Annotated in this window: 45 protein-coding genes and 1 riboswitch (1 of these 46 running past the window's edge); of the genes, 21 read left to right on the top strand and 24 right to left on the bottom strand. The window is 35.1% G+C overall.

Translation table 11 applies throughout. The features are described from left to right. A protein-coding gene (locus tag ACGH46_RS09185) for a hypothetical protein (protein ID WP_267352202.1) crosses the window boundary here: on the bottom strand, positions 1-919 show its 5' portion. It extends 5 nt beyond the left edge of the window; 919 of the gene's 924 nt are visible here — the first part of the coding sequence; it begins with the start codon at positions 917-919; its stop codon lies beyond the left edge, outside the window. Next, positions 907-2,097, bottom strand: a complete 1,191-nt coding sequence (locus tag ACGH46_RS09180; RefSeq protein WP_411605387.1) for a YaiO family outer membrane beta-barrel protein — start codon at positions 2,095-2,097, stop codon at positions 907-909. The genes ACGH46_RS09185 and ACGH46_RS09180 overlap by 13 nt, the downstream gene beginning before the upstream one ends. 327 nt (positions 2,098-2,424) lie before the next feature. Between ACGH46_RS09180 and ptrA the strand changes: the two genes are divergently transcribed. After that, entirely contained in the window at positions 2,425-5,319 is a 2,895-nt protein-coding gene (ptrA, locus tag ACGH46_RS09175; protein WP_411605385.1) for a pitrilysin, read from the top strand. A 120-nt stretch (positions 5,320-5,439) separates the two neighbouring features. Here the strand turns inward: ptrA and ACGH46_RS09170 are convergent, their stop codons facing one another. Beyond that, positions 5,440-5,805 (bottom strand): hypothetical protein, encoded by a 366-nt coding sequence (locus ACGH46_RS09170; RefSeq protein WP_267352199.1) that lies wholly within the window; start codon positions 5,803-5,805, stop codon positions 5,440-5,442. 48 nt (positions 5,806-5,853) lie between these two features. Continuing rightward, on the bottom strand, positions 5,854-6,477 hold the full coding sequence (gene lexA, locus ACGH46_RS09165; RefSeq protein ID WP_267352198.1) for a transcriptional repressor LexA: 624 nt from the start codon (positions 6,475-6,477) through the stop codon (positions 5,854-5,856). A gap of 374 nt (positions 6,478-6,851) precedes the next feature. Here lexA and coaE point away from each other — a divergent pair, with 374 nt between their 5' ends. The 4 genes from coaE to tsaD are packed head-to-tail and all read left to right on the top strand — an operon-like array spanning position 6,852 to position 9,472. After that, positions 6,852-7,460, top strand: a complete 609-nt coding sequence (coaE, locus tag ACGH46_RS09160) for a dephospho-CoA kinase (protein WP_267352197.1) — start codon at positions 6,852-6,854, stop codon at positions 7,458-7,460. 2 nt (positions 7,461-7,462) lie between these two features. Further along, entirely contained in the window at positions 7,463-8,200 is a 738-nt protein-coding gene (gene zapD, locus ACGH46_RS09155; protein ID WP_267359265.1) for a cell division protein ZapD, read from the top strand. A 31-nt stretch (positions 8,201-8,231) separates the two neighbouring features. Next, positions 8,232-8,450 (top strand): DNA gyrase inhibitor YacG, encoded by a 219-nt coding sequence (yacG, locus tag ACGH46_RS09150; RefSeq protein ID WP_267359266.1) that lies wholly within the window; start codon positions 8,232-8,234, stop codon positions 8,448-8,450. Next, the gene (gene tsaD / locus ACGH46_RS09145; RefSeq protein ID WP_267359268.1) at positions 8,450-9,472 is read left to right on the top strand and encodes a tRNA (adenosine(37)-N6)-threonylcarbamoyltransferase complex transferase subunit TsaD; all 1,023 of its coding nucleotides are present in this window, start codon (positions 8,450-8,452) and stop codon (positions 9,470-9,472) included. The genes yacG and tsaD overlap by 1 nt, the downstream gene beginning before the upstream one ends. A 37-nt stretch (positions 9,473-9,509) precedes the next feature. Here the strand turns inward: tsaD and ACGH46_RS09140 are convergent, their stop codons facing one another. Next, complete coding sequence (locus ACGH46_RS09140; protein WP_267359269.1) at positions 9,510-9,797, bottom strand: DUF4282 domain-containing protein; 288 nt, start codon at positions 9,795-9,797, stop codon at positions 9,510-9,512. 143 nt (positions 9,798-9,940) lie between these two features. Between ACGH46_RS09140 and ycaO the strand changes: the two genes are divergently transcribed. Further along, positions 9,941-11,707, top strand: coding sequence for a 30S ribosomal protein S12 methylthiotransferase accessory factor YcaO (ycaO, locus tag ACGH46_RS09135; RefSeq protein ID WP_267352194.1), 1,767 nt, complete (start codon positions 9,941-9,943; stop codon positions 11,705-11,707). A gap of 57 nt (positions 11,708-11,764) precedes the next feature. Here ycaO and ACGH46_RS09130 read toward each other — a convergent pair whose 3' ends face one another. Next, positions 11,765-12,586 (bottom strand): shikimate 5-dehydrogenase, encoded by an 822-nt coding sequence (locus ACGH46_RS09130; RefSeq protein WP_411605417.1) that lies wholly within the window; start codon positions 12,584-12,586, stop codon positions 11,765-11,767. Positions 12,587-12,668: 82 nt separating this feature from the next. Between ACGH46_RS09130 and ACGH46_RS09125 the strand changes: the two genes are divergently transcribed. Together ACGH46_RS09125 and ACGH46_RS09120 are read left to right on the top strand one after the other, a co-directional pair. Next, on the top strand, positions 12,669-12,998 hold the full coding sequence (locus ACGH46_RS09125) for a nitrous oxide-stimulated promoter family protein (protein ID WP_267352192.1): 330 nt from the start codon (positions 12,669-12,671) through the stop codon (positions 12,996-12,998). 412 nt (positions 12,999-13,410) lie between these two features. Continuing rightward, on the top strand, positions 13,411-13,944 hold the full coding sequence (locus ACGH46_RS09120) for a hypothetical protein (protein WP_267352191.1): 534 nt from the start codon (positions 13,411-13,413) through the stop codon (positions 13,942-13,944). Between the two features lie 125 nt (positions 13,945-14,069). On the opposite strand, the gene ACGH46_RS09115 is transcribed toward ACGH46_RS09120, so the two are convergent. From ACGH46_RS09115 to ACGH46_RS09075, 9 genes are all read right to left on the bottom strand, one after another. Continuing rightward, the gene (locus ACGH46_RS09115; protein WP_267352190.1) at positions 14,070-14,609 is read right to left on the bottom strand and encodes a methylated-DNA--[protein]-cysteine S-methyltransferase; all 540 of its coding nucleotides are present in this window, start codon (positions 14,607-14,609) and stop codon (positions 14,070-14,072) included. Positions 14,610-14,746: 137 nt separating this feature from the next. Then, the gene (locus ACGH46_RS09110) at positions 14,747-15,511 is read right to left on the bottom strand and encodes a histidine phosphatase family protein (protein WP_267359281.1); all 765 of its coding nucleotides are present in this window, start codon (positions 15,509-15,511) and stop codon (positions 14,747-14,749) included. 25 nt (positions 15,512-15,536) lie between these two features. Continuing rightward, positions 15,537-16,877, bottom strand: coding sequence for an OprD family outer membrane porin (locus tag ACGH46_RS09105; protein ID WP_411605382.1), 1,341 nt, complete (start codon positions 16,875-16,877; stop codon positions 15,537-15,539). 123 nt (positions 16,878-17,000) lie between these two features. Continuing rightward, positions 17,001-18,395, bottom strand: a complete 1,395-nt coding sequence (locus tag ACGH46_RS09100; RefSeq protein WP_411605381.1) for a glycoside hydrolase family 1 protein — start codon at positions 18,393-18,395, stop codon at positions 17,001-17,003. Positions 18,396-18,398: 3 nt separating this feature from the next. After that, on the bottom strand, positions 18,399-20,294 hold the full coding sequence (locus ACGH46_RS09095) for a beta-glucoside-specific PTS transporter subunit IIABC (protein ID WP_411605379.1): 1,896 nt from the start codon (positions 20,292-20,294) through the stop codon (positions 18,399-18,401). 186 nt (positions 20,295-20,480) lie between these two features. Continuing rightward, positions 20,481-21,320: a BglG family transcription antiterminator LicT gene (licT, locus tag ACGH46_RS09090; RefSeq protein WP_411605377.1), complete on the bottom strand. Its 840-nt coding sequence runs from the start codon at positions 21,318-21,320 to the stop codon at positions 20,481-20,483. Between the two features lie 179 nt (positions 21,321-21,499). Further along, positions 21,500-23,374, bottom strand: coding sequence for a molecular chaperone HtpG (gene htpG, locus ACGH46_RS09085; protein ID WP_411605375.1), 1,875 nt, complete (start codon positions 23,372-23,374; stop codon positions 21,500-21,502). A 297-nt stretch (positions 23,375-23,671) separates the two neighbouring features. Then, positions 23,672-25,045 (bottom strand): sodium-dependent transporter, encoded by a 1,374-nt coding sequence (locus ACGH46_RS09080; RefSeq protein WP_411605373.1) that lies wholly within the window; start codon positions 25,043-25,045, stop codon positions 23,672-23,674. 190 nt (positions 25,046-25,235) lie between these two features. Then, positions 25,236-25,532 carry a hypothetical protein gene (locus ACGH46_RS09075; RefSeq protein ID WP_267381754.1) on the bottom strand — a complete coding sequence of 99 codons (297 nt, stop codon included), beginning with the start codon at positions 25,530-25,532 and terminating at the stop codon, positions 25,236-25,238. Positions 25,533-25,739: 207 nt separating this feature from the next. Between ACGH46_RS09075 and ubiG the strand changes: the two genes are divergently transcribed. The 3 genes from ubiG to guaB all read left to right on the top strand — a co-directional run bounded on the left by ubiG (position 25,740) and on the right by guaB (position 29,634). Continuing rightward, complete coding sequence (ubiG, locus tag ACGH46_RS09070) at positions 25,740-26,444, top strand: bifunctional 2-polyprenyl-6-hydroxyphenol methylase/3-demethylubiquinol 3-O-methyltransferase UbiG (RefSeq protein ID WP_267352183.1); 705 nt, start codon at positions 25,740-25,742, stop codon at positions 26,442-26,444. A gap of 238 nt (positions 26,445-26,682) precedes the next feature. Continuing rightward, positions 26,683-28,005 (top strand): gluconate transporter, encoded by a 1,323-nt coding sequence (gene gntT / locus ACGH46_RS09065; protein WP_411605372.1) that lies wholly within the window; start codon positions 26,683-26,685, stop codon positions 28,003-28,005. Between the two features lie 162 nt (positions 28,006-28,167). Continuing rightward, positions 28,168-29,634: an IMP dehydrogenase gene (gene guaB, locus ACGH46_RS09060; protein ID WP_220215297.1), complete on the top strand. Its 1,467-nt coding sequence runs from the start codon at positions 28,168-28,170 to the stop codon at positions 29,632-29,634. A 144-nt stretch (positions 29,635-29,778) separates the two neighbouring features. On the opposite strand, the gene ACGH46_RS09055 is transcribed toward guaB, so the two are convergent. Then, a complete protein-coding gene (locus ACGH46_RS09055) occupies positions 29,779-30,795 on the bottom strand; it encodes an amidohydrolase family protein (protein WP_411605370.1) in 1,017 nt (338 codons plus the stop codon). 454 nt (positions 30,796-31,249) lie between these two features. On the opposite strand from ACGH46_RS09055, the gene ACGH46_RS09050 reads away from it, so the two are divergent. Further along, positions 31,250-31,540, top strand: a complete 291-nt coding sequence (locus tag ACGH46_RS09050) for a putative quinol monooxygenase (protein ID WP_267352180.1) — start codon at positions 31,250-31,252, stop codon at positions 31,538-31,540. A 193-nt stretch (positions 31,541-31,733) separates the two neighbouring features. On the opposite strand, the gene argS is transcribed toward ACGH46_RS09050, so the two are convergent. The 3 genes from argS to ACGH46_RS09035 form a co-directional block, all read right to left on the bottom strand. Beyond that, on the bottom strand, positions 31,734-33,467 hold the full coding sequence (gene argS, locus ACGH46_RS09045; protein ID WP_411605368.1) for an arginine--tRNA ligase: 1,734 nt from the start codon (positions 33,465-33,467) through the stop codon (positions 31,734-31,736). A gap of 206 nt (positions 33,468-33,673) precedes the next feature. Beyond that, complete coding sequence (locus tag ACGH46_RS09040; protein ID WP_411605366.1) at positions 33,674-38,668, bottom strand: AAA domain-containing protein; 4,995 nt, start codon at positions 38,666-38,668, stop codon at positions 33,674-33,676. A 345-nt stretch (positions 38,669-39,013) separates the two neighbouring features. Continuing rightward, the gene (locus ACGH46_RS09035) at positions 39,014-39,631 is read right to left on the bottom strand and encodes a hypothetical protein (RefSeq protein WP_411605365.1); all 618 of its coding nucleotides are present in this window, start codon (positions 39,629-39,631) and stop codon (positions 39,014-39,016) included. 311 nt (positions 39,632-39,942) lie between these two features. After that, positions 39,943-40,045: riboswitch (TPP riboswitch) on the top strand. 40 nt (positions 40,046-40,085) lie between these two features. Between ACGH46_RS09035 and thiB the strand changes: the two genes are divergently transcribed. The 5 genes from thiB to dinB all read left to right on the top strand — a co-directional run bounded on the left by thiB (position 40,086) and on the right by dinB (position 46,383). Next, positions 40,086-41,078: a thiamine ABC transporter substrate binding subunit gene (gene thiB / locus ACGH46_RS09030; protein ID WP_411605364.1), complete on the top strand. Its 993-nt coding sequence runs from the start codon at positions 40,086-40,088 to the stop codon at positions 41,076-41,078. Between the two features lie 14 nt (positions 41,079-41,092). Continuing rightward, positions 41,093-42,670, top strand: coding sequence for a thiamine/thiamine pyrophosphate ABC transporter permease (gene thiP / locus ACGH46_RS09025; protein ID WP_411605362.1), 1,578 nt, complete (start codon positions 41,093-41,095; stop codon positions 42,668-42,670). A 22-nt stretch (positions 42,671-42,692) separates the two neighbouring features. Beyond that, positions 42,693-43,352 carry a thiamine ABC transporter ATP-binding protein gene (gene thiQ, locus ACGH46_RS09020; RefSeq protein WP_411605360.1) on the top strand — a complete coding sequence of 220 codons (660 nt, stop codon included), beginning with the start codon at positions 42,693-42,695 and terminating at the stop codon, positions 43,350-43,352. Between the two features lie 187 nt (positions 43,353-43,539). Beyond that, entirely contained in the window at positions 43,540-45,246 is a 1,707-nt protein-coding gene (gene cptA / locus ACGH46_RS09015; RefSeq protein WP_411605358.1) for a phosphoethanolamine transferase CptA, read from the top strand. 81 nt (positions 45,247-45,327) lie between these two features. Then, positions 45,328-46,383 carry a DNA polymerase IV gene (gene dinB / locus ACGH46_RS09010; protein ID WP_267352172.1) on the top strand — a complete coding sequence of 352 codons (1,056 nt, stop codon included), beginning with the start codon at positions 45,328-45,330 and terminating at the stop codon, positions 46,381-46,383. Between the two features lie 91 nt (positions 46,384-46,474). On the opposite strand, the gene ACGH46_RS09005 is transcribed toward dinB, so the two are convergent. Further along, positions 46,475-47,911 carry a 6-phospho-beta-glucosidase gene (locus tag ACGH46_RS09005; RefSeq protein ID WP_411605357.1) on the bottom strand — a complete coding sequence of 479 codons (1,437 nt, stop codon included), beginning with the start codon at positions 47,909-47,911 and terminating at the stop codon, positions 46,475-46,477. Between the two features lie 14 nt (positions 47,912-47,925). Further along, positions 47,926-49,800, bottom strand: coding sequence for a glucose PTS transporter subunit IIA (locus ACGH46_RS09000; protein WP_411605355.1), 1,875 nt, complete (start codon positions 49,798-49,800; stop codon positions 47,926-47,928). A 177-nt stretch (positions 49,801-49,977) separates the two neighbouring features. On the opposite strand from ACGH46_RS09000, the gene ACGH46_RS08995 reads away from it, so the two are divergent. After that, on the top strand, positions 49,978-50,682 hold the full coding sequence (locus ACGH46_RS08995; protein WP_267359312.1) for a GntR family transcriptional regulator: 705 nt from the start codon (positions 49,978-49,980) through the stop codon (positions 50,680-50,682). Between the two features lie 192 nt (positions 50,683-50,874). Here the strand turns inward: ACGH46_RS08995 and ACGH46_RS08990 are convergent, their stop codons facing one another. From ACGH46_RS08990 to rph, 3 genes are all read right to left on the bottom strand, one after another. Further along, positions 50,875-51,981 (bottom strand): SIMPL domain-containing protein, encoded by a 1,107-nt coding sequence (locus tag ACGH46_RS08990; protein WP_411599240.1) that lies wholly within the window; start codon positions 51,979-51,981, stop codon positions 50,875-50,877. A gap of 193 nt (positions 51,982-52,174) precedes the next feature. Then, positions 52,175-52,822 carry an orotate phosphoribosyltransferase gene (gene pyrE, locus ACGH46_RS08985; protein WP_411605353.1) on the bottom strand — a complete coding sequence of 216 codons (648 nt, stop codon included), beginning with the start codon at positions 52,820-52,822 and terminating at the stop codon, positions 52,175-52,177. Between the two features lie 13 nt (positions 52,823-52,835). Then, a complete protein-coding gene (rph, locus tag ACGH46_RS08980) occupies positions 52,836-53,552 on the bottom strand; it encodes a ribonuclease PH (RefSeq protein ID WP_220215281.1) in 717 nt (238 codons plus the stop codon). Positions 53,553-53,711: 159 nt separating this feature from the next. On the opposite strand from rph, the gene ACGH46_RS08975 reads away from it, so the two are divergent. From ACGH46_RS08975 to ACGH46_RS08965, 3 genes are all read left to right on the top strand, one after another. Next, positions 53,712-54,578 (top strand): YicC/YloC family endoribonuclease, encoded by an 867-nt coding sequence (locus ACGH46_RS08975; protein WP_411605352.1) that lies wholly within the window; start codon positions 53,712-53,714, stop codon positions 54,576-54,578. Positions 54,579-54,858: 280 nt separating this feature from the next. Next, positions 54,859-55,752 (top strand): hypothetical protein, encoded by an 894-nt coding sequence (locus ACGH46_RS08970; protein ID WP_411605350.1) that lies wholly within the window; start codon positions 54,859-54,861, stop codon positions 55,750-55,752. Positions 55,753-56,352: 600 nt separating this feature from the next. Next, positions 56,353-57,671, top strand: a 1,319-nt coding sequence (locus ACGH46_RS08965; RefSeq protein WP_411605348.1) for an ESPR-type extended signal peptide-containing protein, incomplete at its 3' end; no start/stop codon positions are given.

The raw sequence follows: 57,671 nt of genomic DNA, 5'->3' as shown, positions 1-57,671 counted from the left end.
CGTGTTTAATTTTGAAAATATTGTTGTTTTTATCGAGGATATGGACAAATCGCTTAGTCGTAAAATCAAAATATTCTGTTATCAATTCTTCAATACTACATATCTTTTCTTGATAGCAGAATTCATTAATAAAATTAAGTAGATAACAGCTGTGAATAATACCGGAAGAACTATTTTGTAAATCGATTAACGATTCATAAAACGCCCGCATATAATCGCGTCTATCTTCTTTGGCTAACATAGCGTAAGGCGTGATATAATTTATAGAAATTTGGGTTAAGATGTTAGAAAGATTATCAACAATTTTGCTAAATTGTTGATTTGCTAGTTCGGTTTCAAACTCTAAAAGCTTATAGGATGGAACTAATCGTAAAAAACAAAATAGACCATTTTGCGATATTGAATTAGACAATAAGATTATGAGTTCAGCAAGAGTCACGTTAGGATTACTGATTGCTAAACTCAGCGCTGCTGCAACAGCAACTTCTTGGTTATGGTTTTTACAAGCATGTTTCAACGCCGCAAAGGTTTGTGTGGAAGGGTAGTAAGACAACATGTTTGCGGCATCAATGCGTTCTTTCGTCGTTCCTTTTTTTAATAAAGTGCGCAATTTTTTTTGAAATACTTCATTTTCAAACAGCGGTAATACCGGTTCAAGCTCATTGAACTGTTTTTCAGCAAAAAAAGCGGCAATTAAGTCAACGGAATTTAATGCATATTTCGATATTTTGCTTGCATAAAAGGCGTTTACTTTACTTTTTTGTGCAATCAAATCGATTAATTTTAGTTTTAAATCATTAAATCTTTTCCGATGATATCTTCGATCAAGATAAATTATTGACGTGATAAAAACAATTATCAGACCAGCAAAAATCATACTGACATTGTAAATATTCATATACCGTATTAAAATGTCCATTTTATACCACATCCTAATGTTTTCTTGTTGTACAAATTACGGTTGCGGTTGGTGTCTTTTCGACCTTCAGCAGTGTAGTTAAATTGAAGACTTAATCTGTCAGACACATCATACGTTAGACCCACGAAATGTGCTTTCGCCTTGATTAATGAATGATTATAGCGGTTAGAACGATCTGATGTTTCTTGAGCATTTGAGTAACCGATAAATAGATGCAATTTTTCGATTGGTGTTGCGGTTAGCTTAATTAGAAAACCGTTGGTATGATTATTATCCTGATCATAAGTATTGTACCACTTACCGGCAATTGATAATCGGTCATTCAAGAAGTATTGCTCAATCCCTGGCGTAATACTTTTGATATTTCCGTCGTTGTAGTGGTCGAACTTTAAATCCAATGTGATATGAAGGGAATTAAAATATTCATTTGTTGATGATAATAATACATAGTCAGCACCACTTGCTAAGGTATAACGTGCAAAGAATTTTTTAGACGTCGCGGTAAAGCCTGATAAGTAGCCGTAAGCACGATCATTTAGCGTATGCCAAAATGTTGTACCAATTCTTTGATCATTCATATTAAAACGATGAGATTGAGCAACATGACCTGTAATCGTACTTGTTTTAGACAGTTTATAAGATAGCGCAAACTCCATTTCGTTCCAGTCTGCATAAGATTTTGTTAAATGACTATGAGTACCAGCAACATTGAGTGTCCAGTAATGAATCGATTTTTTGATGTCAGTGATTGTTTTTTTTAATGTTAACAATTGGGTATCATTGGGTGATTGCGTTAAATAGTGATTGAGTAGTAATTCAGCTTCACTTGGATTATCAATATTTTGTGCTAACACAACGCTGACCAATCCGTATTGGGCATCGACATAATTGGGGGCTAAGACTAAAGCCTTTTGAAACGCTTGTTTTGCTTGATCTAAGTTTTTCAGTGCATAATAGTTAAATCCAAGTTGGACAAGTATGTCTGAATTAGTTGGTGATAGTACAAGCGCAGATTCTAATTTTTGCGCAGCGAGATTAAAATTTTGCATTTTTTTTGCTTCAATGCTTTCATTTAATAATTGTTCTGCTTTGATTGCGTTATTTCCATAAATTGGGTTTGCTAATATAGTAGAACTGTAGGCAAAAAAACTTAGCATTAAGACTAACTTATAAGACATAAAACCACCTTAATTCAATATATTTCAAAATCTATGTTTTTATTTTTATTTGTGTATGAATCAAAGCACTATTGAAATGATGTAAATTAATCAATGAGTTGTTCTGAATCAGCAAAAAATAGAAATCTTAGGTAATATCACAGGATGATGTAATTTTAATTACATGGTTTAGGTTATCCAAACGCGTGGATTATATAAAATACATATAACAAAGAATAGAAATATTTGGTGTAGTTTTGTTTAGTTTGATAGCTATTGTTTATTTATGTTTTTTTGCCCTTAATTGTTGAATTAAGACTATAATAGTTTTTTAAATGGGAAAATTATATGAATAAGATGAAAATTAAATTGATTATTTTTACTGCGTTAGGATTCATTATTTCCAACTCTTCTAGCGCAATTGATAATAAGCTTGTTCACCCTGTATTATTGGAAAAGGTACAACAAAGTGAACGAGATAAACGTCAATATGAAGTGATTGAGTTACCAAACAAAATGCAGGTATTACTGGTGTCTGATCCCAATGCAGTCAAATCGCTTGGCTCACTAGCGCTACCGGTTGGTTCATTGCAAGATCCAAAAGCACAGCAAGGCTTAGCGCATTATACTGAGCACATGGTACTTATGGGCTCAAAAAAGTATCCTAAACCAGCAAGTTTTTCTAAATTTTTAAGCCGTCACACCGGCAGTTATAATGCAAGTACTGCCGCACATCGTACCGCATTTTATTTTGAAGTTGAAAATAGTGCTTTTGATAAAGCATTGGATTATTTAGCTGATGCCATTGCCGAGCCTATCTTAGATCCTAAATTTGCCGATAAAGAACGCAATGCCGTTAATGCCGAATTGACTATGGCACGATCCAATGATGGTTTTAGAATTGAACAAGTTGATGCTGAAACCATTAATCCCGAACATCCTGCATCACAATTTTCAGGGGGTAACTTAGAAACATTAAGTGATAAGCCAGACAGTAAACTACAAGATGCCTTAGTCAATTTTCATCACGATTATTATTCTGCCAATATTATGGTCGGGGTCATTTACAGTAATCAATCGATAAATAAATTGGCAAAATTAGCCGAAGATACCTATGGAAAGATTCCCAATCGCCATACTATTGCGCCAAAAATTGATAAGCTGGCAATGACGTCGGATTCGTTAGGTAAACAAATTTATATGATTCCTGCACAACCTAAAAAGTTGTTGTTATTGCAATTTCCCATTGAAAACAATTTAGCTAAATTTGCCGATAAAAGTGATGAATATATCACTTATTTAATTAGTAACAGTAGCCAAAATACATTATCTGACCAACTTCAAAAACAAGGATTAATCGAAAGTATATCCTCCTCGATTTCACCTAATCGATATGGCAATAGTGGTATTTTTAGTATTAATGTCAGTTTAACCGATGCAGGGCTTAGCCAGAAAGATAAAGTTATTGGCGCTATTTTTAATTATTTGCAGTTAATTCAAAAAGAAGGTGTAACCGAAGCTTATTATGAGGAGTTTAAGAAAGTCTTAGATTTAGGATTTAAATATCAAGATATTGAACGGGATATGTCCTATGTTGAATGGTTATCGGATCAGATGTTGCTATATCCAATTCAAAATGTTCTTAATTCAGATTATATTGCAACGCATTTTGATAAGTCTGCAATTATCGCTCGACTAAAAAGTTTAACTGCCGATAATGCCAGAATATGGACGATTTCACCGAATCAAGCAACCAATAAAACCGCTTATTTTGTTGAAGCGCCTTACAAAATTGATAACATTACTAAAGAAGAAAAATTAAATTGGACAGCGTTAGGTAAAGATTTCTCGTTTACTTTACCAGCGCTCAATCCTTATATCCCCGATGACTTTTCGATTGTAAAGCAAAGTGAAACTCCATTACCAGCCGTTGAGTTTAACAAACGGGGAAATCATATTCATTTAGCTAGTCAATATTTTAAACAAGATCCGAAAGCTGCCATAGTGGTTTCATTGCGCAATAACGAGGCATTTAAAGATGTAAAATCACAGGTCATTTTTTACTTACTTGACTATATTGTCAGTCGAAATTTAGCGCAGTTAGAATTTCAGGCTGGTGTCGCAGGTATGTCTTTATCATGTTCGGGTGATAATGGACTAATGATCACTGCTACAGGCTTTAATCAACATCTGCCAGATATGATAACCGCTATCTTAAATAGCTATCGAAATGTTAATATTGATGAGCAAAGTTTAGCATTAGCGAAATCCTGGTATCTTCAAAAACTTGATGCCGCCGATCATGCTAATAGTTATTTATTATCGATGCAACCAGTTAAAGCTTTATCTTATATTCCTTACTTCGAACGCAGTGATAAACGCCGAATAACAGCAGATATCAGTGTGAATGATGTATTGGCTTATCGTGATAAGTTACTGTCAAAATCCGTTCCTTATATGATCAGTTTAGGGAATATATCGAACGATAATTCACTCAAACTTTATCAGGAAATACAAAAAACGTTGGATGCGAATATCGAGTTTGAACCAAAACCAACGATAAAAATAACATCGACACAGACAGCAAAAATTACGCAACATGCAACTTCGAGCGACAATGCTTTAATGATTGGATATATTCCAGCGAATTATAGTGAAATCGAGGGACAAGTTTTAAGTTATACGCTGACCAAAATGATTGAACCTTCTTTTTATGAGCAGTTGCGCAGTAACGAGCAGCTTGGTTATGCCGTGTTTACCATTCCGTTTACCATAGGTGAATCGTCAGGATTAGGATTTTTAATTCAAAGTAATCAGTATGATCCTGATTATTTACTTAAACGCTATCAAGATTTTTATCCTAACATGTTAAGTAAATTGAAAGAATTATCCGATCAAGATGTTGAGCAATATAAAAAAGGCGTGCTCAATGAATTGACAATGCCGCCACAAACGCTAGAGGAAGAATTAAATCTTTATCTGTCAGATTATCGTTTATCACGCTTTAAATTTGATTCACGTGAGAAAAAAATCAATCAATTGAAAAAAATTACCCAACAAGATTTGATTAACTTTTATACCCATTCTGTTATGGAGCATAAAGGTTTAGTACTAGCGTCGCAAGTACTGGGTAAACCTTTAGAAGATTCCAAAGTACCACAAGCTATTAATGGTAATGAGTTGACGGATTTTGACAATGCTTCAAGTTTACAACATTCTTTGTTAAGTGAAATGACTAAATAATTTTGATGTTAATAAGGTTTGTTAAAACAGAATGTAGAATCACATAACTGAAATAAAAATAAGGTAATTTTCAACCGAAATTACCTTATTTTTTATCTGAATTTTTAGTTAAATTGAATATTAATGGTAATAATCAATAGTATTATCTTCATTATGGTGGTCATTTGAACCTGGTATCGCTCGGGATCGTTCGATTGGCACGTAACTACCACTTGGCGTTTCAACTTGGCATTCACTTAAATAGATTGAGTATTTGGTGTTGGCATGCATACTTTCACCACGAAAATAACAGTGAACCGCACTAAATAAGTGATTTCGACACAATATTGCAATAGCAAGCCAAACCACAAGAATAGCAATAGCCACCCATTTTAAACGCCGCCAAAGAAACGACCAAAATCCTTGTTTACGAAAACGGCAATAAACAAAAATGAGGATAATAACGGCAACAAATCCTAACGCTTCAAATAACCAAAATAGCCACATACCATTTTCTCCTGAATTAGCTATAATTTGTGACTATTTTATACTAAGTTACAACCATGATCCATTGCGAATGATACCCACAGCTATGCCTTCAATAGCAAAATTTTGTTGTTCAAGATCAACCAAAATCGGAGAAAATTCACTATTTTCGGCAATCAGATGAACATATCGACCTTGACGAGATAAGCGTTTAACTGTCACTTCATCTTCAATGCGTGCCACAATAACTTGTCCATTTTTGACATCCTGAGTTTTATGCACCGCCAGTAGATCACCATCCAATATACCGATATCTTTCATTGACATTCCCTGTACACGTAATAAAAAATCGGCATTGGGTTTAAATAAATTGGGATCCACTTGATAATAACTTTCAATATGTTCTTGAGCAAGAATCGGTGAACCGGCTGCTACTTGACCAATAAGCGGTAGACCTTCCGCTTCATTTTTTTCATGATTTTCAAGTAACAGGCGGATACCTCTTGATGAGCCGGCAATCATTTCAATAGCGCCTTTTTTGGCTAAAGCTTTTAAATGCTCTTCTGCTGCATTAGCTGAACGAAAACCTAATATTTTAGCTATTTCTGCTCGTGTTGGTGGCATTCCGGTAGTCTGAATATTATCTTTGATTAAATCATAAATTTGCTGTTGGCGTTCAGTTAATGGTCTCATTCGATTTTCCTGTTTATTTATACAGATATATGTGATTATATACAGCTAAGTTAATAATGCCAACCCTTTCTTTCATTGATTTTTATTTTATTTCTGCTCAACAAGGTTTAATTGTGTTTATTAAGGTGAATGTTATCTGACTTTTGTTACAAAATAACGGAGGTTGAATTTTAACCTCTATATCAACAATAAATGATAATAGTTTAAATATATTCATAATGTTATAAAAAATGATTGTGCGTTTAATTTTGTATATTGGATTGGACTGTTTTACGATGTGTTTTCCTTGTTTTGTTTCAGAGATTAAGGTTATATAATGAAGGTCAGTAGTATGATATACTACGCAAAATTGTTTTTTTAATTGGAATTGTCTCATGCCTTATGTTGTTGCACTCAGTGGTGGAATTGCCAGTGGTAAAAGTACCATTGCACATCTATTTGCTGATTTAGGGGTTCCAATTATTGATGCTGATATTATTGCTCGCCAAATTGTAAAAAGTGGCACCTTAGCATTTTCTCAAATTGTTAAACATTTTAGTCAAGAAATTGTCTTACCTGACGGTGAATTGGATCGTCGTCAATTAAGAGAAATTATTTTTAATAATGACCATGAACGTCTTTGGTTGAACAGTTTATTACATCCGATTATACAGCAAGAAACCCAAGCTCAAATTGAAAAGCAAACTGCTGATTATGTCATTTGGGTGGTACCATTACTTGTTGAAAATAATTTACATCATTTTGCTGATCGCGTATTAATGATAGATATACCTGAATCATTGCAATTAGAACGTCTTATGAATCGTGATCATATTGTTGAGTCATTAGCCCGAAAAATGATATTTTCACAGGTTTGTTCTGGCAAACGTTTGTCGTATGCTGATGATATTATTATTAACAATGATGATTTAGATTCATTAAAACAGCAGGTTTGTAAATTACATCAACAATATTTAAAAAATTCAAAAATTAAGAATGGATAAGTATGAATAATATTATTTTTGAACATCCTTTAAATGAAAAAATGCGTACTTGGTTACGATTAGAATTTTTATTAAAACAAATTAATACGCATTGTCATTTGAATGAAAATAATGCGCTACTCTTTTTCCATGCCTTATCTGAACTTCTTGAGATAATAGAGCGTAGTGATGTCAGAGGGGAACTCATTAAAGAAATTGAATCACAAAAACAAAAACTGATTTCATGGATGAATATTGATGGTGTTGATAAGGATCTAATCAGTGATTTAATCCTCCGATTCGATTCGTTTTTAGTCAAATTTAATGCAACCGCTCGTTTAGGGCAGTCATTAAAAGACGACCGTTTTATTACGTCAATAAGGCAACGTTTAACCATTCCGGGTGGGTGTTGTAGTTTTGATCTGCCTTTCTTTTATTTATGGTTGAAACTGTCTCAAGAAACACGAAACCTTCAGGTAAGAAATTGGCTGCAACAGTTGTCTTTATTAGATGAGGCATTATCTTCTTGTATGCAACTTATAAGACAGCTGGGCGAGTTTAAAAAATATCATTGTAGTAACAATTTTTTTCAAGAAACTAACGGAGAAATTAACTTAATTCGTGTTCGTGTTTCATTAGATAAAAATGTTTATCCTCAAGTATCGGGACATATGTCACGGTATAGTATCCGTTTTTTACCCCTTGAAACTTGTGAAAACACAACACATGATTCGATTGAATTTGAACTAGCTTGTTGTTAGTTATGGTAAAGTCTATTTTGAAGAAACTGAAATGAGTAATCAAACACACACTTTTGTAAATTGTCCGACTTGTCAAAAACAAGTCGAATGGTCAGACGTTAGTCCTTATCGACCTTTTTGTAGTAAACGTTGCCAACTTATTGATCTCGGTGACTGGGCAACGGAAGAACACCGTATTGCTGATAAAGAGATAAGCGAACAAGATCATTGGAGCGAAGATGATAAATTCAACTCTTCAGGTAATCAGTAATGAAAATTTTGGGTATTGAAACATCTTGCGATGAAACAGGGGTGGCGATTTATGATGATCAACATGGATTGCTTGCCAATCAACTTTATTCACAAGTCAAGTTACATGCTGATTATGGTGGAGTGGTACCGGAACTTGCATCACGTGATCACATTCGTAAAACCGTACCACTGATTCAAGCGGCCTTAAAAGAAGCTAATTTAACTTCGCGCGATATTGATGGTGTGGCTTATACGGCTGGGCCCGGATTAATTGGAGCATTAATGGTAGGAGCCTCGATTGGGCGATCACTCGCTTATGCGTGGAATGTGCCTGCGATTGCCGTCAATCATATGGAAGGTCATTTACTTGCTCCTATGCTTGAAGATAATCCGCCAGCGTTTCCTTTTGTGGCTTTATTAGTTTCAGGGGGACACACTCAACTTTTCAGTGTGACTGGAGTAGGGGAATATCAGCTACTTGGCGAATCCATTGATGATGCAGCAGGTGAAGCATTTGATAAAACTGCTAAATTGCTAGGGATTGATTATCCTGGAGGAGCGAAATTATCAAAATTAGCTGAGCAAGGATTATCTTCTCGATTCCATTTTCCTCGACCGATGACAGATAGACCAGGTTTTGATTTTAGTTTTTCTGGTCTTAAAACAGCCACAGCCAATACCATTCATCAGCATAGTCAAAATAATGCGATTGATGAACAAACCAAAGCCGATATTGCCCGTGCTTTCGAAGATGCGTTAGTCGATACTTTGGTCATTAAATCCCGACGAGCACTTGATCATACGGGATTTAACCGTTTAGTCATTGCTGGTGGTGTGAGTGCCAATAAGCCTTTGCGTGACAAATTAACACAATTAATGCAACAGCGAAAAGGAGAAGTTTTTTACCCTAGAGTTGCGTTTTGTACCGATAATGGTGCGATGATAGCTTATGCTGGTATGATTCATTTGCAATCTAAAGAAGGTAATGAACTGGCTATTGAGGTAAATCCTCGATGGGCTTTAAATATATCCAACAGTTAGTGTTGGATATATTTAGTTGGATTAGAAAAGAGCATGTTTAATTATCGGAATTAGTGAGTTTATTGGTGTTTTCAGATTGCATTGCAACGAGTTTTTCTAGATTTCTATTGATACTAAAAGTCACACAGATTAATTCGAAGCCAATACGTGTAACAATAGCCCCGCTAATTAAACAGAACAATCCATAAAAAAAATTACCTTGGAATATATTGAATAAACAACTCAGAACGACGCAAGCTAACGATAACCAGTACAGAATGGTTAATATACTTGGCATGATTAAACGATTAAAGAAAAGTAAATCTATAGGTTTAAAATCTTTCATATCTTTCCCCAATGTAGTTTCACATAAATTTAGGTTATTAAAGCATATAAAAAGCTAAACTATAGGATGATTATCTAAAATAATCGTTGTATATTAGAGTACATTTTTTAGAGGAAATCAATGCAATTAAAGATTAAATATTTATGAAAACTTATATTACTGGCAAAGATGCCGCCCTTGAAGATTCAATCCACTATTTCCATCAACAATTAGCTAAATATCAATTAGACGTTAAAGAGGCGTCTTGGCTTAATCCCGTTGCTAATGTTTGGTCAGTTCATATACAAAATACCCAATGTCCTTTATGCTTTGCTAATGGTAAAGGCGCAAGTAAAAAAGCCGCACTTGCATCGGCTTTAGGTGAATATTTTGAACGGTTATCAACTAATTATTTCTTTTCCGATTTTTATTTGGGAAAACAAGCAGCAACGGCTAATTTTGTTCACTATCCAACGGAAAAATGGTTTGCAGTGCCTGAGGATAATACTTTGCCAGAAGGCCTGTTATCGGAAAAATTATTACAATTTTATGATCCAGAACAAGAATTAAACGCAACCGATCTCATCGATTTACAGTCAAGTAATCGTGAACGTGGTATTTGTGCTTTACCATTTGTTTCTCAAACAGATCAAACAATTGTTTATGTTCCAGTAAACTTAATTGCTAATTTATATGCTTCAAATGGTATGTCTGCCGGTAATACACGTAATGAAGCCAGAGTGCAAGGTTTATCTGAAATTTTTGAACGCTACGTTAAAAATAAAATTATTGCTGAAGCAATCAGTTTACCGACGATTCCAAAAGAAGTGATTGATCGCTACCCAAGTGTGTTAGCATCAATTGAATCACTTGAAAATGAAGGATTTCCACTTTATTGTTTTGATGCGTCTCTCGGCGGTAAATATCCTGTGATTTGTGTGGTGTTATTTAATCCTCACAATGGCACTTGTTATGCTTCTTTTGGTGCTCACCCTAATTTTGGTGTTGCACTAGAAAGAACGGTGACCGAACTATTACAAGGCAGAAGTTTAAAAGATCTTGATGTTTTCTCACCACCAAGTTTTGATAATGATGAAATTGCGGATTTAAGTAACTTAGAAACCCATTTTATTGATTCAAGTGGTTTAATATCATGGGATTTATTTAAACAACAAGCCGATTTTGAATTTGTAGATTGGGATTTTTCGGGAACAACCGAACAAGAATTTAATAATCTTATGGCAATTTTCCATGAACAAAATACCGAAGTATTAATTATGGACTATGAGCACTTAGGGGTATATGCTTGCCGTATATTGGCGGTCGGTATGTCCGAAATTTATCCGCCTGAAGATCTTTTAATTGCCAATAACAACATGGCGATACATCTTCGTGATCTTATTTTATCACTACCAGTAAAAAACTATTCTGCTGAACAATATCTTGCCATTATTGAACAATTGGATGAAGAAGGATTAGATGATTTTGCACGAATTCGTGAACTGCTTGGTATCGCTACAGGCAAAGATAACGCTTGGTTAACATTACGAGTTGGTGAGCTAAAAGCAATGCTTGCATTAGCCGCTCAGGATTTAGAACAGGCTAAACTATGGATTGATTGGACGATAGAAATGAATGAATCTATTTTGTCAGCTGAAAGAAATCATGATTATCGTTGTTTACAAACGTTGGTGAATTTTATTCTTCAACGTGATGCAAGCCAATTCCGTGATTATCAAAAGGCCTTTAATAAAATGTATGGTCAAGCTTGTGTTGATAAAATGTGGCAATATGCCCTTGGCGAAAAAACATTTTACGGTCTAAAAGACGCTTTAGTGACTGCTAAATCAGTTGATGATGATGTTGAACAATTTGCCATGCATCAAAAATTATTAGCTGTGTATCATAAATTGCATCAAGCTATGCAATAAAGTGCTATAAAGTTAATTAATTCATCCACCCAATTAAATTGGTGGATGAATTAAACGTTAAGCTTGTCTGGCAAAGTCGGCAGCTTGCTTAACCAGTTCTTCACTCGGTCTTACTCCCGTATATAAGTAAAACTGTTCAAGGGCTTGTAAAACTGCAACATCTGCGCCTGAAATCCTTATTTTGTTTAATCGATTGGCATAACTCATCAAAGGTGTTTCAACCGGCATGGCAACCACATCAAAAACAATATCGGCATGGTTAATCATGCTGTCTGGAAAAGCTAAATGATTTTCCTCATTTCCGCCCTGCATCCCGATAGGCGTGACATTAATTATCAATTTTGCTTGTTCGGGTGAAATTTCAATTTCATCTTTTACCCAACGATAATTGTATCGTTTTGCTAACGCTTCTCCTTTTTCTTGATTACGTGCAGCAATAATTCCATGGGTAAAACCTGCATCGAAAAAGGCGCCAATCACGGCATTAGCCATACCACCACTGCCTTTTAATACAAATGGGGTCGTGTTATCAATATGATGTAAAGCAATCAGTTTTGCAACAGCGATATAGTCTGTGTTATAGCCTTTCAAATGATAGTCAGTATTCACAATAGTGTTAACTGAATGGATAGATTTAACGGATTCATCGAGTTCATCAAGAAATTCAATGCAGGCTTGTTTATAAGGCATAGAAATGGCGCAGCCACGAATTGCTAACGCTTTAATGCCATATATTGCATCTTTTAAATTATTAGTCGTAAAAGCTTTATAAAGATAATTGAGATCGAGTTTCTCATATAAAAAGTTATGAAATCGAGTTCCAAAATTGCTTGGTCTGGCAGCCAATGACATACAAACAATCGTATCTTTATTGATAATTCTTGCCATTTTTATTGTTCCTTGTGATCATGTTCATCTATTTTTTAATTTTAACACTTTCTCGATTTAGACGTATTGAATTATGGTAGCAAATAATACAGGCCCTAACATACAACAAGAAAAAGCCACCGTTAGCACAATGATTTATCTTTATTGTCACAAACAGCATCATGTTCCTAACAATCAGCTATGTGATGAGTGTAATGATTTATTAAAATATGCAATGCAACGCTTAACCTTATGCCGATTTGGTGAGGATAAAACAACCTGTGAACGTTGTCCAAAACATTGTTATCGTAAAGATTATAAACAAAAAATAAAGCAAGTGATGCGTTTCTCAGGCCCAAGAATGATGATTTATCATCCTATTATGGCCCTCAAACATCTTTATAAAAATTTGACTAAGCAATAATTTTCGCAATCAATTTTGCGACATCATTTAAGGTCACAAAGGATAAATGTGAAGGCGCTATTATAAAAATTAAAAAACGTTAAAATCCATATTTACCATTAAACAGGTTTAAATTTATATCCGTCTGTTTTAAAAAGTAAAAATTGGTTATAATGGCACACTATATTATATTGTTCAGATAACTCGTAAAATATCGTCATTATGATAATGGGTGTTCACAATTAAAAGTAGAGATAGTCATAAATAACTATTTTCTGTTTTATTTAATGACATAAAACATAAGGATGATGAATATTTAAACATTTTGATCCATACGCAAATGAATGGGCTCACAATCAAAGTTATCGGTGATCATTTCGTTAGCAGTTAAAAAGTTTAAGTATCTAAAGCCCTTTTTTAAGGTAATTTAATAATGAAGAAGATATCAATAATTTTTATATTATTAGCACATTTGTCGTTTGTTATTCAAGCCCAAGAGTATCAATATAATGATTTTGGTATCACCAAATCCTTTGAATTTGGACCAAGTAATTCTAAAAATTCATCAAATCAGCAACGTGATATTATAGAAGCGATCTATTTTGAGAAAGATGTACAATTATCATGGAACAGTAGTATTGACGATTTTGATATTGATTTCTTTTTTGTTAATAATAAAAACGATAAAAAAACGGTGGAAATTCTGGTAAATAATATCCAAAATACAGAGTGGGTTTATTTACCAACCAAATTGAAATTAAATGAATTAACTAAGGGAGATATTGCTTTTTTGTATCTTATACAACTTAAGAATATCGAGCCGAATAGTTGTTTGCATCACTATTTTGATGTTTACGGTTATTCAAATTCAAAGTATCCTGAAGGAATTTTGGATTATTTAGATTACAATCGTTTAGAAGTTCAAAATAAAATGCGGATTTGTTTATCAGATAAAGGCTATTTGTAGTCAAGTTTAACTAAATATTGATAAGTCATTGTCTCGGTATGCTCAAAAAGAGAGCGAAATCTTGTACCGTCAATAAGTCGCACCATTTAATGAATTTTTTGCCTTTCCTTGATAACCTAAATTTTTTAAAGTGCAGTGCCTTTAGTGGGTATCGTTAATTTTAGGGTATCAACGCCTTCTAGTTGCAGAAGTTTAATTTTTTTATCAATGCCACCTGCATAACCGGTTAAACTGCCGTTACTGCCAATGACTCGATGACAAGGAATAATAATGGATAGTGGATTACGCCCAACTGCTCCGCCGACAGCTTGGCTTGACATACTTGCAAGTTGATTGGTTTTCGCAATTTGTTTAGCTATATCGCCATATGTGATGAGTTCACCATAAGGAATTTTACAAAGAATATCCCAAACTTGATGACGAAAAGACGTACCAATCGGGGCTAAATCAAGTTGATTGATAGCCGGATTTTTTCCTGAAAAGTAGTGATCAAACCATTTTTTTGTGTGGTTAAAGATGGGTAAGTTAGGTTTGCTTTCAAGGGGAGCATTGACGGTATCACCAAAATATTTTTGTCCTTCAATCCATACAGCAACAAGTTGATTGTTTCGGCTTGCCAGCGTAATTAACCCTAATGGTGAAACGTAATCGGTTGAATAAAACATATAAACCTTAAAATTTGGAGCTCAACATTAAAATTAAATTATGCTTGTTTATTCACTAAATTTCTAGTTTTTTGTTGATATTGCCGATTATATTTTGTTATTTGGCTTACCTAAGCAAGCCAAATAAAATTAAGACGTTATTTTGTGCTTTGTTTCCCTTTTTCGACATAACTCATATCGCCAAAACTTTCGACAATAAATTTACCTTCATCGGTATAACGAATTTTGGTAACACTGGCATTGCCTAATGGAGAGGTGATTGGAGCATCAAGCAGATCTTCTACCATAGACATAATCGCAATACCATGTGAAACAACTAATACGTTACCACCACCTTGTGCTTTTGCTGATTCAGCAATGGTTTTTAATGCGACTTCCATTCTTTTTTTAACTTGCTGATAATTTTCTGCTTGTCCTGATTTTTCAACCGCAGCCACGGCATCTAACATTTTTTGTAGTGTTATTTTACCTTTAGCAAGATCAGCCATTAAATCCTTGTCAGAAGGATATCCTAAATGTTGCGCAGCAGGAGTCCACATATTGGGATCTAGATCGCCTTCAAAATCGCCAAAGCAGGCTTCACGTAGTGCTTCCATTTCATTAATTGCCAATGTATCACCTTTACTTTCTAAGATAATACGTGCTGTTTGTCGTGCACGGCCTAAGTCACTTGAATAGGCAGTAATAAATTCGACATCTTTTAAGCCTTGTCCTAATTGTTCAGCAACTTCTATACCAGACTGAATTAATGGTGTATCAGACCATCCTTGAGCACGATGAACGTTGTTAAACATGGTTTTACCATGACGGGTTAAATAGATTGTCACTTCACTGGCAAAAGCTTGTGAAATTGATATGACCATAACAAAAAGTAGGCTAATAAATTGAATAGATTTTTTCATGTTTCATCCTTTATTTAACAAAATTTTAAAATAAATTAAATCGATAATCGATAACAGTTTCCGCTGATAAGGTTGGGGAACGTTGTGCTCTTCCATGTTTCAGGTTTGGTGTCGCATCTGAGGCACTCATCGTTTTGTAAGACCATCCATAACCAAATTTAGATAAAATCGAGAGATTTTTAAACATGCCAGAACTCGGTTTCCAAATATTAAAAATGTTGATCTCACCATTTTTTAATCGGTCATGCTTATAATTAAATTTAGCATAGTTCATATACAATCCAGTGGTATTATCCTTAATAAAATCATAATTTAATACGGCGGTGAAAACAAGTTCCCCATCGCGCATGTAATCTGCTGCTGCGGCGGCAAGTCCATTAAAACGACCACGGTTATTTTTACCGATATGGCGTCCATAATACCCAAGAGCGTTATGTTTATTTGCATCGGTATAGGCGAGCCCCACTTTGATGCTCCAGTCTTCTTCTTTCCATTCAATGTCGGTTGCATAGTGCCATGCATGGGAATCAAACTCTTTTCTATTTTGTTTCATGGCATCATAATTTTTCATCGCATAGCTACCATAAAATTGTGAACCCAAAGTTAAATTTTTAACGGGTTTATAAGATAATTCAATTGCATGCCGTCTTAAGTAATCTTTGGCGACACCATAAGAATAGTCGATTTTGGTATCACTATCTTTATAAGCCATTTCAACTGTTGAGATGTGATCAATGACTTTTTTACGATCGTTTGTTAAAAAGTGAACTTTTTGGGCGGATTCACGGGGTAGGGCACTGTCTAAACGACCAAATGAAAAGGCAAAGTCATCATATTTTAATATGCCACTAAATCCGAGATAGCTGTTTCGTGTTAAATGTTGTGAAGAGCTAATGATGCCTAAATCTTTCACACTATGCCAGCCCACTTTACCGTTAAAATTTATCCTATCTTCACCCAGTTTTATTTTTATATAACGCTGAGTAAATTTATTAAAGCCATGCGCATTGTGTTTACTATAACCTTTACCGTGGTTATAAAGTAGATTACGGGTTGCAAAATAGTCACTTGCACCCAGTTTTATTGCATTGTCATAAGTAATATCAAATCCAAGTGTATCAAACAGATAACCCGATTTATAATTGAACGTGAAAACTTGTCCCCAAGCACTGTGTACTTCTTTTGGTTGAGCCGCATTTTCTTTTAAATATTTCCAATGATTACGGGTAGAAAAATCAAGTTTACTATCGGTGATAAAAGCATTCTCTATAAAGCTAGGTTGTAAATGATTATTGGATATTGGGTTTGCGAGAACGGAATAAGACATGATATTAAATAATGCGAAGGTTAAATATCTTATTTTCATTTTTATATCCTTTTTTTAATTATCAAAAACCTAAATAGCCGGTTAAGCAAAGTTATCTCTAATGCTATTTAGGTTTTGCCTGCTGTAAGCAGTAACTTTCCAATTTTAGGTGTGACACAAAAGTTAAGATTTTAAAACTTCGCCTTTTGATGCAATCACCGCTTGATACCAGTAGAAACTTTTCTTTTTATAGCGTTTTAGCGTTCCCGATCCGTCTTGGTTTAAATCGACATAAATAAATCCATAACGTTTAGTTACTTCGGCTTTTGAAGCACTAATCAAATCGATTGGTCCCCAACTGGTATAGCCCATCACTTCGACACCATCATCGATAGCTTCACGAATTTCCACAAGATGATCGTTCATATAGTTAATACGATAATCATCATTTATCGTGCCATCTGCTTCTAATTTATCTTTTGCGCCTAAACCATTTTCAACAATAAATAATGGTTTTTGGTAACGTTCATAAAGCATATTTAATAGATAACGGATTCCTGTTGGATCGATTTGCCAACCCCATTCCGATGCTTTTAGATAAGGATTTGGTACCATATCTAAAATATTGCCTTTTGTTTTTTGTGATTCATCTGAAGTTGCGCAACAACTCATATAGTAACTGAACGATACAAAATCGACCGTTTCTTTAAGATCTTGTCGATCTTGTTCGGTAATCGTTAAATTAATATTGTTTTCTCTGAAAAAACGTTTCATATAAGTCGGGTAATAACCTCGAACTTGAACATCACCAAAAAATAGCCAACCATGGTTTTCTTGAAGTGTAGCCCAAACATCTTCAGGCTTAGGTGTTAAAGGATAAGCAACAGCGCCTAATAACATGTTACCTATTTTGGCATCGGGAATAATTTGATGACATAGTTTTACCGCTTGACTGCTGGCGACTAACTGATGATGAATGGCTTGATAGATCTGTTCTTTATTACTGTGTCTATCCAATCCGACACCGGTAAAGGGTTCGTGTAATGACATATTGATTTCATTGAACGTTAACCAATATTTTACTTTATTTTTATAGCGTTCAAATACGGTTTTGGCATAACGAGTAAAAAATTCGATGACTTTACGATTTCCCCATCCACCATATTGTGTGACAAGGTAGTAGGGCATTTCGTAATGCGATAAGGTGACAAGTGGGGTGATGTTGTGTTTTAACATTTCGTCAAACAGTTTGTCATAAAACGCCAGTCCTTTTTCATTTGGTTGTTCTTCATCACCATTTGGAAAGATTCGAGTCCAAGCAATTGACGTTCTTAAACACGAAAATCCCATTTCAGCAAATAAAGCGATATCTTCAGGATAGCGATGATAAAAATCAATGGCACGATCTTTAATGCCGGTAATTGTGTTTTTATTACGATCGATGATGTCACCAAATAAACCGTTGGGTGTACAATCTGATGTAGATAAACCTTTGCCATCTTCACGATAGGCTCCTTCAACTTGGTTGGCAGCAATTGCTCCGCCCCAAAGAAAATCATTGGGAAATTGTGTTAACATGTGTTACTCCTTATTTGCTGATAACGTCAATAAAACGTCACCCTTTTCAATAGTCTCTGATTGATGAATAGTCTGGATCTTCTGATAGTCATCACTGTTAGTAATGATGATCGGCGTGGTAACTTCAAAGCCTGCTTGTTTGATTGCCTCGATATCAAAACTGACGAGTAAATCGCCTTTTTTGACTTGGCTACCGGCTTGAACATGTGCTTGAAAGTGTTGACCGTCTAATTTAACCGTATCGATCCCGATATGAATTAATATTTCCACGCCAGAATCAGTTTGAAATCCGATAGCGTGTTTGGTTCTGAACAGTGATACGACTTCACCGTCATCAGGGGCATAAGCTTTCCCTTCTGTTGGAATAATAGCAATGCCTTTACCCATTAGTTCACTGGCAAAGGTGGGATCATTGACTTGATTTAATGGTATTATTTTTCCTGTTAACGGACTGAAAATCGTGACAGGATGCAGATTAACCGGATTAGAAGGGTTAGGATTGTTTGTTGCTACAGCATCATCTTGAACTGTCGGTTTTGTTTTTGGCATACCAAATAAATAGGTTGCAATCAGCGCTAAAGTGAATGACAGAATACAACCAACGACGACCGCATAAAATTTTTCATCTATACCTGTTGGTGGAATGAGTTGTAAGAAGGAGAAAATATTAATAAAACTAAATGAATAAATGACGCTGTGATAATAACCAACAATGCCTCCACCTACAGTTGCTGCAAGACAACCAATAACAAATGGTCTTTTTAATGGTAAATTGACACCATAAATTGCCGGTTCGGTTACCCCAAAAATACCGGATAATACCGACGAACTTGCTAATGCTTTGAATTCAGGATCTTTGGCTCGAAATCTTACCGCTAATACGGCACCAACTTGTGCGAACACAGCAGGGAACAGAATCGGTAACATAAAGTCATTTTGATAAACTGATAAGTTATTTAAGGCAAATGGAACAAGTCCCCAATGAATACCAAATATTACCATGACTTGCCAAAGTGCCGCTAAAACCATGGACGCTATAACCGGACTGAGTTCATACATGAAGATGATACAACTTGCGATAGCATTACTGACATACGTTACCGCAGGACCAATTACCGCAAAAGTTAATGGAACAGTGATAAGAATTCCGAGCAGGGGAGCAATAAATTTTTTAAATGAATCATGCATGATTCTATTGAAAGTTCGTTCTAGTAAAGAATAGAACCAAGCTGCCAAAATAATCGGGAAAACCGATGATGCATAAGGAATTAATTGTATTGGTATTGAAAACATTTCGGTTTCTAACGAAAATTGACCGCTAGGTATCATATTGGCGATACTTGGGTGAACTAAGGCGCCACCTATCGCCATTCCAACATAGGGGTTGCCACCAAATTTTTTTACCGCAGAAAAACCTAAAATAATAGGTAAATAATAGAGTGGGGCATCAGCAATGGCATACAAGAATTCATAGGTTGGTGTTTGTGCACGGACAATATCCAAAATTTGTAATAAAGAGATTAAACCTTTTAAAATCCCACCGGCAACTATTACGACTAGAACAGGAATAAAAATGCCGGAAACGAGATCAATTAATTTCGATAAAAAACCTGATTTTTTATTTGGTTGTGCCTCGGCATTGGATTTCTCATTGAGGTTGGTTAGTTGCATAATATTGTTATATACATCTGCAACATTATTACCGATGACAACTTGAAATTGTCCACCACTTTGTACAACCGTTATCACCCCTTTTTGTTTTTTGAGGATATCTGCATTGGCTTTATTATCATCTTTTAATGCAAATCTTAAACGAGTTGCACAGTGTACCAGACTGATAATATTGTCTTGACCACCAACATATTCAATAATTGATTCGGCAAGTTGTTTGTTTTTCATACCTTATCCTTTTTTAAATGCAAAAAAAAACCTAACCACCTCAAGTTGAGGTGATTAGGTTTTGCTTACACAACATAAAATGCTATGCAATAACAATCCAAAATTTATTCGCTTAGGCTAGCATAAATAAAAGATAGTGAATATGATTTCTCATTTTAATATGTTCAAATTGTGAACTACATCACATTATTTTTTGAGCTCAGTGCGTAGTCGTTCGATATGAATGGTTAAATACAGACTTTCATCATCGGTAAGTGGATGTTGATATTGTTGAATTAAATGGAGATCAATCTGTTTTGTGCATAGATATGCCTGCTCATACTTTTTACGAATTAATTCATATAATGAGGTATCTTGTTGAACCGGTTGAGTTTGACTCAAAATGCGTTGTGAGAAGAATTTTAAGTGTGTCACAAAGCGTTGATAAGAAAGACAATCTTCATCATACTCAAAATTAAAATGGTATTTGACGATATTAAGAATTTCACGCATGATTTTGGTCATTTTAACGATATTGGGCATCGTATCATTAAGTTGAGCATTAATAATATGAAAGGTAATAAAACCCGCCTCATCTTCAGGTAATTCAATGGATAAACGTTTTTTGATGACCGATAAAGCAAATAAACCTACTTGAAACTCTTTAGGATAAAGTTTTTTTGTTTCCCATAAAAAACTATTCGGAATATCAAATCCTTGTTTATGGCGCTCTATAGCAAAATGGATATGATCTGTGAGTGAAATATATATACTGTCTTGCAGTTTTCCATTCAGGACTTGCTTGGCGTGATTGATGATGATTTCTGAAGTAGTGAATATTTCAATGGGTATTTCAGATAGTAATTCAGCAAATCTTGGTAGCGTTTCTTGGTTGTTGAGGGAAAATTGTTTTTCAATCAGTTTAGTATCAATCAAGTCTCCTTCACGTTTTTTAAATCCAATACCACGACCAGTGACAATGAGTTCATTGCCTTTGGAATCAAGTGTAACGACTACATTGTTATTAAGAATTTTATAAACTTTCATCTGTCACCGTCTGATTGAAAACTTTAGGTATTATGAATAGACAGTAGAAAATGAAAAGAAGAAATATAAGAAAATGTGATAGGCATCATATTTTTAGTAAATTTCGATTACCTAACTTAAATAAAAGTTAACAAAAAACCCGATATTACTATCTAATATCGGGTTTTATTATTTTTCGATTATTCTGCAAGCAGTTTATTCATGGTTTGAATAAATTTACTTGGATCACTTAATGATCCTTTCTCTGCCAGTAATGCTTGATCTAATAATAATTCAATCCAGTCGCTAAATGCCGTTTCGTCTTGTGTATCAGCAATACGTTTTACTAACTTATGATCAGGGTTGATCTCAAACGTATATTTGATTTCAGGCGCTTTTTGACCGGCAGCAGCAAAAAGTTTTGCCATTTGCGTGGTCATTTCATCCGCTGCAGTAGTCACTATTGCAGGTGTATTGGTTAAACGATGCGTTAATTTAACTTCTTTTACTTTATCACCTAACACTGCTTTGACACGTTCAATAAATGGTTCAAGCTCTTTTTCTGCTTGTTTTTGTTCTTCGCTATCTTGATCGGCAAGTTTTTCAATCGATTCGTCAGATTTACTGATTGATTGGAACTGTTTTCCTTCAAATTCAGTTAAATTACTCATCATCCACTCATCAACACGATCAGATAATAGTAAGACTTCAATGCCTTTTTTGCTAAATAATTCCAAATGTGGACTATTTTTAGCCGCACCATAACTATCAGCGGTAATGTAGTAGATCTTATCCTGACCTTCTTGCATACGACTAATATAATCGTCTAAGGAGATGGTTTGCGCATTGCTATCCGAATGCGTAGAAGCAAAACGGAGCAATTTCGCGATAGCTTCACGGTTAGCATAGTCCTCACCCGTTCCTTCTTTTAACACTAAGCCAAATTCGCTCCAGAACTGTTGATATTGTTCTTTATCATCTTTAGCCAGTTTTTCTAACATTTGTAATACACGTTTTGTACATGCATTGCGTAAACTTTGGGTGATTTTGTTATCTTGCAATATTTCACGTGATACATTCAATGGAAGTTCATTAGAGTCAATTAAACCTTTTACAAAGCGTAAATAGTTTGGCATAAATTGCTCTGCATCATCCATAATAAAGACACGTTGTACATAAAGTTTTAGACCGTGTTTGTTATCACGATTCCACATATCCCAAGGCGCTTTTGAAGGAATATAAAGTAAACTGGTGTATTCTTGTTTACCTTCTACTCGGTTATGGCTCCAACTGAGTGGATCGGCAAAATCATGAGAAATATGTTTATAAAACTCTTTGTACTCTTCGTCGGTAATTTCAGATTTACTCCGAGTCCAAAGGGCTTGAGCCTTGTTTACTTTTTCCCATTTTACGTCTTTGCTTTCTTCGTCGATGGTTTGTACTTCAACAGGGAGTGAAATATGATCAGAATATTTACTGATAATTGAGCGTAAACGCCAATCATCTAAAAACTCTTTTTCATCTTCTTTCAGATGTAAAATAATTTCAGTACCACGTGTCTCTTTATTATCATCAGAAATCGTATATTCACCTTCGCCAGCCGATTCCCACATAACCGCTTCATCAGCGTTAGTAGTTGCAGCACGAGTTTTGACGGTGACTTTATCTGCTACAATAAATGCAGAGTAAAAACCAACACCAAATTGACCAATTAGTTGGCTGTCTTTAGCTTGATCGCTACCGATTGATTCCAAAAATGCTTTGGTGCCAGATTTGGCAATCGTACCTAAATTTTCAATAACTTCATCACGTGTCATACCGATACCATTATCGGCAATGGTTAAAGTTCCTGCTTCTTTATTCACAGAAATACGTACGCCAAGCTCAGCATCACCAGCATAAAGGCTAGGATTTTCAAGTGCTTTAAAACGTAATTTATCAGCCGCATCGGATGCGTTCGAAATTAACTCTCGTAAAAATATTTCTTTATTGGAATATAAAGAATGTATCATTAAATGAAGAATTTGTTTAACTTCGGATTGAAATCCACGAGTTTCTGTACCTTGCTTACTCATTGACTAGTTCCTCTAATATATTTAACTGATTCAATTAACAATTTATACCGATAACCTTAATTAATAAAGCTATCCATGCTTTCAACGTCTGCAAGAGCAGATTTGATCGCAAAAGGGTATAACTGTTAAATGAATAACACTGTCATAATAGTTTGATTTATTGTTGTATTGTTATATGGGAATGAAAATGAGGTTTTCAATAGAGATTAAGTAATTTTGGTAATTGTTTGCTGTTTTTTTGTTAGCTTGGTGGGAAGAAAGCCTTGAAAATATCAAGGCTTTGCAGATGATAATTAACTATTTCCCTTCTGGAAAAAATCCAAAAACAAGAATAGCAACAATTGCCACTGGAATAATAAAACGGGTTAAGATTGTCCAAATGTTAAACCAGAAAGCGTTTAGATTAAGTTCTTCACGAATTCGTTTTTGATTCATCATCCATGCAGCAAAAATAATGGTACCTAAACCGGTTACTGGCAACATGATTTTACTGGTTAAGTAATCAAGTAAATCAAAAATATTTTTACCAAATAATGTGACATCTGCCCATTTATTAAATGAAAGAATACAAGCAATACCTAAAGCCCAAATAATAATACTGGTGACAATGGTTGCCGTTTTGCGTCCCATATGGGTTTTTTCTTCGAGTAACTCTACAGTCGGTTCTAACAATGAGATTGACGAGGTTAATGCAGCAAACGTTAAGAATATAAAGAATAATATGCCTAAAATTGAACCGCCAGCCATATTGCCGAATGCAATTGGTAGTGTCACAAAGATGAGACCAGGGCCAGAACCCGGCTGTAAATCATTAGCAAAAACAAGCGGGAATATTGCTAATCCTGATAAAACCGCCACAATTACATCTAAAATGACCACTGTTCGGGCTGTTGAGAGTAGATTGACATCTTTCCCTAAATACGAGCCATATGCCATCATAATTCCCATACCTAAAGATAGACTGAAAAATGCGTGACCTAAAGCAGCTAATATCGCCGTGCCATTTAAGGCAGACCAGTTAGGTGTAAATAAGAAATCACAAGCCTTCCAGAAAGAAGAACCGCTGGCATATGCGGCATACCCAACCAGCGCTAAGAGTAATATACCTAAACCAGGCATCATAATCTTACAGCCACGTTCCAAGCCAGCTCCAACGCCAAGAGCGACAATAAAGGCCGTTGCAAACATAAATACTGTATGCCAGATTAATAAACTATTTACATCGCCCAGAAAATTAGTAAAGAGATTTTCGGTTATTCCACCATTCGCACCTTCAAATGTGCCTTGCGCTGCTAGAACGATGTAATCTGTTGCCCAGCCACCAATCACACTATAAAAGGAGAGAATTAAGAATGAACCAAGTACCCCAATTATCCCTACCCAGCCCCATAATTTTGAACGACCTTCAGAAACGGCCACATCTTGCATGGTATGAATCGGATTTTTTTGCCCTCGGCGCCCGATCAACCATTCTAAAACAAGGATAGGTAGCCCAATGATAAACATAAAGAGTAAATAGGTGAGCACAAATGCTGAACCACCCATTTCACCCGCCATATAGGGAAATTTCCAAATATTACCTAAACCCACAGCAGAGCCAGCTGCTGCTAGCATGAATCCCATGCGTGAGCTCCATTGGGAATGACTTTTCTTCATAGTACCTGTACTCATGAATTTTCCTTTGATTCTTAATAAATAGTTTAATTTGCGTTTAGTAAAATTATGTCTTAATTAAAACTTTAAATCATGCCATGAAATCAAACTATTCACAAGAAATCATTACAGTCATTGACAATATTGTTTAAAAATTTAACTAGAATTGGCGTCAATCATTAAAATGAATCAAATGATTCGATTATTATTAGATCCAACCGATGAGTTTCAATATACCGATAAGGTTAAAAAGTAACCAGGAAGGTAATATCATAATCCAAATACTGATACCAAAAAAGAAGGCTAAAATGAAGTTATAAACGCCTACTATAAAATATATTATATTTGTTTGGAGATCTTGATAACTGTATCCAAAAGCACCATCGGTTATCATTAAAATAAACATTGGAATCAGTGCAAAAATAAACATGATAAAACTGCCTATAATTGGTATATCCATTATTTTTATTAAACTAGGTCGATTTGTTCTTAACGCGATTATCATAATTTGTCTTCCTTATATTATATTTATACCGTTTTTATGAATTAAATTAATTGTCTATTTTTTATTGGTAAAAAGTATATCATTTGAACGCTTAAACTAAGTGGATTTTTTTGTTAATAAAAAGCGGGCAGTGTAAGCTATTTTATTGATAATTGATTGGAGTTAGCATATAGTAAAACCCATTTTTTACACTTTAAAAACGCCAGCATGTCACAAAATATCGATATTAACGAAATAAATAAATTCTCACAATTAGCCGCACAATGGTGGGATCCAAATGGTCAATGTAAACCTTTACATATCATTAATCCATTACGTGTTGATTATATATTGCAGCAATGCGAATCTCTTACTGGCAAAAAGGTGTTAGATGTCGGGTGTGGTGGTGGCATCTTATCAGAAAGCCTTGCTAAACTTGGTGCGCAAGTGACCGCTATCGATCTGGCGGATGAGTCTTTAAACGTTGCTAAAATGCATGCAGAGCAAAATGGTCTTTCTATCGATTACGAAAAACAAACCGTTGAAGCGCATGCAGAAGAACGATCAGAATATTATGATGTGATTACTTGTATGGAGTTATTAGAGCATGTCCCCGATCCATTCTCCATCATTAATGCTTGTGCTAAGTTGCTAAAACCCAGTGGCAAACTATTCTTATCGACAATCAATCGAAATACCAAAGCAAAGTTATTACTTATTTATGGTGCTGAATACATTGCTCGGCTTGTACCAAAAGGAACACATGATTTTAATCGCTTTATTCGACCTTCAGAATTAATGGACTTAGTTGAGCAATCTAAATTAGCGGTTAAAGGCATTATTGGTATGGAATATCATCTTTTAAAAAATCAATTCAAATTAGGTCACAATGTGGATGTAAATTATATTTTAATGGCGCAAAAAGAAGTTTAAATTTAAAAGTGTGATCTTATTCTCATTTCTAATAAATAGTGTAAATTTTCCTCTAACATTCCCACATATATCGATACTATGTGGGTAAAGACTTATTGTTAATTTATTCATACTTACCCATAAAAGCGATGTGTTCAAATCTTAATTGATTTGCAATTTACTAATTATGTTTAAAGTATTTAAGTCTAGCTGTGTCAATTTAACCAGATTGGATGTTGTTGATTAAGAGGAGTTGATTATGCCATTAATCATTATTGCTTTTGGTGTCTTGATGTTATTGATTCTCATGTTACCTTTACGAGTTAATGGTTTTATCGCATTAATTTTGGTGGCACTTAGTGTCGGTGTTCTGGAAGGGATGCCCGTTATGGAGGTCATCAAATCAATTAAAAATGGTGTCGGTGGCACGCTTGGCAGCTTAGCATTAATTATGGGATTTGGCGCAATGTTAGGCAAATTACTCGCCGATTGTGGAGGTGCACAGCGGATAGCAACAACGCTCATTGCCACTTTCGGCGATAAAAAGATTCAATGGGCAGTGACGCTTACGGGATTTATTGTTGGATTTGCTCTGTTTTATGAGGTTGGTTTCGTTTTATTGTTACCCTTAATTTTAACTATAGCTGCAACCTTAGGTATCTCTCCGCTATATATTGGTATTCCCATGGCGGCGGCTTTGTCGGTTACACATGGTTTTTTACCGCCGCACCCTGGACCAACAGCGATTGCACAAATATTTAAAGCCGATATGGGAAAAACCTTACTTTATGGCACAATTATAGGTATTCCAACCGTCATACTAGCTGGGCCTATTTTAACTAAATTACCTTTTATTCGTTTGATTAATCATCCTGTTGAAGAAGGCTTATATAATACTAAAACATTTACTGAACAGCAGATGCCTAGTTTTCGTGTCAGTCTTATTACCGCATTGATTCCAGTTATATTAATGTCAATCCGAGCCATAAGTGAAATGACGTTAAATAATGGGCATTGGTTGCTACCCTATGTTGAATTTTTTGGGGATCCAGTCATTGCAACGCTGATATCAGTATTAATAGCCATATTCACTTTTGGTTTATTACGTGGCCGTAGCATGTCAGACATCAATACTAGCTTAGTTGATTCAATTAAAATTATTGCAATGATGCTATTGATTATTGGGGGTGGTGGGGCATTTAAACAAGTTCTTGTCGATAGTGGCGTGAAAGTTTATATCGAACAGATAATGCATGGATCGACTATTTCCCCCATTGTTATGGCGTGGCTAATTGCAGCCTTATTAAGATTAGCCTTAGGGTCGGCAACGGTTGCAGCACTAACGGCAGGTGGGATTGTTTTCCCATTAATTGCTTCAACGGGTGTTAGTCCAGAATTAATGGTTATTGCAACGGGTGCGGGTAGTGTCGTTTTTTCGCATGTAAATGATCCGGGCTTTTGGTTATTTAAAGAATATTTTAATCTGAGCATTACCGAAACATTGAAATCATGGTCTTTACTCGAAACAGTGATATCTGTCAGTGGATTAATCGGCTGTTTGATCATTAATCTTTTTTTATAAGGTTAGTTTGTATGAGATATAATTATTTTTGATGAAATAATAAGAAGGATAACTGTTCAAACTATTTCAAGAATCAAAATACCGCTGGTCTTTTATCGCAAAAGTCAGTAGAATACATCGGCAATATTTTATCAACAATTCAACTCAATGGTGAATATTGTCATGTCTCGTATAGTTAAAGAAGCACTTACATTTGATGATGTGTTATTAGTTCCTGCCCACTCCACGGTATTACCCAACACTGCGGTTATTTCTACTCAGCTAACCCAAACAATTAAACTCAATATTCCGATGCTGTCAGCTGCAATGGATACGGTGACTGAATCCGATTTAGCCATTGCCCTTGCGCAAGAAGGCGGAATTGGTTTTATCCATAAAAATATGTCAATCGAAGCTCAGGCTAACCATGTAAAAAGGGTGAAAAAGCATGAAAGCGGTATCGTCCAAGATCCCGTGACCGTTTTACCTACTGCCACGATTCGAGATGTTATCGAACTTGCTAAAGAATATGGTTTTGCCGGTTTTCCTGTGGTTACTCAATCTCAAGAGTTAGTCGGGATTATTACCGCTCGAGATGTTCGTTTTGCGACTGATTTATCGTTACCGGTAACGGCAGTCATGACACCAAAAGAACGACTTGTTACGGTAAAAGAGGGCGAACAACGTGAAATTGTGCTGAAAAAAATGCATGAACACCGTGTTGAAAAAGTGTTAGTTGTTGATTCTAAATTTCATCTTAAAGGAATGATAACGGTTAAGGACTACAATAAAGCAGAACAGAAACCGCACGCTTGCAAAGATGAAAAAGGGCGTTTACGCGTAGGGGCTGCTGTGGGTGCCGGTGCAGGCAATGAAGAACGGATTGCTGCATTAGTTGAAGCAGGGGTCGATGTTTTATTGATTGACTCATCTCATGGACATTCAGAAGGTGTATTAGAGCGTATTCGTCAGACAAGGCAGGCGTATCCGGAATTACAAATTATTGGGGGGAATATTGCTACAGCGGAAGGCGCAAAAGCATTAATCGATGCAGGGGTTAATGCCGTTAAAGTCGGTATTGGGCCGGGCTCTATCTGTACTACACGTATTGTGACTGGAGTCGGTGTGCCACAAATTAGTGCCATTATGGATGCAGTTGAAATGGCACAACGACATAATATCCCTGTTATTGCTGATGGTGGTATTCGTTTTTCGGGAGACATTGCTAAAGCGATAGCTGCCGGTGCATCATGTGTTATGGTTGGCTCAATGTTTGCAGGGACAGAAGAAGCCCCTGGTGAAATCGAATTATATCAAGGTCGAGCTTATAAATCTTATCGAGGTATGGGATCACTTGGCGCAATGGCAAAAGGTTCATCTGATCGTTATTTCCAATCTGATAATGCCGCTGATAAATTAGTTCCTGAAGGTATTGAAGGCCGTATTGCCTATAAAGGCCCATTAAAAGAAATCATCCACCAACAAATGGGAGGATTACGTTCTTGTATGGGATTAACTGGCTGTGCCACTATCGATGAGTTACGGACTCAATCTAAATTTTATCGAATAACCGGTGCCGGTATGAAAGAAAGCCATGTTCACGATGTGCTAATAACCAAAGAGCCACCAAATTATCGAGCTGGATCTTAATTTTTTATCAATATTAAAGCGTCGTTAATCATTGACGCTGTTCAGTAATAGTAAAAATCCCAACAATCTCAGCGTTGTTGGGATTTTTAATCTTTAAAGGGAATAGTTTGCTTTAAAAACTTGGTTTATAACGTTTTGCGTTAATTACTCAAGTCCCAGCACTTTACGTCCATTCCGAGTGGCGACGTTAACCACATTATCTAAATCGGTATATCGACATCCGGTTACAAGCAGTTTTAGCTCTTCCCACATATTACCCGTTGAAAAGGGGAGCATATAATCACTGACATTATCGGTACCAATCGCAACAGGAATTCCAGCGGCGGCTAATTCATCAACAGGGGTTAAGGAGTTACGGGTTGGGCCTTGTTCTTCACGCCTTGGACTGTCAATCCACGCAAACGGACAGGCAATCACCATCATTTGGGCTTCTTTCATTTTTTGGTATAATTTTTGACGATATTCTAAGCTATGGGCAGTAATTGAAATACTATGAATTGCCACTACACGACCATGCATTGCATGTTCTAAGGTTTTATCTGTTAATTGCTCTGTTTCTATCTCATCGGATGAATTAAACTGATCAACATGAACATGCACCATTTTACCTAATGCTTTGCCCGTTTGCATTAATACATCCAGATGTTTAAGTCCCATTCCTTCACCATGGTCACGTTCATCACGGCGAGGTAAGCCACCAATAATATCGACAAGATCAGCACCTTTTTCAAACCAATAGCGAGCCTCTTTATCAATCACGCCTTTTAAGGTCTGATTCACCAGTTTAATGGTGATATCGTTTTTATAGGTTTCTCTTGCCCGTAATGCGCCTTTGATTGCACGTTCTTCAGCAATAGGGTCAATATCCACAAATGATCCCATGGCACTGACACCTTGTTCAATCATTCGTTCAACAGCCATACTAAAATGACGATAATAGTCTTCTTCGCTCATGGCAGCTTTGACTTTGTCTAACGTATCCCATTTTTCAATCAATGTCTGTTTTTGGTACACATCAAAACTGTCAACGGTAATTGTAAAAGCACGATCAGCGTGAATATGTGCATTAACCCATCCGCCATTTTGCTTGATTTTGTTCATTAAAAATGCTTTTAAACTTTGATCTCGACTGGTTAATAACATCTTTTTGTTGTCTGTCATAATATGCCTCTACAAATAAATTACCTAAAGTTGGTTTAAAAATTCAAAAATAACAGCTAAAAAAAATCCTCCATAAAGGAGGATTAAAAATAGAACCAACAATGTTTAAAATCTGGATTGTTGATTCACATGGCTTCATAGTTTAAAGACTCTAGCAGGTTATTTAGTAGCAGAAATTCTAAACCTATCTTGATTAATATCAAGCGTTATAACAGTGAAAATATGCAAATAAATGATATAGTTAAAGTATTATTTTTTAGATTTTCTTGTCATCATTTGATGGTCATTAACAATTTTGGTTTTATTTTGGGTAACATGATTAGGATAACGGATTAATTTTTATCAATAAGCGATTGTCAAAAAAATGAGATTTTCCATAATGCTTTTTTATTGATGTTAAAACAACCTATGTTAGTATAAAGTTGATAAAGTTTGCCTAAGATAAGAGGTTATTATGAGCCAGTTAAATATTGTTGCTACGCTAAAAATCAAGTCAGAAAATCATGCCGCTTTTCAAACGCTTTTTAAAAAACTTGTTGAAGCAAGCCGTAAAGAAGCGGGATGTATTCGTTATGAACTTAATCAAAGCATCGATGATCCCGATGTTTATGTCGTCATTGAAACATGGGCTTCGAAACAAGCAATTGATTTGCACAATCATACACCACATTTTATTGAATTCGCCGCATTTGCTAAAGAGCATTGCGAAAAACTCGAAATTTGTATTGTGAAACCTGTGTTATAAGATTAAACCGAACAAGCGATTAACCAAATCGTGTGAGAAAGAAAATTGGTCAAGAAATATTATATTAATAACGCGGATGGGATAAAGTTTGGAGCAGTTTAATCAGGTCAATCGGTTGCCAAAACTTTTGTTGACAACCGATTTAATAAAGTGATGAATGGCGTTATAACATCAGGCATCTATTCTGTTGAAATTACATTTTTTCAACGGTTTTTATGCCTAACATATCTAATCCTACTTTCAGTGTTTTAGCTGTCAAAGAAGCCAGTTTTAAGCGACTTAATTTTAGGTTTTCATTTTCAGCTGTTAAAATAGGGCAGTTTTCGTAAAAACTTGAAAAAAGCGTTGCAATGTCATAAAGATAAGCACAAAGCACGTGAGGCGTTCCTTCATTTGCTAACACTGAAATAGTTTCATCAAATTGAATTAGTCGAGTGGCTAATGCGCGTTCTTTTTCTGTTTCTAAAATAATACTTCCCGATAAGTCATCTTCTGAAATATTGGATTTTCTAAATACCGATAACACACGAGTATAAGCATATTGTAAGTAGGGTGCCGTATTACCTTCAAAAGAAAGCATATTGTCCCAATCAAAAACATAATCAGTGGTACGATTTTTAGAAAGATCAGCGTATTTAACCGCACCAATTGCAACGGCATCGACGACGTGTGCTAACTCTTGTTCAGTGAGTTCTGGATTTTTACTTTGAATTAAGACTTTTGCCCGTTCAGTCGCTTCATCTAAAAGATCATTTAATTTAACCGTATCACCTGATCGTGTTTTAAACGGTTTACCGTCTTTTCCTAACATCATACCAAACATATGGTGTTCGAGTTTTAAAGAATCAGGCACATATTTGGCTTTATGTACAATTGTCCAAACTTGTTCTAAATGCTGATGCTGACGTGAGTCGGTATAATAAAGTATGCGATCGGCATGTAGTGTTTCATAACGATATTTGGCACAGGCGATATCGGTTGTTGCATAAAGGTAACCGCCGTCGCGTTTTTGAATAATCACGCCCATTGGTTCGCCTTCTTTATTTTTGTATTCATCTAAAAATACAACGATTGCCCCTTCGCTTTCTACCGCTAATTTTTTATGTTTTAAATCTGCCACAATGCCGGGTAACATTTTGTTATAAATGCTTTCGCCCATGGTGTCTTCAACGGAAAGTGTGACATTTAACCGTTTGTAAGTCGCAATATTTTGCGTCATGGTAATATCGACCAATTTTCGCCACATTTCACGACAATATTCATCACCACCTTGCAGTTTTACAACATAATTACGTGCTTTTTCAGCAAAAACTTCGTCTTCATCGTAATGTTTTTTTGCTGCTCGATAAAACGATTCCAGATCGGATAGTTGCATATCATTAGCATGTTCATTTTGCATTTTTTCCAGATAAGCAATGAGCATCCCAAATTGTGTTCCCCAGTCACCGACATGGTTAGCACGGATAACATTATGACCAAGAAAAGTTAAAACTCGTACAGTGGCATCCCCGATGATTGTTGAACGTAAATGACCGACATGCATCTCTTTGGCAACATTCGGTGCTGAGTAGTCTACAACAATCGTTTGTGCTTTTGCAGGTAAGGTAATATTCAGTTTATCGCTACTCAGTGCAACTTCATTTTGTTGAGCAATCCAACTATTTTTTAAAAAGATGTTAATAAAACCGGGGCCAGCAATTTCGACTTTTTCGGCAATGTCATCAATATCTAGATGTTGTAAAACCTTTTCCGCCAACGCTCTTGGTGGCATTCCTAGTTTTTTGGCGGTTGCCATGATGCCATTAGCTTGATAATCGCCAAATTGTACTTTAGCTGATTGTTTAATTAAGGCATCACAGTTATTATCCGCACCGGCCATTATCATTGCTTGCGAAACACGTTGAGTTAGTAATTGTTGAATATTCACACTAAACCTAATCAATTATCATAAATGCCCAATATAATACCGATAAAGTAAACACTTGTCACGGCTCAGATGATGTCGTTTACTTTAGTTTAACAGGGTTTTGATTTCCTGTTAGGGGATTTTTCAATCAAAAGCATGATTGAAAAAAATGACCGATGTTAATCGGTCAATTAGGTGATAAACATTGTCAAAATTTGACTAACATTTTAGTCGTTGAGTGTGTGCTTGATCTTTGTTCCCAATATATTTTCAATATAATGTTGTAGTCGTTGCTTTTCATGTTCATTATTTTCATACCAGTTACGTGAAGATAGGCGAAATATATGCGGAATGGTTCTAGATAATACCGATTGTCGCCAAATGTTTCTATATCGTGCATTGGATAATAACGGATGAATTGGCGCATCGCACTCAATGCCAATACAATAAAGTTTAGTGCTCGGATCTTCAATCGTAAAATCTAATGTAAATACGCCACTGCCTGAGTGGCGGCTATAGGATAAATTGAGCGAACGAATAAAAGTTTCTACATCGTCAAGCAGTCCGTCATCGTGTTGTGTTGGTATTGGCAAATCAGATTGCTTATGTGCCTGTTCGATCAGGTTAAGTAATAATTCAGCAAAAGTAAAATTACCTTCAGATAATGCTTTAGAATAAGCTAAATAGTATTGTAGGTAATCACGAGGGGAGGTTGGAGCACGTTTATTGGCTAGCGCATCAGAAACATCTTCAATAGGCATTGAGGAGATCAAAATGACTTTTTGGCGAGCTCGGGTGATTGCTACATTTAAGCGCCTTTCGCCACCTTGTTGTCCTAGTATGCCAAAATTTCGCCTGAAAATACCTTGTTTATTACGACCAAATGTCGTTGAAAAGATGATAACATCACGTTCATCGCCCTGCACATTTTCAACATTTTTGATAAAAATTGATACATCTTCACCCTGATCGAATCGTTGATTTTCTTGTTCAAAAATGTCTGAAAATTTTTTATCTAAATTGGCTTTTTCATAAAAACATTTTTCAATCAGATCTGCCTGCTTTTTGTTAAAGGTTACAACGCCTATGGATGGACGATGAGTCGCATCTTTTTTCCAAATGTTATCGACCATTTCAACAACTTTTATTGCTTCACTATAATTGCGTTGATCTTCATATAGACCATTTATCCAAATATATTCAATTGGTTTGATTTGCTTAATGATATTAGCTGAATGTCTGACAGGTACGTTTAGTTGGCTATGGTAAAAAGCGGTATTGGAATAGTTAATCAGCTCACGATAAGCGGAACGGTAATGAATTTGTAAATAAGTTGTTGGCAACACAGTGCGAGAAAGTTGTAATAAATCCGGACAATCCATAATTTCTTTTAAATTCCAACGATTGAGTAGAGGATTTTCGTTAACTTCTTCTGATAGTGCTTGAATAGTATCATCATCAGCCTCTTCGACTATGTCAGCGTCTGTTTGTACGCCAAAAAATGTAGTGGGTGGCATCTGTTTGTCATCACCACTGACTATGGCAATTTTGCCCCGATAAAGAGTAGGTATAGCGTATTCAATGGGCATTTGTGAGGCTTCGTCATAGATGACCAAATCAAATAATCCCGCTTTTAATGGCAATAAGCGACTTGCGGTGTCGGGATTCATTAACCAAATTGGTCTTAAGAACATTAATCCAAGCGGTATACCTTGCTCGATGAATTCACGTAATCGTTTGGCGCGTTGACCTGTTAGCCTTGTTATTCCTTCCCACCTTTTGGGATCAGCTATCTGATTACATTTTATATTATTAAGTAGTAACTGTTTATTCAGTTGATGCAGCTGTTCGTCGTTAGATTTTAGCTGTTCAATGGTTTGATTGATAACTTGCTGATCAATCTGTAATATCGGGTTTTCTTGTTCGATGTACAATTTCCAAATCGTTTTAGCTTCATAATCCAATAGTTGTCTGAATTGATATTGTTGATTTTCTGGGCTTAATAAGGCTAGTTCGGATTCAAAAGGTCTTAGTTTTGCCAATACTTCAAGTGCAGTTTCAGATAATTGAATCGCTTCTTTACGAAATGATTGATACGCTTTTAATGAAGGTAAAACATGGTAAATAGCGTCAATAGTTGAAGGTGTTGGTTGATTTTTAACAATCGCCTGTAAACAGTTTTGATACAGGTTTTCATTTAAAAATTGATTGAGCAAGGATAAATGTTGTTCTGAATCTTGACGATACTGATAACGAACAAAGGCCGCTTCGTATTCATTAATTAAATCTTGAAAAGCGTCGCTACTTTTCAATAATGATTGCTCCACATACTGACTATAAGGTGCTTGGTGAATTTTATCAGCCCATGCTTTGACTTCTTCAAGTTCCGATAATGTTTCCTCGATCAAGTATTGAGTGTTATCAAGATTAAGCGTTAAATTGTGTTGAGGTAATTGCAAATCAACAAAGATACTCAGTAACGTTTTGCGAATTGGCCGATATTCAGACTCTAATAATAGCGACTCATAAAGCATTGGAATGCGGTTAATGTTTGCTTCCTCACCGTGCATAGCTAAAAAGTTAAAAAGTCCTTTTTTTGCTAAATAGCGTTGCAAACTCAGGCATTTGTACCAAGCATTAGGGGTTATGAGTTTTCTTGCTTTACTCAGTAAATCTTCTAGTATCTTTGGCTCTAAATAACAAAATTTTTGAGACAGGTGGCACCAAGCCTCTGAGTTTAAATAAGATAGCTGATTTTGCAAAAATTTTAACCCATTGATGAGTCTATCACCTTCTAAATTACCTGTTTGGATATTTTGAATTTTGAACAAGGGTAACCATTTTAATAGCCGCTCCCGAAGATTTTCCGTGATATTTAAAAAAGCTTCACTCTCTTTTTTAAGCCACTGTTGATGAGGGAGGGGATCATCAACATCAAATTGGATAGGTTGGTTATCAAGATTTGCTGTTCTAACGTGTTCAACTTGAATAAATTGAGTCAGTGATTGATTAAATAAATTTATCGTAATTGGATCATTTGAAAATTCTGTTAATTCTGATAATGGACTATGTTCAAATTTTGCCGGTAACCACAGTGAAAGTAAGGGTGAACACTGATCTTTAATCATTGATAGTTGTTTGACATCAAGATTCTGAAATATTTTGCCTAATTCCGGTACGGTTAATTTGGGTGAATTGTTGGCAATCGTGATTAAATCAGCGATTAACTCCCGATAACTTAAACCAAAGTGGGTCTGTTGAGTATATAATGCCTCATCATATTGATCGAGCTGTGCTTCCAGTTTTGTTACTGTTTTTGCCAGTTTGATACGCGCTTTAATGTAGTCATCTGAAGGCAGGTTTTTGTCCAGCAAATCAAGCTGTTGACGAATACTATTGATCAATTTGGATCGATCAGCATTAATATCGTTAATCATTATACTGCGCGTATCAAGGCCTTCGGCAGTTAAACGCTTATGAACAACTTCAAGGGCCGCTTTTTTTTGACAAACAATCAGTACCGTTTTATGGCGTCCAATTGCGTCGCCAACCATATTAACAATGGTTTGACTTTTTCCGGTTCCTGGTGGGCCTTCAATTAACAAACCGGGGGCTAACCGTGCTTGTAAAACAGCGTTTTCTTGGCTTGGGTCACTGGCAACCGAAAAAAAACAATTTTGTACGTCTGGTTTTTCAATTTGCTCATCGATTTGAGAATGGGATTTCAGTTTTAGTGCGGTTTCAAGTGCTGTGTTGTCGTAGTCGAGTTTTTTTAATTGACTAAGTTCTTCACCAATTGATTGTCCTATAAAGTTGGCATCAAATAACACAGCGGAACAAGCAAAATAGATTTTACCTTTTTCTGGTTCAAAGGATGTTGGTAAATCATCGATTTGACTCGACAAAATTTGTCCTAACGACTTTAATTCATTCATAACCTCAAGGGTATTTAACGTTGAACGTAATAATAAGTCATCAAAAACATGTTTCCATTGATTAAAAAGTGTTTTGCCCAAAATCCCTTTAAGTGCGGGATTAATTCTTATTTCTTCTCGTTGACGATCAAAGGCGAGTGTAAGTCGTTTCATTGATGCCATATCGTCATTCATTTTTATGGGCCAAAGTAATAACGGTGCTATTCTGGGTAACCGATTGCCACTGGTTTCTTGATAAACTAAAAAAGGAAAGCCCATATAAAGACTGTCAATGCCCGTATCCCGTTGATAAATAGTGGTTGTCCGAAATAAGTTGCGTAATTTAATTTCAAGAAGTTCATTCGTTTCGAATACGGCTTTAATATCGATTTGTTGCTGACGAGGTTGTCGAGCAAGAATATGATCAAGTAGTTTATTTGACGGTAAAGATGCGGTTCCTAATAAGTTAAGATCAATACGTGGTGTAAAACGACCTAGGTTCATCCTAACTAACGGGCCTTGCAAGATACTCATTGATACTTTTTTATGAAAGAAATCGATAATTCGAGATGAGTATTTTTTTAACGGCGGTTTAATCCAATGTTCATTAGGAATGCTCAATAAAACCAAGAGCCGACAAAATGGTATACGTTTTTCAAAACGATACTGCTGTGTCCACTGATCGAGCTCTTCATGACCCAGTTCGGCAAATCCTTCTATTCGCTCATCCAATAGTTGATATAGTCTTAACCTAGGTTGCTTAAAATAATTTGCTAACTCTTCATTGCTTAATATATCAATATCATAATCATTGGCTAATTGTTTACATTCATTGATGACGTTATTTGCCGTTTTAAATTGATCTTCTTGTGCACTGAGTAAAATGATTAGATCATCTTCACTAATATTGTTATGTTCCATTAATGATAATAATCCAAGATTATTGGCATCAGGAAAGAAAGATGAGCGTTTAGTCCACATTGCCATTAATTGGTTTTTAGAACAGGCTAATTGAAGTGTTTTTAGTCGGTTTTCATCCAATTTGATTTGTAAATTTGATGCACGTAAGCGAACATTATTGGCGCGTATAGATAATTGCCATAACCCTAGTTTAGATTTATGCTCTTTAATAGGCATAGTTTCACTAATCAATTGAAATTTTTTTAATGGTTTTGTATCAATAGAATTTTTGAATGAAACGGATAATAGGTCATAATGATATGTTTTATCATCGATCATTTGCTTACTTAGCATTTCATTATCGAATCGTTCAGTTTGGCAATGACCACAGTGACGCTCTAACTCCATTTTGTATTCCTTATATTCAACTCAATGTTGATGTTATTTTTATCATTTTTATTTATATTGAATTGTAGAATGACAATGATTATTTATAAAGACTAATTTTAATACAGTCGATAGAAAACACGCATTTTAGCCCGATTTGGGTTAGCAAATGGCATCTATTATTTTGTTAAATATACAATTCAAAAAAAGCCCGAAAACTCTTATTGGTTTTTAATTTATCTATATTAAATCAACATCAATATATTTTGAATTCATTATGACCTCTTAAGTAAACCGGCTTTGTGCGATGATCTTTTAAAAAACGAGCTACTCTAGTTATTCATCATTTATATTTTTACGGATTGCTTAACTGGATGCTGTCACAGGAATATGACGAATCTTAGGGTTGTTAATGAGTAACCAATCGGGTAAATTACTTTCTTTTTCAACTAGCCAAATAATGGTATTTATAAATAATCGATCGTTTGAACCTTTAGGTTTTGGGTATTCAAGTTGCGAAAGTGCTAAAGAACGCGCAAAAAGTTGATGCTCACTAAAACTCATATTATGACGATTTTTAGACAAATGTGATTCATAATCAATTATCAACGCAACAGGCTGTTGATCATAGCTGACTAGTTGATCTAACGTGTTACTTAAATGATTTATTTTTGCGGAATCTTTTTTGGGAACAGCATTTAATCTTAGGCGTTTAAACAACGTATCGCTTTTAATTGCGGGTAAGTCTGGTGTTTGAATTTCTTCGAATCCAAAAGCTGAATTCCACAATAAGACGTGATTAAATTTTGCATTTTTTAATATTCGATAAATCGACAAGACTAATGTTTCGGAAATGATGGTTTCAGTATCAATTTTCGATTGTTGTCGATCATGAATGTTTCCGGATAAAACGAATTGAGGTTTTGAATTTAGATAGCGATTTAAATCACGCATCCAGCGAGGGCTCTTGAAAGATTGAGACATAATTAATCCTTTAATAAAAATCAAATAACTGACGTTTTTATTATATACAAAGCAATTGAGTAACATCTACTATTTTTTTAATTAATAACTTATTTTTATTTGGATTTCTTGAATACTCAATCCGTTAAACAGTGATTAAACTTAGGTAATAATCATAATAAGAGACAATTAAAATCGTTTTAAAATTATCTAATTTTTGAGCATTAATTCGTTACCTTTTTACCTTAACAGTGATTAAACTTGCTTGTTATTATTCATGCTATCGCAATTACAACTGTTTACAATTAATGAGGTAAACACTAAACTATTTATCGTTCTCAACGGGGTGCCCAAATGGCTGAGAATGTTGATTAACATAACCCGTCGAACCTGAACTGGATCATGCCAGCGGAGGGATTTGAGTTATTGTGTCTGCTCAAACCTTTTGTCTTTTATTTACTATTTTGGAGGCAAAATGTTTCGTAAGAATCTTCTTTTGTTTTTTGTTTTTTCAGCTTTTTTCTTGATTGATACCGCCAATGCTAAGCCAACTTTAACCGTTTATAGTTACAATTCTTTTATGTCTGAGTGGGGCCCAGGTGAGGCGATTAAGCAAGGTTTTGAAGCGGAGTGTGATTGTCAGTTGGATATCATTTCGTTAGGGGATGGTGTATCTATTTTAAATCGGATCCGGCTCGAAGGGAAAAAGACCAATGCCGATGTTATTTTAGGCTTAGACAATAACATTTTACAGCAAGCTAAGTTGGCCAATATTGTTATTCCTCATCAAATCATTAAACCTGATAATCTTAACACTGATTGGTGGGATAATGATTTTCTTCCTTATGATTATGGTTATTTTGCTTTTATTTATAACAAAGATAAAATCAAAAATCCTCCCCATAGTATGCAACAACTTGTTGATAATAAAGCCAATTGGCGAATTATTTATCAAGACCCAAGAACCAGTACGCCAGGACTAGGTCTACTGTTTTGGATCAAAAATATCTATGGCGATGATGCTGCCAATGTATGGAAAAAGATCGCTAAAAATACGGTAACCGTCACCAAAGGCTGGAGTGAATCTTATGGCATGTTTTTGAAAGGCGAAGCTGATTTTGTTTTAAGCTACAGTACATCGCCGATTGCTCATATTATGAAAAATGATCCTCGCTATGAGGCAGCCATTTTTGATGAAGGACATTACCGTCAGGTTGAAGTAGCAGGTATAATCAAATACAGTCAGCAACCTGAGTTAGCACGTCAGTTTTTACAGTATTTACTCAGACCTGAAGTACAACGTCAGATTGCTGAAAAGAATGTGATGTACCCGATTATTCAAACGACATTACCTGAGGCTTATCAGCAAATAAAGCCTGTCACTAAGGCGTTAGAATTTGGATCTGAGCAAGTTGAAAAAGGACAAAAAGCTTGGATTCGTGAGTGGCAATCAGCGATCAGTAAGTAATAATAGACATTAACATGTTGAATTTCAGAACGTTAATACCGGGTATTCTTGCCGCCAGTAGCATAATGGTTGTACTGGGTAGTGCATTATTATCCATTGGTTATTACGCAATAACTTCAGGTGAGATTGACAGTTATATTGACAGCTATTTATTACATATTTTGTGGATAACTGTTTATCAAGCCACACTATCAACATGTCTTTCTATTTTCTTTGCTATATTAATGGCAAAAGTTTTATCCATGGTTGAGTTTTGGGGTAAAGGTTTATTGTTGCGAATAATGCCGGTGACGTTTATTTTACCTGCACTAGTTGTTGTGACAGGGCTTTTATCCGTTTATGGGCAGCAGGGATTACTGTCAATCTTTGTGGGATATATTGGCTTGCCATTTTCATGGTCAATTTATGGATTACAAGGAATTTTATTAGCACACGTATTTTTGAATTTTCCTTATGCTTGTTGTCTATTTTACCGAACGCTGATGAGTGTGCCTGTTGAACAGAAACAGCTAGCCGCTCAATTGAATTTTTCTGGTTACACTTTTTTTCGATTGGTTGAATGGCCACATCTTCGTCGGCAAATATTGCCTATGGCTTCGCTGATTTTTATGCTCTGTTTTTCAAGTTTTGCGATTGTGTTGGCTTTAGGCGGTGGCCCCAAATATACCACCATTGAAGTAGCAATTTATCAATCCATTCGTGATTTTGATTTTATTCAAGCGGTTTTGCTTTCCTTATTGCAATTGCTTTGTTGTGTAGGTTTTATGGGAATAATGCAAAAGTTTAATAATAATAAACAAGTCACAATGCGCTTTATAAAGCAAAACTACCGTTTTCCTGTTTCTGGCTTGGCTGCCTTGCTAAGTTCAATCGTGATTATTATAGGGGGATTATTTATTTTACTTCCTTTGATAAATATCGTGATTGATGGTGTTTATTTTTTCCGTTTGTCACTGTTTACGCCAACCTTTCAACATGCAACACTGTTTTCACTTTTCATTGCATTGGGGTCAGCCATCGTAACCCTGTTAATGGCACTATTTATTCTTTGGACAAATAGTCGATTGCTCATTTATCAAAAGGTAACTTGGAGTAATCGATTAATGTTAGCCAGTTCGTTAATTTTAGCGATTCCCAGCATGATTTTAGCGTCAGGACTGTTTATATTATTTTATCAGTATGCAGGTAATACTTGGTTTATCTGCATTTTATTAATATTGTGTAATGCTTTAATGGCATTACCTTTTGTCATTAAAAGTCTGGCTACCCCCATGTTCGATGTCACTAAGCGTTATTGGCTATTAAGCCAATCCCTTTGCATTGACGGGGTTAACCATTTTTATTTGATTGAATATAAAGCGTTAAACAAATTAATGTTAAAAAGTTTTGTTTTTTCGGCTATCTTATCTTTAGGGGATTTTGGCATTATCGCACTATTTGGTGGGCAGTCAGTCATCACATTGCCTTATTACCTCTATGAGCAGCTATCACATTATCATTATCAAGATGGTAGTGTCACAGCAGCAATATTATTAATTATCTCTTTTAGTTTATTGGTTTTGGTGGATGATGATCACACTCAATCATATTAATTATCATTATGATAATTTTAAAATGTTTTTTAATTTTGGTATTGCCGCAAAAGAACGGGTCGTCATTGTTGGGCCAAGTGGTGCGGGTAAAAGTTCATTATTGAGTTTAATCGCCGGTTTTATTTCACCTGATTCAGGAAAAATAATACTCGATGATCAAGATATGACGAATGTCACTCCCGGAAAACGCCCGGTATCTATGTTGTTTCAACATAATAATTTGTTTGACCATTTAACGGTTCAAGATAATATCGCTTTAGGATTAAAACCTTCTTTAAAGCTGAATATTTCACAAATGCAAATTATTGATGATATTTTAGAAAAAGTTGGATTAACAGGATTTAATCAACGTTACCCTGAACAATTATCGGGTGGTCAACGTCAACGGGTTGCTTTAGCGCGGTGTCTAATTCAACATCGTCCGATTTTACTTTTAGATGAGCCTTTTTCAGCGCTGGATCAATCATTACGTTTTGAAATGCTTGAATTAGTTAACCAAATCTGTGAAGAATTTGAATTAACATTAATGATGGTGTCCCATTATCTGGATGAATCATTGTATTATTTTTCGCGATGTTTAGTTGTCGATGAAGGACAGATTATTTTTAATCATTCACCCAAAAAGTTAACCTGTTCAGAACATCAACATATTGCTCAGCTATTAGGCTTGAAGTCGATTTAATCCGCTAAAATTAATCTTTAGCTAAGCAGTATATTCATTGAAAATATGCTTCATATTGTTTTCATAGCATTAATGATTACCGTTGGCTTTTGTTAGTTTCAATATCGAATGTGAGTGCTTAAGGTTTTATTAATCTACCCAATGTATCTTATAAAAACTTATTCATCATGATTCGTTATTGATATTTATGCAAAATTTGAAAGAAGATCAGAAATTTAGTTTTTCCTCGTTATTTTTGATTATATTATTTTTTACCTATTTTTCATCCGCTTTGCAACTCTATATTTCTCTGTCGGGACACTCTAATTTTATTGGGTTAAGGGATTCCATTATTTATAGCTTAATTTGGCTCATACCGGTGTTATTTTTTCCAAATCATACTCGTAAAATTGCAGCCATTTATGGGATTATAGTTGGTGGATTGTCTTTAATTTCGTTAGCATATTTTGTGATTTATCGGCAGGAGTTTTCACAAAGTGTTTTTTTTATAATGGCTGAATCAAATTTCAACGAATCTAATGAATATATTCAGCAATACTTGAGTTTTAAATTGATTGCCGTATTAGTCGTCTATATTTTAGTGGCGCTATTTCTTTGGAAACAAGTCAAACCGGTTTATGTCCAAAATAAAACTAAGTGGATCGTTTCACTATTGATTGCTATTTATGCTTTGATGCCACTAGTAATCAGTGTAATGGTAAAAAAAACCTCCTTAGAGAAAGCGGGAGCACATTTATTAAGCCGTATGGAAACGACAGTACCTTGGCAATTAATGAGCAGCTATATTGCATACCGTTCACAACTTTCTAATATGGAAAATATTTTGAATAATTTGCAATCTTTGCCTTCATTAGAAAATTTAACAGATAGTAATGGGGAGACACCAAGAACATTAGTCTTAATCATTGGGGAATCGACTACCCGTACAAGAATGGGGATTTACGGTTATAACCGAAATACCACCCCGATGATTGAACAATTTAAAAAAGAAAATCCAAATTTATTGGTTTTCAACGATGTTGTCTCATCCAGACCATATACGATCGAAATTTTAGAACAAGCCCTGACTTTCGCCGATGAGCGGCATCCTGATTTATACTTAACACAACCTTCACTCATTCATCTTATGAAACAAGCAGGGTATAAAACATTTTGGATTACCAATCAACAAACAATGACTAAACGAAATACGATGTTAACCATGTTTTCTAAGCAAACAGATAAACAATATTATATGAATAATGATCGTAACCAAAGTGCCAGACAATATGATGATGCTGTGATTCAGCCTTTTAAAGAGGTGTTAACCGATCCCGCTAAAAAGAAATTTATCGTTATTCATTTACTTGGTACGCATATGAAATATGAATTTCGTTATCCGAAAAGTAGTGAATATAATGTTTTTCAAGATAAGACAGGCATTCCATTCAATATTGACGATGATAACGCCAAAGTCTACAACAGCTATGATAATGCAATTAGCTATAATGATTATGTAATAACGACATTGTTTAATACATTTAAACAGAGCCATGATAACGGTTTTATGTTGTATTTTTCCGATCATGGTGAAGAGGTTTATCAAACACCACCGTATGATGTCTTAGGACGAAATGAAAAAGCACCAACCAAACCGATGTATACCATTCCCTTTATACTTTGGCAATCACCAAGTTGGTTGAAAACACATCCTAATGATTATCAAGCTTACGTTGATCGCAAATTTAGCTCACAAGATTTAATTCATACTTGGTCTGATTTAGCCGGCTTACGTTACAATTTATATCAGCCTGAAAAAAGTTTAGTTAATCCTAACTTTAAACCATCAATACGTTGGATTGGCGATCCCTATGATAAAAAAGGTTTAGTGGATTTTGATAAATTGGTTAAGTAATTGATATCCTGATTGCACAAGCATTTAAGGTATGGTATTGTATATTTATACAGTTATATTTTAGATGCTATCATTCAGATTATGCGAAAAATCATTCATGTTGACATGGATTGTTTTTATGCGGCAGTTGAGATGCGGGACAACCCTCGATACCGTAATATCCCCATTGCTGTTGGGGGTGACCCACGAAAAAGAGGTGTTGTTGCAACAGCCAATTATCTTGCTCGACAATTTGGTATTCATAGTGCTATGTCAATGGCACAAGCGGTAAAACTTTGTCCAAATCTTAAAGTTATTCCGGGTAGACATGCTGTTTATAAAGAAGTTTCAAACCAGATTCATCAAATTTTTCAGCGTTATACCCAAGCAATCGAGGCCTTATCACTTGATGAAGCTTATTTAGATGTGACTGATTGTCAACTTTGCCATGGTTCGGCAACATTAATTGCCAAAGACATTCGCCAAGCTATATTTAATGAACTGGGTTTAACTGCGTCAGCTGGTGTTGCGCCACTTAAATTTTTAGCTAAAATTGCTTCAGATATGAACAAGCCTAACGGTCAATATGTGATTACACCTGACGAAGTTGATTCGTTCATACAGCAACTCCCTCTTAAAAAGATTCCGGGGGTGGGGAAAGTCACCGAAAAAAAACTGGCTGAACTAGGGTTATTTACTTGTCGAGATGTGGTGAAGTATGATTTAACCAAATTACTTAATCAATTTGGTAAGTTTGGTCGAGTGCTTTATGAAAGATGTCAAGGCATTGATGAGCGTGAAGTCTGTAATGACAGGCAACGTAAATCAGTGGGTGTTGAACGTACTTTGGTTGATGATATTCATACTTGGGATGACTGTTTACTGCAACTCGATCCACTTTATGATGAGTTAGAAAAACGATTAAGTAAAGTCAGAACAGATTTATCGATTGCCCGACAAGGGGTGAAATTTAAATTTGATGATTTTCAACTCACGACACAAGAACATGTCTGGGCAAAGTTGGATAAACAAGATTTGATTGAACAAGCGTACAAAGTTTGGCAAGAACGACGAAATGATAGGGGGGTTAGGTTAATTGGCTTTCATGTTACCCTTATTGATCCACAATTAGACAAACAGTTAATCTTCCCTTTTTAGCTGTTTAAAGCACTAAGGTGTTAAGCTGAATTTATGGGGATGATTGAAATATCATAAAATCCCCATAAATAAGTTTGGCTTAACTAAGTCGTTATTTTAAGTTTTCACCGTTGGTCTGAATGACTTGTTTATACCAATCAAAGGAATCCTTCTTATACCGTTTCATGCTACCATTACCTTCGTTATCACGATCAACATAGATCACACCATAACGTTTTTTCATTTCGCCAGTAGTAAAGGATACAACATCTATAATTCCCCATGCGGTATACCCAATAACATCGACCCCGTCATAGTCCATTGCTGTTAACATTGCTTTGATATGTGCACCGAGATATTCAATTCGAGGTTGGTCATGTATTTGATGACCATTTTCAAGTTGGTCAATTGCCCCGAAACCATTTTCTACAATAAATAACGGCAATTGATAGCGATCATATAAACGGTTTAATGTATAGCGTAAGCCTTCAGGGTCAATTGGCCATCCCCAGTCACTGCTTTTAATATAAGGATTTTCAACCGCATTTGGTAAAGCACCATTCACGATATTGTCACGGTTATCATTTTTGACATCGGCTTTAACGACAGTAGACATGTAATAACTAAACCCAATGTAATCAACTGTGCCTTGTTTCAAACATGCTAAATCTTCTTGCGTAATATCAAGTTTATAACCTTCACGCTCAAACTCTTTTAATGCATAAGCAGGGTAATAGCCTCGGACATGAACATCAGGGAAGAAGAATCGTTGATGCATTGCAATTTCTGAAGCCATCATATCTTCAGGATTACATGAGTATGGATAGATTGGTACATGAGAAATCATACAGCCAATTTGAAAATCTGGGTTGATTTTTTTACCCGCGATCACGGCTTTAGCACTGGCTAAGAGTTCGTAATGAGCAACTTGGTAAAGGACTTCTTGCGGATTTTCGCCTGCTTTGACTTGCACGCCAGAATTAGTCCAAAAGAAGATAGGGTTGCTCGTATCCATTTGATTGTTAATTTCGTTAAATGTCATCCAGTATTTAACTTTGTTTTTATAACGCTCAAAGCAGGTGATCGCAAATCGTTCAAAAAACTCAACCGTTTTACGATTACGGAATCCCCCATATTCACGAGCAATATGCAAAGGAATTTCAAAATGGGATAGGGTAATGACCGGTTCAATTCCGTTGGCAATTAATTCATCAAATACCGCATCGTAAAACCGTAATCCCTCTTCATTAGGTTGCAGTTCATCGCCTTTAGGGAAAATTCTTGTCCAAGCAATCGAAGTACGAAGACATTTAAGTCCTAGATCCGCAAATAGTTTAATATCCTCTTTATAATGGTGATAAAAATCAATTGCGGTATGGTTTGGGTAAAATTTTCCTGCTTCAATATCTTGCGTAATTTGTCTTGGCACACCGTGTGCACCTGCTGTCATAACATCGACGACACTTGGGCCTTTACCGCCCTCATTCCAACCGCCTTCAAATTGGTGGGCAGCTAATGCACCACCCCATAAAAAATTTTTTTGCTTCATATCTGTGTTCCTTGTTATTGCTTAATGTCAAATACGATATCTTGAGTTGTAACGTCTGTTTTATCGGTTAAAGTGATTTGCTGATACTGCGTACTATTAACAATAATAATTGGGGTGATTAATGGATAACCCGCTTTTATAATTGCGTCTGGATCAAAACTGATAAGCAAATCACCTTTTTTAACTTGTTGATTTAATGATACATGATAATTAAACTCGTTATTTGTTAAATTAACTGTATCGATACCACAATGGATTAATAGTTCTACACCATTATTTAAGGTCAAACCAATTGCATGCTTTGAACGCTCAAATACTGCAGTAATTTGCGCATCATCAGGGGCATAAACGTGATTATCCGTTGGCTCAATTGCGATACCTTCTCCCATTAACTTTTGCGCGAAGGCAGGATCAGGGACTTCACTCAGTGGCAGCGCTTTTCCTGTCATTGGGCTGGTAATTTGAATTTCATCAAGTAAAATATTTGGCGTATCATCTTCGATTGAATCGTTTGAGGATAATTTTGTTTCACCCGTCCCTAAAATTTGTATCAATAATACAGGTCCAAACAGGGCAATTGCTGAACCGAGTAATACGCCAATAAATGATCCTGGGTGTTCAGGGTTAATCGCATTAACTATAGTTAACGGACCCGGCAAAGCGGCATAGGTATAGTAATAAGGTGTAAAAAATCCAGCAACAATTCCGCCTATTGCTGCACATGCACAGCCATAAATGAATGGTTTTTTGAAACGTAAGTTAACACCATATATAGCCGGTTCAGTAATACCAAAAATACCGGTAACAAATGCGGATAAAGAGACCCCTTTCATATCTTTATTTTTGGTTTTGATATAGAATCCTAACGCCGCGCCCACTTGACCAATAACAGCAATTGTTTGGAAAGCTTGGAATGAATCTTGACCGTATTGATTAATATTTTCAATGATAACGGGGGTGATTCCCCAATGAACACCGAAAATAACAAATACTTGCCAGACTGCACCGATTAATCCACCTGCCACAGATGGTGCAAGATTAACAATCCAGTTATACCCATTAGCAATATAATGTGCAGCATTTGCAGTCAGCGGACCGATTGCAAGCAAAGTAAGCGGAACCATAATGACTAAGCAAATAAGAGGCATCAGGAGTGGTTTGATGATGCTATGTAAACGTGGCTCTAAAAATCGTTCTAAATAAGATAACAACCAAACTAAGAATAAAGGGGGTAAAACCGTAGATGTATAAGTAGTTTCAGACAATGCCAAACCAAATAAATTAACTTCTTGTCCTGATTTGATGAGTGCAGCCAGTTCAGCCCATGTTGGTGATAACAAGGCTGCACAACACGCCACGGCGATATAAATATTACAGCGAAAATGTTGTGATGCAGTAATCGCAATAAAAATAGGTAAAAAGGCGAAGGGTGCCCAAGAAATAAAATTGAATACTTGATAAGTACCTGTTGTTTCAAAAGCAGGAATGGCTAATTTAATTAAGATTAAAATCCCTTGTAATATTCCCGATGCGGCTAAAACATAAACGAAAGGCGCAAAAACGGCTGACATAGTTGCAATGATAAGATTTAATATATTTTTATTTTCGGAACTTGCAACTTTATTATCTGTTTTAATTAATTGTATAAAAGCATTGTAGACCTTATCGACATTTGTGCCAATTACCACCTGAATTTGTCCTCCTTTTTCAACAACGGTTATGACGCCAGGGAATTTAGCAATATTTTCTTTAGCATTTTCGGGTGTTTTTTGGGTTACCAAACGTAAACGTGTTGCACAACGAGCGACTGTGACAATATTATCTTCACCACCCAGCTCATTCAAAATATCAACAGCCAACTTATTATAGTCTCGAATCTTTGATGACATTGTTTAAAGTTCCTTATAAAAAATACAGTTAGCTTATCTTATCGACAAATTGAAAATTGTTAATTACCAATTTTATTGTTTGTGATCTAGATCTAATTTTAAATTTGTTTGCTTTAATATTAAAATAACCTGTATAAAATGGGATATGCCTATCTAAAAAACAGAGAAGGGAAATAAATGTTAAAATATCAGGATGTTGCAGAAAAAATTAAACGAACAATTTATCAACAAAAATTGCCAAAAGATACCCAATTACCCAATATTGAAGGGTTAATTAACCAATATCAAGTCAGTCGGACAACCATTATTAAAGCCTTAAATCAACTTGAACGCCATGGCGTAATCTATCAAATACAAGGTAGTGGTATTTTTGTCAGACAGCCTAAAAAAAGTGGATATCTCAATTTTCTAGAGAGTCACGGCTTTAGTGTAGATTTAAACGATCTTCCTGGTGCATCGCAAGTATTTAACGTAGATGTTATTGAACCAGACAAAAAAGTAAAAGAAAATCTAAGATGTAGTGATGATGAACACGTTTATTACATCAAGCGTTTGCGTTATGTGGACGGCGAAATATATGGATTTGAACAATCTTATTATCGCAAAAAACTGGTTTCATATTTGAATAAAGAAATTGCTGAGCATTCAATATTTAGTTATGTGAAAGATATCTGTAAAATTAGCATTGGTTTTTCAGATAAGTATTTCAAAGCGATAAAATTAGACGCTGAAATAGCGGAATACTTAGGCTTACAAGCAGGCGATCCGGCGTTATGTGTTGAAGAGATATTTTATACATCGGCAGGAGAACCATTCGATTTCTCAACAATTATCTACCATTATGATAATGCTAAATTTTATGTACAGAGCCATTCTAAATGAATCGAAGTTTTAAAAGAGTAGCTTGAAAAAATGGATGATTGATTTAGTAAACTATTTGTACAATAATTACTTTAAATTATAAATAAAATGGTAAGTATATTTGGGGTTAAACGCTCTCCGACTATTTACCATTTAATTAAAGAGCTAACTAAGGAGAGCGTGTTCAATTGATGATAGGTTTATCTTAAAAGTTTATTGTATAGGTTTAAGTGTTTCAAAAATACCTGATAAAACAAGATTTATTTTATACTCTGTTGGAGCATAAATATTAACATCAGCCCTCATATTTCCATCAGCATACAATCTTTTCGCATAACGTTGAGATGGATTGTATTCAGAATGCAAATCAAATTCTCCACCGCTTATATCAAGTTGTATTGGTGCACCTAACAGATATTGTTTCGCCAGTAGTCTTTCAACTTTATTTTTAAGTTTAGCTAATAATATTGCTTCATGCTCTTCAACTGCTTTTTGAACGGCTTCTTTCGAAACGGTGTAATAAGTATCATCATTGACAACCATTTTTAATTCTTGAGCTTTAGCAATAATTTTACCAATAAGGTCAAGCTTAGTTGTTTTGACCATAAGATTATGCTGAACATAATATTGTTTTACCGTAATTCTTTCCGGTGATATTTTATCCGTATCTGAATTGGTTATGGTGAAATCAGTTAATTGAAGTTTTTTTAATTCATCGGTAATGGTTGAATATTTTTTATAAAGACTATCTTTGGCGTTATTTAAAGTTTGGGCTGTTTCGCGAATATTGAAAGCATAGAGATTTTTAACTTTATCGCTTTTTACTTGATGAATATCATTGATATTATATTTATCTAATATTTTATTGAGATCAACAAAGCTATCGTTATTATCAATCTTTATAACAATATTCATATTTGCTTGATATTTTGAATTTTCTTGACTATTTTCTTGATTTATCTCTCTCACATTGTTTTGATAACCAATTGTCTCTAAATTGTCTTCAGTTAAGCCCAACTTCAATAATTCATCTTTAAATTGTTTCATTATATTTACATTGAGATCTGAGGCATCGTTAGGTGTTGCGGCATCAGTTAGTAAAGTTACAGAAAATTGTACTGTGTCAGGTTTTAATACGACAGTTTCAGAAATTTTGGCTTCAACTTTTCCAACAGGTATTAAATTTTTGCCATATTTTAATTCTTGTAATTGAAGATAAGTATTATTGACATTCAATTCTTGATTAACTGAGTTAGCAGCATAACTATTAAAGGCGATACCAATATTGAGTAACATGGCAAATAAAATTGTTTTTTTCATCTTATTATCCTTAGTTAATGTTTATTTGTTTATAAAAATACTTGTTGAATTGCTAATAAAAGGCTAAATAAATCTAATCTAGATTATAGATAAAAAGCAAATTAAATGTCTAAAAAATGTATTGGATTGTAAAAAGATGTAAAAGCGTTTTTCAACGCTTTTATTTCATTAGCTGATTGTGTAAGAGTTTACTTTAGTTTATACCATATTGCTCACGATAAGCTTCAACTAGTTTTACTTGATCTTGTCTGGTTGGATCTTGATAAAGATATTGGATCAAATCATCAAGTGTAATAATTGAAATCACTTCGCAATGATAAGTTTGTTTAATTTCTTGAATTGCAGAAAGATGGGCACGACCTTTTTCTTGTCGGTCTAAGCAAATTAATACGCCAGCTAATTTTGATTTATTATCTTCCAATATTCGCATCGATTCACGTATTGCGGTTCCGGCAGTAATAACATCGTCAACCAGCATAACACGTTGCTCATAAATCGAACTGCCGACTAAATTGCCTCCTTCACCATGATCTTTTGCCTCTTTACGATTAAAGCAGTAAGGAACATCAACGTTGTGATGTTCAGATAATGCAACGACAGTTGATGATACAATCGGAATCCCCTTATAAGCAGGACCAAAAATTACGTCATATTCGAGCTTGGCATCTAATAAAGCAGCAGCGTAAAAGCGACCTAAAAGCGCTAAATCTTTACCGGTGTTAAACAAACCCGCATTAAAAAAATAAGGACTTTTTCGACCTGATTTTAAGGTGAATTCGCCAAATTTCAATGCTTGCCGATTTAAAGCAAATTCAATAAATTCACTTTTGTATGATTTCATCGATCCTCTCCAATTAATCTTTTAAGGCCTGTCTTTGTGCATCAATAATTGTTGCAATGCCATTTTTAGCTAATTCTAATAATTTTAATAATTCGTCATGACTAAAAGGTTCACCTTCGGCAGTTCCTTGAACTTCAATAATTCGTCCGTCATCAGTCATTACTACATTCATATCAGTTTCAGCATTAGAATCTTCAATATATTCTAAATCACATACCGGTTGACCATCGACAATACCGACAGACACCGCTGCGACCAATGATTTAATCGGATTTTGTTTAACTTTACCTTCGGCAATCATTTTATTTATCGCATCATTTAGCGCTACACACGCGCCAGTAATTGAAGCTGTTCTTGTACCACCGTCAGCTTGAATGACATCGCAGTCTAAGGTAATGGTATATTCGCCTAAAAGTTTAAGATCTATCATTGCTCTTAATGAACGAGCAATTAATCGTTGAATTTCCATTGTGCGACCTGTTTGTTTACCTTTTGCCGCTTCCCGTTGCGTTCTTGAATTAGTCGCACGAGGCAACATACCATATTCAGCCGTGACCCAACCTTGATTTTGACCTTTTAAAAAACGGGGTACGCTTTCATCGACAGTTGCATTACACAGTACTTTTGTTTCACCGAACTCTACTAATACAGAACCTTCTGCATGCTTAGTGTAATGACGGGTAATTTTGATAGGGCGGACTTGTTCCGCAGATCGACCTGACGGGCGCATGCATTTCTCCAGCAGTTATATTTAAAAAATTATTTGAATTTACCATTTAGGAGGACATCAACAAGAAAAAGGTTGATGTTTAGCCTAAGCTAAGAGCGCATTATACAGAATTTGTGATACAATGCCCAGCAAGTTTTTTACTAAATTTAGGAAGCCATTATGATTTCCAGTATGACCGCTTATGCCAGAAAAGAAGTAAATCAACCATGGGGGACCGCTTCTTGGGAGCTTCGTTCGGTCAACCAACGTTATTTAGAAACTTACATCCGTTTGCCTGAACAGTTTCGCTCACTTGAGCCTATTATTCGTGAACGGCTTCGTCATCGTTTAACGCGGGGTAAAATTGAATGCCATTTGCGTTTTGAATTGGATCCTGCTGCTCAACATCAAGAATTATCTTTAAATCAAGATCTAGCTAAACAAATTTTAAATGCAGCTAATTGGATTCAGTCAGAGCACAAATCCGGCGAAGTCAATCCTATCGATGTTTTACGTTGGCCAGGTGTATTATCAGCTAAAGAGCAAAATTTAGATACCATATCGCAAGAACTTTTAGCAATATTAGATTCGACAATTGATGAATTTATTACTGTACGTGAACGTGAAGGTAAAGCATTAGGTGATCTTATCATCCAACGGCTCGAAGGGATAACGGAACAAGTTGAAAAGATTCGTCAATGGATGCCACAGATTTTGGAATGGCAAAAAGAGCGTCTACAAACTAAATTAGCTGAAGCCAATATCGAATTAGATAGCTCAAGGTTTGAACAAGAAATTGTCATGATGGCTCAACGTATTGATGTTGCTGAAGAGCTTGATCGTCTAATGACACACGTTAAAGAAACTTATGCAATTTTGAAGAAAAATGAAGCCGTTGGACGTCGACTTGATTTTATGATGCAAGAATTCAACCGTGAATCGAATACCATTGCTTCAAAATCTATTAATGCCGATGTTACGGCTAGTGCCATTGAATTAAAAGTTTTAATAGAACAAATTCGAGAACAAGTACAAAATATCGAATAATTTTATTAATTAGATATAACAACGTAATTCTTCTCAATATCAATTGATTTTATTATCAAAATATTGAGAAGTTAATGAATTTAAAAATAGCTCGATTTTAACATTTAAAAAAATCCCTTTTTCTTTCCTTTTACTCATACTAAAATACGCCGCTCCCAAAAAAGCTTTGATATGTTTTATGAAAATAATGACGGTTTCACTTGCTGTCAATAATATAAATTATCTAATTTTTCTATTGAAATAATCAAAGTAGATTTATCTATAAATATAAGGAAAAATAATGAACACCTCAACTGAACACTATCAATTTTCAAATAAATTCAATCTGGGCTCTACGATTGTTTTAACTTTGCTGGGTATTTTTGTGGCTATTTTACTTGGCGTTGTATATGCCATAATCTCTCATTTTTCTCCACTAATTCTTATTGATATCGGTCTTATTGTGGGGATGTGTTATGTGATAATCATGTTGCAATCTAATTTATCTCAATTAGCGAAGATCCGTAATGTCAAAATCAATATATTAATGACTTTTTTAATCTGCTTGTTTGCCTATTATTCAAATTTGGTTACTTTTGAAGTTTTGTTATTTGACACTAATTATTTGTCCAATTGGATTTCACTGTTTTTATCGCCTATTGATACTATAACTTTATTAATAGATGATATCATTCCTTATCGTGAAATCACGATTACTAAAGGCAGCTCATCAAAAGGTTCAATTTCAGGGATGTTATTAGCTGGCGTTTATCTGATTGAATTCTTAGTCTTCTTTTACCCAATTTTAACAGCTTTATTCATAGAAGATGCCTTTTGTGAAGATTGCCAAACTTGGTACAAAAAATATTTTTTCCATTCTTTGTCTAGTGAAGAATTAGAAAACAATATTAATAATAGTCGTGTAGGTAATTATGTCGATGCATTAGCCAATGTAGAACTTCAAAAAGATATTCGGGATTTGCTCGTTAAAAAGACTGACGATAAAATGTCAATGCTAAATTATGAATATTGCCAATGTCCAAAATGTCAGCAAAAAAGTATTTTAACCATTACGAAAAAAATGTTAAAACAAACGGATAAAGGACCTGAAGTTGAAGGTGTGAATGATGGAATACTTGTCAATCAAGCTTATCTTGATCACCAAACAGATCAACTTTTTTCAACAAAAATCTAGCATCACAACGATTAACTATTCTCTTTTAAAATCAGGTACTCTTAAGAGTGCCTGAAAACCCATATTTTAGCTGAAGTCTATTTCCTCAACTCAGTACATCGAAAATGTTATCTTCCCAATGTTAAATCTAAAAAAATAATGTTGTTATAAAAATCGTTTAATAAATAGCGCTGTAAATGTTAAAAAAAATTTAATAAATATCATAGAGAAAAAATAAAATAATGGCTTACCATTTAAATTTTATTAAAAATTTATTTGCGTTGTCTATGGCAGCTAGCCAAGTCATCAACCGTTATAAATTGAGAAGTTTGGTGTGCAAAAAAGGTCCAATGTTTGTCACTTTTTAAGTGAAAATTAGATTAGCGGTTTTTACGTTTATCTGAAAATTATCTCATCAAAACTTTTCATTGTTTTTTCATTGAATTAATTAATATTTAATAAACAAAAACAATATATTAAACAATGCTTACAATATTTATAAGAAATTTTCGATCGATTGAATATTGATTGATCATTTAATCCGATCAATAATATTTTTACATAACTTTCTAAAAGACTAGTGGTTATGTTTAATATCGTAAAATCAAGGAAATTTAATAAATGAATAAAATCTACAAAGTTTTAAAAAATAGACAAGGAATAAGCTTGGCAGTATCGGAACTAGCCAAAGGCAAAACAAAATCTTCAGTAAGTAAAATTGCAGCAGCCATCATGATTACAGCTGCTATGTCTGAAAGTGCATTAGCTGCACCAATTCATATCAATTCGAATGAAACAATCAAAGGTAATGGTACTGGCACAATTCAAAGTGGTCAAATAACCAATGAGGAATATTCATTAGGGTCAGGGACAAATGGAAAAGGACGTCTAACGATTAGTGATGGCGGTACGCTATCGTTAGCAAGAATTTTAGTTGGTCGAGGCGCAGGAAATTCAGGTGAATTAATTCTTGATAATGGACATCTTATTAATGCTCAGGGTGTTGCATACTTTGGTTTCCAAGGTGGTGATGCGAATGTATTAATCACAAATGGTGGTACTTTCACTAATACTGCTTGGGCTTCGCCAAGTATAGGAAGTGAAGCTGGTTCTAATACCACCCTAACAGTGAAAGGTAAAGGAAGCGCATTCATTCAAAAATCGAAAATTCAAGTATTTGTTGGCGCTAATGGTAATGCCAAAGTTGATGTCATAGAGGGCGGCTTATTTGATGCAAAAAATACGCTATTGCTTGGATTTGCAAATGGTACTGCAATTTTTAATGTTATAGGTAAGGATTCAACATTAAATGCGGCCACTATGCGTGTAGGGCCAGAAAAAAATGTAAATACGGGTCATGCTGAGCTAAATATTTTAAATGGTGCTAAAGCCAATATTGGTGATACAGTCAACGGTACTTTAGTTGTTAGAAATGGCGGTAAAGTATTTGTTGATGGAACTGATTCTGCATTGAATGTGGTTAAGGATATATCAATTGGTAATAAAAGTGAAATCACGGTTTCTAATGATGCCAAAATAAACACAACTAAAAACGCTAATGGTGAAAATGATGGTATAACCATCAATGAGGGCGGTAAATTAAATATTGGTGGTAAACCAAATGAAGCGCCACAAAAAGCGGGAGCAATTGATGTGCCGGTTATCCATTTTGCAAATCAAGATCCATCATTACCAGCGGGTGAACTTAATTTCAATCATACTAATAATGATTATCAAGTAGGCTGGGATATTGATAGCAAAGCAAATGGAAAAGGCAATGTCAATGTAATCTCTGGTGATAACTTTATTAGTGGTAAACATACTTATGAAGGAAACACCAATATAACTGGTGGTTCTTGGAATGCGAAAGCCGAGAATGTCTTTAGCGAAAAATCTAACTATAACGTTGATAAGAAAGGTTCACTTAATTTAGAAGATCA

It is taken from the genome of Gilliamella sp. CG22, assembly GCF_046635725.1.
Lineage (GTDB): Bacteria > Pseudomonadota > Gammaproteobacteria > Enterobacterales > Orbaceae > Gilliamella > Gilliamella apicola_I.
Note: the sequence above shows the minus strand (reverse complement) of the source record. Positions and strands in the feature narration are given on the sequence as shown.

Bases quoted from the DNA above. Each gene is read 5' to 3' on its own strand.
- ACGH46_RS08990 (WP_411599240.1), bottom strand. From the start codon at position 51,981: ATGAAAAAAACAATTTTATTTGCCATGTTACTCAATATTGGTATCGCC.
- ACGH46_RS09115 (WP_267352190.1), bottom strand. From the start codon at position 14,609: ATGTTTTATTCAACCGATTACGTTTCACCATTAGGGTTAATTACGCTG.
- ACGH46_RS09105 (WP_411605382.1), bottom strand. From the start codon at position 16,877: ATGAAAATAAGATATTTAACCTTCGCATTATTTAATATCATGTCTTAT.
- ACGH46_RS09040 (WP_411605366.1), bottom strand. From the start codon at position 38,668: ATGGAGTTAGAGCGTCACTGTGGTCATTGCCAAACTGAACGATTCGAT.
- lexA (WP_267352198.1), bottom strand. From the start codon at position 6,477: ATGAGACCATTAACTGAACGCCAACAGCAAATTTATGATTTAATCAAA.
- ACGH46_RS08975 (WP_411605352.1), top strand. From the start codon at position 53,712: ATGATTTCCAGTATGACCGCTTATGCCAGAAAAGAAGTAAATCAACCA.
- ACGH46_RS08970 (WP_411605350.1), top strand. From the start codon at position 54,859: ATGAACACCTCAACTGAACACTATCAATTTTCAAATAAATTCAATCTG.
- thiB (WP_411605364.1), top strand. From the start codon at position 40,086: ATGTTTCGTAAGAATCTTCTTTTGTTTTTTGTTTTTTCAGCTTTTTTC.
- ACGH46_RS09050 (WP_267352180.1), top strand. From the start codon at position 31,250: ATGAGCCAGTTAAATATTGTTGCTACGCTAAAAATCAAGTCAGAAAAT.
- ACGH46_RS09035 (WP_411605365.1), bottom strand. From the start codon at position 39,631: ATGTCTCAATCTTTCAAGAGCCCTCGCTGGATGCGTGATTTAAATCGC.
- ACGH46_RS09075 (WP_267381754.1), bottom strand. From the start codon at position 25,532: ATGATAATCGCGTTAAGAACAAATCGACCTAGTTTAATAAAAATAATG.
- ycaO (WP_267352194.1), top strand. From the start codon at position 9,941: ATGAAAACTTATATTACTGGCAAAGATGCCGCCCTTGAAGATTCAATC.
- ACGH46_RS09125 (WP_267352192.1), top strand. From the start codon at position 12,669: ATGGTAGCAAATAATACAGGCCCTAACATACAACAAGAAAAAGCCACC.
- zapD (WP_267359265.1), top strand. From the start codon at position 7,463: ATGAATAATATTATTTTTGAACATCCTTTAAATGAAAAAATGCGTACT.
- ubiG (WP_267352183.1), top strand. From the start codon at position 25,740: ATGTCACAAAATATCGATATTAACGAAATAAATAAATTCTCACAATTA.
- ACGH46_RS09055 (WP_411605370.1), bottom strand. From the start codon at position 30,795: ATGACAGACAACAAAAAGATGTTATTAACCAGTCGAGATCAAAGTTTA.
- cptA (WP_411605358.1), top strand. From the start codon at position 43,540: ATGCAAAATTTGAAAGAAGATCAGAAATTTAGTTTTTCCTCGTTATTT.
- ACGH46_RS09170 (WP_267352199.1), bottom strand. From the start codon at position 5,805: ATGTGGCTATTTTGGTTATTTGAAGCGTTAGGATTTGTTGCCGTTATT.
- ACGH46_RS09000 (WP_411605355.1), bottom strand. From the start codon at position 49,800: ATGTCATCAAAGATTCGAGACTATAATAAGTTGGCTGTTGATATTTTG.
- tsaD (WP_267359268.1), top strand. From the start codon at position 8,450: ATGAAAATTTTGGGTATTGAAACATCTTGCGATGAAACAGGGGTGGCG.
- thiP (WP_411605362.1), top strand. From the start codon at position 41,093: ATGTTGAATTTCAGAACGTTAATACCGGGTATTCTTGCCGCCAGTAGC.
- coaE (WP_267352197.1), top strand. From the start codon at position 6,852: ATGCCTTATGTTGTTGCACTCAGTGGTGGAATTGCCAGTGGTAAAAGT.
- ptrA (WP_411605385.1), top strand. From the start codon at position 2,425: ATGAATAAGATGAAAATTAAATTGATTATTTTTACTGCGTTAGGATTC.
- pyrE (WP_411605353.1), bottom strand. From the start codon at position 52,822: ATGAAATCATACAAAAGTGAATTTATTGAATTTGCTTTAAATCGGCAA.
- ACGH46_RS09095 (WP_411605379.1), bottom strand. From the start codon at position 20,294: ATGAAAAACAAACAACTTGCCGAATCAATTATTGAATATGTTGGTGGT.
- dinB (WP_267352172.1), top strand. From the start codon at position 45,328: ATGCGAAAAATCATTCATGTTGACATGGATTGTTTTTATGCGGCAGTT.
- yacG (WP_267359266.1), top strand. From the start codon at position 8,232: ATGAGTAATCAAACACACACTTTTGTAAATTGTCCGACTTGTCAAAAA.
- gntT (WP_411605372.1), top strand. From the start codon at position 26,683: ATGCCATTAATCATTATTGCTTTTGGTGTCTTGATGTTATTGATTCTC.
- ACGH46_RS09120 (WP_267352191.1), top strand. From the start codon at position 13,411: ATGAAGAAGATATCAATAATTTTTATATTATTAGCACATTTGTCGTTT.
- licT (WP_411605377.1), bottom strand. From the start codon at position 21,320: ATGAAAGTTTATAAAATTCTTAATAACAATGTAGTCGTTACACTTGAT.
- htpG (WP_411605375.1), bottom strand. From the start codon at position 23,374: ATGAGTAAGCAAGGTACAGAAACTCGTGGATTTCAATCCGAAGTTAAA.
- thiQ (WP_411605360.1), top strand. From the start codon at position 42,693: ATGTTTTTTAATTTTGGTATTGCCGCAAAAGAACGGGTCGTCATTGTT.
- ACGH46_RS09180 (WP_411605387.1), bottom strand. From the start codon at position 2,097: ATGTCTTATAAGTTAGTCTTAATGCTAAGTTTTTTTGCCTACAGTTCT.
- ACGH46_RS09100 (WP_411605381.1), bottom strand. From the start codon at position 18,395: ATGTTAACACAATTTCCCAATGATTTTCTTTGGGGCGGAGCAATTGCT.
- ACGH46_RS08995 (WP_267359312.1), top strand. From the start codon at position 49,978: ATGTTAAAATATCAGGATGTTGCAGAAAAAATTAAACGAACAATTTAT.
- ACGH46_RS09140 (WP_267359269.1), bottom strand. From the start codon at position 9,797: ATGAAAGATTTTAAACCTATAGATTTACTTTTCTTTAATCGTTTAATC.
- ACGH46_RS09005 (WP_411605357.1), bottom strand. From the start codon at position 47,911: ATGAAGCAAAAAAATTTTTTATGGGGTGGTGCATTAGCTGCCCACCAA.
- guaB (WP_220215297.1), top strand. From the start codon at position 28,168: ATGTCTCGTATAGTTAAAGAAGCACTTACATTTGATGATGTGTTATTA.
- ACGH46_RS09080 (WP_411605373.1), bottom strand. From the start codon at position 25,045: ATGAGTACAGGTACTATGAAGAAAAGTCATTCCCAATGGAGCTCACGC.
- ACGH46_RS09110 (WP_267359281.1), bottom strand. From the start codon at position 15,511: ATGAAAAAATCTATTCAATTTATTAGCCTACTTTTTGTTATGGTCATA.
- rph (WP_220215281.1), bottom strand. From the start codon at position 53,552: ATGCGCCCGTCAGGTCGATCTGCGGAACAAGTCCGCCCTATCAAAATT.